Annotated in this window: 73 protein-coding genes (1 of these 73 only partly in view); 38 read left to right on the top strand and 35 right to left on the bottom strand. The window is 49.6% G+C overall.

What is annotated here, in order from left to right:
- Nucleotides 1-355: the 5' end (the start) of a hypothetical protein gene (locus DSZ37_RS07100; RefSeq protein WP_109726219.1), read on the bottom strand. The gene continues 740 nt to the left of window position 1, outside the view; only the first 355 of its 1,095 coding nucleotides appear in the window; the start codon lies at nt 353-355; its stop codon lies beyond the left edge, outside the window.
- A 33-nt stretch (nt 356-388) separates the two neighbouring features.
- Nucleotides 389-2,836 (bottom strand): hypothetical protein, encoded by a 2,448-nt coding sequence (locus tag DSZ37_RS07095; RefSeq protein WP_109726218.1) that lies wholly within the window; start codon nt 2,834-2,836, stop codon nt 389-391.
- Between the two features lie 538 nt (nt 2,837-3,374).
- On the opposite strand from DSZ37_RS07095, the gene DSZ37_RS07090 reads away from it, so the two are divergent.
- The 25 genes from DSZ37_RS07090 (at nt 3,375) to DSZ37_RS06970 (ending at nt 23,175) form a co-directional block, all read left to right on the top strand.
- A complete protein-coding gene (locus tag DSZ37_RS07090) occupies nt 3,375-4,376 on the top strand; it encodes a glycosyltransferase (RefSeq protein WP_109726244.1) in 1,002 nt (333 codons plus the stop codon).
- Nucleotides 4,377-4,395: 19 nt separating this feature from the next.
- On the top strand, nt 4,396-5,481 hold the full coding sequence (locus tag DSZ37_RS07085) for a WG repeat-containing protein (RefSeq protein ID WP_146198166.1): 1,086 nt from the start codon (nt 4,396-4,398) through the stop codon (nt 5,479-5,481).
- Nucleotides 5,482-5,531: 50 nt separating this feature from the next.
- A complete protein-coding gene (purE, locus tag DSZ37_RS07080) occupies nt 5,532-6,032 on the top strand; it encodes a 5-(carboxyamino)imidazole ribonucleotide mutase (RefSeq protein WP_028519326.1) in 501 nt (166 codons plus the stop codon).
- Between the two features lie 21 nt (nt 6,033-6,053).
- Nucleotides 6,054-6,710, top strand: a complete 657-nt coding sequence (locus DSZ37_RS07075; protein ID WP_109726216.1) for a DUF4272 domain-containing protein — start codon at nt 6,054-6,056, stop codon at nt 6,708-6,710.
- Nucleotides 6,710-7,357 (top strand): HAD hydrolase-like protein, encoded by a 648-nt coding sequence (locus DSZ37_RS07070; protein ID WP_109726215.1) that lies wholly within the window; start codon nt 6,710-6,712, stop codon nt 7,355-7,357. Before DSZ37_RS07075 ends, DSZ37_RS07070 begins: the two co-directional genes overlap by 1 nt.
- Before the next feature lie 22 nt (nt 7,358-7,379).
- On the top strand, nt 7,380-7,595 hold the full coding sequence (locus tag DSZ37_RS07065) for a DUF6440 family protein (protein WP_109726214.1): 216 nt from the start codon (nt 7,380-7,382) through the stop codon (nt 7,593-7,595).
- 78 nt (nt 7,596-7,673) lie between these two features.
- Nucleotides 7,674-8,393, top strand: a complete 720-nt coding sequence (gene purC, locus DSZ37_RS07060) for a phosphoribosylaminoimidazolesuccinocarboxamide synthase (RefSeq protein WP_109726213.1) — start codon at nt 7,674-7,676, stop codon at nt 8,391-8,393.
- A 3-nt stretch (nt 8,394-8,396) separates the two neighbouring features.
- Entirely contained in the window at nt 8,397-9,821 is a 1,425-nt protein-coding gene (locus DSZ37_RS07055) for an amidophosphoribosyltransferase (protein WP_109726212.1), read from the top strand.
- Between the two features lie 110 nt (nt 9,822-9,931).
- Entirely contained in the window at nt 9,932-10,969 is a 1,038-nt protein-coding gene (purM, locus tag DSZ37_RS07050) for a phosphoribosylformylglycinamidine cyclo-ligase (protein ID WP_109726211.1), read from the top strand.
- Between the two features lie 28 nt (nt 10,970-10,997).
- The gene (locus tag DSZ37_RS07045; protein ID WP_109726210.1) at nt 10,998-11,468 is read left to right on the top strand and encodes a DUF3592 domain-containing protein; all 471 of its coding nucleotides are present in this window, start codon (nt 10,998-11,000) and stop codon (nt 11,466-11,468) included.
- Between the two features lie 5 nt (nt 11,469-11,473).
- Nucleotides 11,474-12,355 carry an expansin EXLX1 family cellulose-binding protein gene (locus tag DSZ37_RS07040; protein ID WP_242978583.1) on the top strand — a complete coding sequence of 294 codons (882 nt, stop codon included), beginning with the start codon at nt 11,474-11,476 and terminating at the stop codon, nt 12,353-12,355.
- A 2-nt stretch (nt 12,356-12,357) separates the two neighbouring features.
- On the top strand, nt 12,358-12,825 hold the full coding sequence (locus DSZ37_RS07035) for a DUF3592 domain-containing protein (protein ID WP_109726209.1): 468 nt from the start codon (nt 12,358-12,360) through the stop codon (nt 12,823-12,825).
- Nucleotides 12,826-12,840: 15 nt separating this feature from the next.
- The gene (gene purN / locus DSZ37_RS07030; RefSeq protein WP_109726208.1) at nt 12,841-13,464 is read left to right on the top strand and encodes a phosphoribosylglycinamide formyltransferase; all 624 of its coding nucleotides are present in this window, start codon (nt 12,841-12,843) and stop codon (nt 13,462-13,464) included.
- A 4-nt stretch (nt 13,465-13,468) separates the two neighbouring features.
- Entirely contained in the window at nt 13,469-14,056 is a 588-nt protein-coding gene (locus DSZ37_RS07025) for a putative ABC transporter permease (protein ID WP_109726207.1), read from the top strand.
- 32 nt (nt 14,057-14,088) lie between these two features.
- The gene (locus DSZ37_RS07020; RefSeq protein ID WP_109726206.1) at nt 14,089-14,655 is read left to right on the top strand and encodes a putative ABC transporter permease; all 567 of its coding nucleotides are present in this window, start codon (nt 14,089-14,091) and stop codon (nt 14,653-14,655) included.
- A 29-nt stretch (nt 14,656-14,684) separates the two neighbouring features.
- Entirely contained in the window at nt 14,685-15,398 is a 714-nt protein-coding gene (locus tag DSZ37_RS07015) for an IMP cyclohydrolase (RefSeq protein WP_109726205.1), read from the top strand.
- Entirely contained in the window at nt 15,398-16,300 is a 903-nt protein-coding gene (locus tag DSZ37_RS07010; RefSeq protein ID WP_109726204.1) for a hypothetical protein, read from the top strand. Before DSZ37_RS07015 ends, DSZ37_RS07010 begins: the two co-directional genes overlap by 1 nt.
- Before the next feature lie 29 nt (nt 16,301-16,329).
- The gene (locus tag DSZ37_RS07005; protein ID WP_109726203.1) at nt 16,330-17,511 is read left to right on the top strand and encodes a phosphoribosylaminoimidazolecarboxamide formyltransferase; all 1,182 of its coding nucleotides are present in this window, start codon (nt 16,330-16,332) and stop codon (nt 17,509-17,511) included.
- A 57-nt stretch (nt 17,512-17,568) separates the two neighbouring features.
- Entirely contained in the window at nt 17,569-18,129 is a 561-nt protein-coding gene (locus DSZ37_RS07000) for a hypothetical protein (RefSeq protein ID WP_109726202.1), read from the top strand.
- A gap of 98 nt (nt 18,130-18,227) precedes the next feature.
- Nucleotides 18,228-18,746 carry a hypothetical protein gene (locus tag DSZ37_RS06995; RefSeq protein WP_109726201.1) on the top strand — a complete coding sequence of 173 codons (519 nt, stop codon included), beginning with the start codon at nt 18,228-18,230 and terminating at the stop codon, nt 18,744-18,746.
- A 10-nt stretch (nt 18,747-18,756) separates the two neighbouring features.
- Nucleotides 18,757-19,254 (top strand): hypothetical protein, encoded by a 498-nt coding sequence (locus DSZ37_RS06990; protein ID WP_109726200.1) that lies wholly within the window; start codon nt 18,757-18,759, stop codon nt 19,252-19,254.
- A gap of 4 nt (nt 19,255-19,258) precedes the next feature.
- Complete coding sequence (locus tag DSZ37_RS06985) at nt 19,259-20,248, top strand: hypothetical protein (RefSeq protein ID WP_109726199.1); 990 nt, start codon at nt 19,259-19,261, stop codon at nt 20,246-20,248.
- Nucleotides 20,249-20,256: 8 nt separating this feature from the next.
- Entirely contained in the window at nt 20,257-21,216 is a 960-nt protein-coding gene (locus tag DSZ37_RS06980) for a hypothetical protein (RefSeq protein WP_109726198.1), read from the top strand.
- A 41-nt stretch (nt 21,217-21,257) separates the two neighbouring features.
- Nucleotides 21,258-22,544 (top strand): phosphoribosylamine--glycine ligase, encoded by a 1,287-nt coding sequence (gene purD / locus DSZ37_RS06975; protein WP_109726197.1) that lies wholly within the window; start codon nt 21,258-21,260, stop codon nt 22,542-22,544.
- A gap of 10 nt (nt 22,545-22,554) precedes the next feature.
- On the top strand, nt 22,555-23,175 hold the full coding sequence (locus DSZ37_RS06970; protein WP_109726196.1) for a hypothetical protein: 621 nt from the start codon (nt 22,555-22,557) through the stop codon (nt 23,173-23,175).
- A 109-nt stretch (nt 23,176-23,284) separates the two neighbouring features.
- Here DSZ37_RS06970 and DSZ37_RS06965 read toward each other — a convergent pair whose 3' ends face one another.
- Complete coding sequence (locus DSZ37_RS06965; RefSeq protein WP_109726195.1) at nt 23,285-24,487, bottom strand: hypothetical protein; 1,203 nt, start codon at nt 24,485-24,487, stop codon at nt 23,285-23,287.
- A 12-nt stretch (nt 24,488-24,499) separates the two neighbouring features.
- Nucleotides 24,500-25,060, bottom strand: coding sequence for an RNA polymerase sigma factor (locus DSZ37_RS06960; protein ID WP_109726194.1), 561 nt, complete (start codon nt 25,058-25,060; stop codon nt 24,500-24,502).
- Between the two features lie 241 nt (nt 25,061-25,301).
- Between DSZ37_RS06960 and DSZ37_RS06955 the strand changes: the two genes are divergently transcribed.
- The 7 genes from DSZ37_RS06955 to DSZ37_RS17665 all read left to right on the top strand — a co-directional run bounded on the left by DSZ37_RS06955 (nt 25,302) and on the right by DSZ37_RS17665 (nt 30,119).
- Nucleotides 25,302-26,315 (top strand): SDR family oxidoreductase, encoded by a 1,014-nt coding sequence (locus DSZ37_RS06955; protein WP_109726193.1) that lies wholly within the window; start codon nt 25,302-25,304, stop codon nt 26,313-26,315.
- A gap of 23 nt (nt 26,316-26,338) precedes the next feature.
- Nucleotides 26,339-27,520 (top strand): iron-containing alcohol dehydrogenase, encoded by a 1,182-nt coding sequence (locus tag DSZ37_RS06950; RefSeq protein WP_109726192.1) that lies wholly within the window; start codon nt 26,339-26,341, stop codon nt 27,518-27,520.
- Nucleotides 27,517-28,095: a cyclase family protein gene (locus tag DSZ37_RS06945; protein WP_109726191.1), complete on the top strand. Its 579-nt coding sequence runs from the start codon at nt 27,517-27,519 to the stop codon at nt 28,093-28,095. Before DSZ37_RS06950 ends, DSZ37_RS06945 begins: the two co-directional genes overlap by 4 nt.
- 24 nt (nt 28,096-28,119) lie before the next feature.
- Nucleotides 28,120-28,470 (top strand): hypothetical protein, encoded by a 351-nt coding sequence (locus DSZ37_RS06940; protein WP_109726190.1) that lies wholly within the window; start codon nt 28,120-28,122, stop codon nt 28,468-28,470.
- A 309-nt stretch (nt 28,471-28,779) separates the two neighbouring features.
- Nucleotides 28,780-29,049, top strand: coding sequence for a hypothetical protein (locus DSZ37_RS06935; protein ID WP_109726189.1), 270 nt, complete (start codon nt 28,780-28,782; stop codon nt 29,047-29,049).
- A 159-nt stretch (nt 29,050-29,208) separates the two neighbouring features.
- A complete protein-coding gene (locus DSZ37_RS06930; protein ID WP_109726188.1) occupies nt 29,209-29,916 on the top strand; it encodes a PspA/IM30 family protein in 708 nt (235 codons plus the stop codon).
- Between the two features lie 29 nt (nt 29,917-29,945).
- Nucleotides 29,946-30,119, top strand: a complete 174-nt coding sequence (locus DSZ37_RS17665) for a hypothetical protein (protein ID WP_173329298.1) — start codon at nt 29,946-29,948, stop codon at nt 30,117-30,119.
- A 264-nt stretch (nt 30,120-30,383) separates the two neighbouring features.
- On the opposite strand, the gene DSZ37_RS06920 is transcribed toward DSZ37_RS17665, so the two are convergent.
- From DSZ37_RS06920 to DSZ37_RS06910, 3 genes are all read right to left on the bottom strand, one after another.
- A complete protein-coding gene (locus DSZ37_RS06920; protein WP_109726186.1) occupies nt 30,384-30,947 on the bottom strand; it encodes a DUF2812 domain-containing protein in 564 nt (187 codons plus the stop codon).
- A gap of 1 nt (nt 30,948) precedes the next feature.
- Nucleotides 30,949-31,260, bottom strand: a complete 312-nt coding sequence (locus DSZ37_RS06915; RefSeq protein ID WP_109726185.1) for a PadR family transcriptional regulator — start codon at nt 31,258-31,260, stop codon at nt 30,949-30,951.
- Nucleotides 31,261-31,447: 187 nt separating this feature from the next.
- The gene (locus DSZ37_RS06910) at nt 31,448-33,856 is read right to left on the bottom strand and encodes a glycoside hydrolase family 9 protein (RefSeq protein ID WP_109726184.1); all 2,409 of its coding nucleotides are present in this window, start codon (nt 33,854-33,856) and stop codon (nt 31,448-31,450) included.
- Nucleotides 33,857-34,138: 282 nt separating this feature from the next.
- Here DSZ37_RS06910 and DSZ37_RS17660 point away from each other — a divergent pair, with 282 nt between their 5' ends.
- The 6 genes from DSZ37_RS17660 (at nt 34,139) to DSZ37_RS06885 (ending at nt 40,051) form a co-directional block, all read left to right on the top strand.
- Nucleotides 34,139-34,294 carry a hypothetical protein gene (locus DSZ37_RS17660; RefSeq protein ID WP_164169923.1) on the top strand — a complete coding sequence of 52 codons (156 nt, stop codon included), beginning with the start codon at nt 34,139-34,141 and terminating at the stop codon, nt 34,292-34,294.
- 27 nt (nt 34,295-34,321) lie between these two features.
- The gene (locus DSZ37_RS06905; RefSeq protein WP_109726183.1) at nt 34,322-35,242 is read left to right on the top strand and encodes a zinc-ribbon domain-containing transport protein; all 921 of its coding nucleotides are present in this window, start codon (nt 34,322-34,324) and stop codon (nt 35,240-35,242) included.
- A gap of 85 nt (nt 35,243-35,327) precedes the next feature.
- Nucleotides 35,328-36,011, top strand: coding sequence for a sporulation initiation factor Spo0A C-terminal domain-containing protein (locus tag DSZ37_RS06900; RefSeq protein WP_109726182.1), 684 nt, complete (start codon nt 35,328-35,330; stop codon nt 36,009-36,011).
- A 122-nt stretch (nt 36,012-36,133) separates the two neighbouring features.
- A complete protein-coding gene (locus DSZ37_RS06895; protein ID WP_028519354.1) occupies nt 36,134-36,841 on the top strand; it encodes a response regulator transcription factor in 708 nt (235 codons plus the stop codon).
- 66 nt (nt 36,842-36,907) lie between these two features.
- Nucleotides 36,908-38,374, top strand: coding sequence for a sensor histidine kinase (locus DSZ37_RS06890; protein WP_109726181.1), 1,467 nt, complete (start codon nt 36,908-36,910; stop codon nt 38,372-38,374).
- 3 nt (nt 38,375-38,377) lie between these two features.
- A complete protein-coding gene (locus DSZ37_RS06885) occupies nt 38,378-40,051 on the top strand; it encodes a S1C family serine protease (RefSeq protein ID WP_109726180.1) in 1,674 nt (557 codons plus the stop codon).
- Here the strand turns inward: DSZ37_RS06885 and DSZ37_RS06880 are convergent.
- From DSZ37_RS06880 to rplV, 28 genes are all read right to left on the bottom strand, one after another.
- Complete coding sequence (locus DSZ37_RS06880) at nt 40,045-40,446, bottom strand: TIGR04086 family membrane protein (protein ID WP_109726179.1); 402 nt, start codon at nt 40,444-40,446, stop codon at nt 40,045-40,047. The genes DSZ37_RS06885 and DSZ37_RS06880 overlap by 7 nt on opposite strands.
- A gap of 52 nt (nt 40,447-40,498) precedes the next feature.
- Nucleotides 40,499-41,023 (bottom strand): preprotein translocase subunit YajC, encoded by a 525-nt coding sequence (yajC, locus tag DSZ37_RS06875; RefSeq protein WP_109726178.1) that lies wholly within the window; start codon nt 41,021-41,023, stop codon nt 40,499-40,501.
- 166 nt (nt 41,024-41,189) lie between these two features.
- On the bottom strand, nt 41,190-41,531 hold the full coding sequence (gene rplQ, locus DSZ37_RS06870) for a 50S ribosomal protein L17 (RefSeq protein WP_019680124.1): 342 nt from the start codon (nt 41,529-41,531) through the stop codon (nt 41,190-41,192).
- 48 nt (nt 41,532-41,579) lie between these two features.
- Nucleotides 41,580-42,545, bottom strand: coding sequence for a DNA-directed RNA polymerase subunit alpha (locus DSZ37_RS06865; protein WP_019680123.1), 966 nt, complete (start codon nt 42,543-42,545; stop codon nt 41,580-41,582).
- A 66-nt stretch (nt 42,546-42,611) separates the two neighbouring features.
- Nucleotides 42,612-43,211, bottom strand: a complete 600-nt coding sequence (gene rpsD, locus DSZ37_RS06860; protein WP_028519358.1) for a 30S ribosomal protein S4 — start codon at nt 43,209-43,211, stop codon at nt 42,612-42,614.
- A 21-nt stretch (nt 43,212-43,232) separates the two neighbouring features.
- The gene (gene rpsK / locus DSZ37_RS06855; RefSeq protein WP_024860931.1) at nt 43,233-43,637 is read right to left on the bottom strand and encodes a 30S ribosomal protein S11; all 405 of its coding nucleotides are present in this window, start codon (nt 43,635-43,637) and stop codon (nt 43,233-43,235) included.
- 14 nt (nt 43,638-43,651) lie between these two features.
- On the bottom strand, nt 43,652-44,020 hold the full coding sequence (rpsM, locus tag DSZ37_RS06850) for a 30S ribosomal protein S13 (RefSeq protein ID WP_028517939.1): 369 nt from the start codon (nt 44,018-44,020) through the stop codon (nt 43,652-43,654).
- Between the two features lie 34 nt (nt 44,021-44,054).
- Entirely contained in the window at nt 44,055-44,168 is a 114-nt protein-coding gene (gene rpmJ, locus DSZ37_RS06845) for a 50S ribosomal protein L36 (RefSeq protein WP_009984964.1), read from the bottom strand.
- Between the two features lie 48 nt (nt 44,169-44,216).
- Entirely contained in the window at nt 44,217-44,435 is a 219-nt protein-coding gene (gene infA, locus DSZ37_RS06840; RefSeq protein ID WP_009984966.1) for a translation initiation factor IF-1, read from the bottom strand.
- Nucleotides 44,436-44,450: 15 nt separating this feature from the next.
- Complete coding sequence (locus DSZ37_RS06835; protein WP_242978587.1) at nt 44,451-44,684, bottom strand: KOW domain-containing RNA-binding protein; 234 nt, start codon at nt 44,682-44,684, stop codon at nt 44,451-44,453.
- Between the two features lie 23 nt (nt 44,685-44,707).
- Nucleotides 44,708-45,460, bottom strand: coding sequence for a type I methionyl aminopeptidase (map, locus tag DSZ37_RS06830; protein WP_109726176.1), 753 nt, complete (start codon nt 45,458-45,460; stop codon nt 44,708-44,710).
- The gene (locus tag DSZ37_RS06825; protein WP_028519362.1) at nt 45,460-46,098 is read right to left on the bottom strand and encodes an adenylate kinase; all 639 of its coding nucleotides are present in this window, start codon (nt 46,096-46,098) and stop codon (nt 45,460-45,462) included. The genes map and DSZ37_RS06825 overlap by 1 nt, the downstream gene beginning before the upstream one ends.
- Nucleotides 46,099-46,114: 16 nt before the next feature.
- Complete coding sequence (gene secY / locus DSZ37_RS06820; RefSeq protein ID WP_109726175.1) at nt 46,115-47,452, bottom strand: preprotein translocase subunit SecY; 1,338 nt, start codon at nt 47,450-47,452, stop codon at nt 46,115-46,117.
- Between the two features lies 1 nt (nt 47,453).
- A complete protein-coding gene (rplO, locus tag DSZ37_RS06815; protein WP_028519364.1) occupies nt 47,454-47,894 on the bottom strand; it encodes a 50S ribosomal protein L15 in 441 nt (146 codons plus the stop codon).
- Nucleotides 47,895-47,912: 18 nt separating this feature from the next.
- Nucleotides 47,913-48,089: a 50S ribosomal protein L30 gene (gene rpmD, locus DSZ37_RS06810; protein ID WP_019680115.1), complete on the bottom strand. Its 177-nt coding sequence runs from the start codon at nt 48,087-48,089 to the stop codon at nt 47,913-47,915.
- Between the two features lie 14 nt (nt 48,090-48,103).
- Nucleotides 48,104-48,604 (bottom strand): 30S ribosomal protein S5, encoded by a 501-nt coding sequence (gene rpsE, locus DSZ37_RS06805; RefSeq protein WP_109726174.1) that lies wholly within the window; start codon nt 48,602-48,604, stop codon nt 48,104-48,106.
- 15 nt (nt 48,605-48,619) lie between these two features.
- Nucleotides 48,620-48,979, bottom strand: a complete 360-nt coding sequence (gene rplR, locus DSZ37_RS06800) for a 50S ribosomal protein L18 (RefSeq protein ID WP_024860940.1) — start codon at nt 48,977-48,979, stop codon at nt 48,620-48,622.
- Between the two features lie 19 nt (nt 48,980-48,998).
- The gene (gene rplF, locus DSZ37_RS06795; RefSeq protein WP_109726173.1) at nt 48,999-49,544 is read right to left on the bottom strand and encodes a 50S ribosomal protein L6; all 546 of its coding nucleotides are present in this window, start codon (nt 49,542-49,544) and stop codon (nt 48,999-49,001) included.
- A gap of 14 nt (nt 49,545-49,558) precedes the next feature.
- Entirely contained in the window at nt 49,559-49,957 is a 399-nt protein-coding gene (gene rpsH, locus DSZ37_RS06790) for a 30S ribosomal protein S8 (RefSeq protein WP_019680111.1), read from the bottom strand.
- Nucleotides 49,958-49,981: 24 nt separating this feature from the next.
- Complete coding sequence (locus DSZ37_RS06785; protein ID WP_009984979.1) at nt 49,982-50,167, bottom strand: type Z 30S ribosomal protein S14; 186 nt, start codon at nt 50,165-50,167, stop codon at nt 49,982-49,984.
- 16 nt (nt 50,168-50,183) lie between these two features.
- Nucleotides 50,184-50,723 (bottom strand): 50S ribosomal protein L5, encoded by a 540-nt coding sequence (rplE, locus tag DSZ37_RS06780; RefSeq protein ID WP_028519367.1) that lies wholly within the window; start codon nt 50,721-50,723, stop codon nt 50,184-50,186.
- Between the two features lie 18 nt (nt 50,724-50,741).
- On the bottom strand, nt 50,742-51,083 hold the full coding sequence (gene rplX, locus DSZ37_RS06775; protein ID WP_109726172.1) for a 50S ribosomal protein L24: 342 nt from the start codon (nt 51,081-51,083) through the stop codon (nt 50,742-50,744).
- Nucleotides 51,084-51,101: 18 nt separating this feature from the next.
- On the bottom strand, nt 51,102-51,470 hold the full coding sequence (rplN, locus tag DSZ37_RS06770) for a 50S ribosomal protein L14 (RefSeq protein ID WP_028519369.1): 369 nt from the start codon (nt 51,468-51,470) through the stop codon (nt 51,102-51,104).
- Between the two features lie 39 nt (nt 51,471-51,509).
- The gene (gene rpsQ, locus DSZ37_RS06765) at nt 51,510-51,770 is read right to left on the bottom strand and encodes a 30S ribosomal protein S17 (RefSeq protein WP_019680108.1); all 261 of its coding nucleotides are present in this window, start codon (nt 51,768-51,770) and stop codon (nt 51,510-51,512) included.
- Nucleotides 51,771-51,789: 19 nt separating this feature from the next.
- Nucleotides 51,790-51,990, bottom strand: coding sequence for a 50S ribosomal protein L29 (gene rpmC, locus DSZ37_RS06760; RefSeq protein ID WP_109726171.1), 201 nt, complete (start codon nt 51,988-51,990; stop codon nt 51,790-51,792).
- A complete protein-coding gene (rplP, locus tag DSZ37_RS06755; RefSeq protein WP_019680106.1) occupies nt 51,990-52,415 on the bottom strand; it encodes a 50S ribosomal protein L16 in 426 nt (141 codons plus the stop codon). Before rplP ends, rpmC begins: the two co-directional genes overlap by 1 nt.
- Nucleotides 52,415-53,203: a 30S ribosomal protein S3 gene (rpsC, locus tag DSZ37_RS06750; RefSeq protein WP_028519370.1), complete on the bottom strand. Its 789-nt coding sequence runs from the start codon at nt 53,201-53,203 to the stop codon at nt 52,415-52,417. The genes rplP and rpsC overlap by 1 nt, the downstream gene beginning before the upstream one ends.
- 19 nt (nt 53,204-53,222) lie before the next feature.
- Nucleotides 53,223-53,558 (bottom strand): 50S ribosomal protein L22, encoded by a 336-nt coding sequence (gene rplV, locus DSZ37_RS06745; protein ID WP_109726170.1) that lies wholly within the window; start codon nt 53,556-53,558, stop codon nt 53,223-53,225.
- Between the last annotated feature and the right edge of the window lie 16 nt (nt 53,559-53,574).

Raw genomic sequence — 53,574 nt, 5'->3', positions numbered from 1 at the left:
GATTTCTCAGGGAGACGAACTTTGCTGTCTCGCCCTCCTTGTAGTCGAGCATTATCTTCTTGTAAAGACGCTCTGCAAGGTTCTTTGCCTCATTGAGGTCCTTTTCGCCTACGAGCTTTACTATCTTTGCCTGTACCTGATCAAGGCGCTCGCCGTCGAGATGTGTCAGTCTTTCGACCTCTTCCTTCTGGGACTGAGGCATGATCTCTATGATCAGCTTTGTAACTGCTTCAACGCCCTCGACGTTGCCCTCCTTTGCAAATCGCTCTCCTTCCTTGCGAAGGAACTCGTTGTTATCATCGGGTGAGTCGGTGAGCTTTGCTCTCAGCTCCTCAAGGATATTGTTTTCTGCCATTATTTCTCCTCATTTCATCTGTGCTGTTTTTGATCAGAAGCCTCTCTTGGACATTTCCTTCTTGAACTTGGCATCGATCTTGTCCTGCTTCTTCTTAGCCTTCAGCTCGGACTTCGTCATGTAGCGTGCGTCCTTCTCAAGGGGCTGGTGCATTTTCGGTGAAGAACCGCCGCCTCTGTAAGTATTTCTTGCAGGCGACTTGTACTCCTCGAATACGGGAACTGCCTGCTGAGCCTGAACTGCCTTCTGTCTCTTTGCGGAATCGTCGCCCATTGTTGAGAGAACGTCCTCTACGGAAGTAAGTACGGGGCTGTTAGCCTTGAGTCCCTGTGTATCGATAAGGTTCTTGTCAGCATACTCCTTGGAGCTTGCGATAGCGTTGATAAATGCCTGTGAAGTCTGCTTGCTGTGAGGATTTACAGCGATCTGAGAGATATTTGCCTTGGGAACGCCGCTCTGCTGAACAGGCTTTTTCGGAACAGGCGAATGTACAGGTGCAGGCTGAACGGGTGCTGTCTGCTGAGGCTGAACTGCAGGCTGAACAGGAGCTGCTGCGGCTCTCTGTGCCTGAGCAGCTGTCTGCTGTGCGGGTGCTGCTGCCTGCTGAGGCTTAGCCTGCGGTCTGGGAGCAGCTGCCTGCTGTGCGGGTGCTGCTGCCTGCTGAGGTCTTGCTGCCTGAAGCGGAACATACACGGGCTGACCCTTCTGGTCATAGCCTGCAAGCTTCATCTGAATGTACTTGTAAACAGGCTGGTTATTTGAATCGTAGCCTGCAAGCTGGGGCACCTTTATGATCTGGGGCTGCTGAGGTGCTGCCTGTCTGGGCTGTTCTGTATTCTCTGTATTAGCTTCTGCGCCTCTGCCGGGTGCAACATAATTATAATCGCTCATATTTGAATCAAACTCCTCTTCCGCCATGAAAGGCTCATTATATATGGGTTGTGCAATCTCATCCGACAAAGGTGCCGCGATGTCTTCAAATGCAGGCATCTCGTCAAGTACGGGAGCTGCAACGTCCTCAACTGAGGGAATCTCATCGAGTACGGGAGCTGCTATGTCCTCGACTGAGGGTATCTCGTCGAGTACGGGTGCTGCGATGTCCTCAACTGAGGGTATCTCGTCAAGAACGGGTGCTGCTATGTCCTCAACTGAGGGAATCTCATCGAGTACGGGTGCTGCAATGTCCTCAACTGAGGGTATCTCGTCAAGAACGGGTGCTGCAATGTCCTCGACCGAGGGTATCTCGTCAAGTACGGGAGCTGCTATGTCCTCAACTGAGGGTATCTCGTCGAGTACGGGAGCTGCGATGTCCTCGACCGAGGGTATCTCGTCGAGTACGGGTGCTGCGATGTCCTCGACCGAGGGTATCTCGTCGAGTACGGGGGCTGCGATATCCTGTATCGCAGGTATGTCAAGTTCATCCATTTCCTTGGGAAGATTTTCGTCATACTGGGGATATACGGGAGCAGGCTCAGCTTCCATAACGGGCTCGGGTACCGGCTGAACTGTTCCGTCTGCTCCGAAGAGCTGATTTGCAACGAAGTCCCATTCGCTTCCCTGTATGATCTCCTGACCGTCATCCACTGTCGGCACGCCGCCGTCATAAACAGGAGCAACAGGCGAAAGCTCTGTGCCGTCAACGTCTATGATCTGCTGGTCGTTATAAATAGGCGGCTGACTGTACAGCGGCTCTCCGTAGGGCTGACCGTAAGGCTGTTCCTGTGCGGGAGCATTGTTGATGGAGAACATCTGCATTATGTCCTCCTCTGTCTGAGGCTGTACCGCAGGCTCGGGAGCTGTCTCTGCCGACTGCGGAGCAGGAATAGCGAACTGTGCGAGGAAATCGTCCTCGGGTCTTGCAGCAGCAGGTGCAGCTGCTTCCTCATCAACTGGCTTGTTTATTGCAAACTGTGCAAGGAAATCATCCTGCGGTGCCGGTGCAGGAGCAGGTGCCGGAGCGGGCTCGGGCTGCTCGTTCTGAGGAGCGTTTATAGCAAACTGTGCCAGACCTGCGTCCATGGGAACTCCTGTTCCGGGGATGGTACTTACAGGGGGCTCGGGAGCCTGAGAGGCTTCCTGTGCTCTTCTTGCTTCCTCGGCAGCTCTTGCAGCTCTTGCCTCTTCAGCTGCTTTTCTTCTTGCCTCTTCTTCTTTCCTCTGTGCGTCGGGATCTCTTGTGATCCTTGCAGTGGTATTTCCGAGGGGAACTATTCCCTCATCGCCAATGCCCATCTTTTCGCGCTTTTTCTCTTCCTTCAGAAGCAGAGCCATTTCCTTTTTATCGGCCTTGATCATCTTTTTTGCAAGACTTGCCTTACACTTCTCACAGGTGATCTCCTTCAGGTCTCGCATTTTCGAGGTCCTGTGAAAACGTGTTACATTTTCGGGCCTGAGAAGGTTTATTCCGCAGCCTGTCTTTTTGTCATTCTCGGTGCCGTGAACCACCTTATCATACGAAGACGTTACCAATGTTATATCCATAGTCCTCTCCCCACCGCGGCTCAAAAGCCGCAGCCTCCGCTTTACGGCAGCGGAACGCCGATTTCCCAGCTCGCAAGGATCAGCTCTGCATCGTAGATCGGCACAGTAAAGAGGGTCTGTGCCGCAAAGCTCCTGATGCGAATAACTATACAAGTATATTATACATGATACTTCAAAAAAAATCAACACTTTCTTAAAAAATGAACGCAAAAATTATACCCATTTTAAAATTTTCGGTGAAAATAACAAATCGTTATTGATTTTTTTGTCAAATTCTACTTACATTGTTTAAGTTAAATTAGGTAAATGCGAGTATTTCGTTACTTTGCCGTGATGCTGCGCCGATACGCTTCCTATCAGATAGAACAAAATCGTGCCCCTTTACTGCTATTATTTTACATAGACGTAAAAAATTCTGAAATCATGCATTTTGCTCTTGCATTATCGCCGATTTTGTTGTATTATTAATAGTGTATTGGCAGACTCAGGAATGCTATTGGCAGGAGCCTGCATCAGCTTCTTTGAAGGAGGAAAAAAAGTGAAACTCGTTTCAGTAGTAGTTCCGTGCTATAATGAGCAGGAAGTGCTCCCCATGTTCTATGAGGAGATAACCAAGGTGACAGGGCAGATGTCCAAGGACTTCCCCGAGCTTACCTTTGAATATCTGTTCATCAACGACGGTTCAAAGGATACTACCCTTGATATACTGCGCTCTCTCGCCGACAGGGATCAGCGCGTGAGATATATTTCATTCTCAAGAAATTTCGGTAAGGAGTCGGGTATGTACGCAGGTCTGAAAAACGCCAAGGGCGACTATGTTGTCGTTATGGACGCAGACCTCCAGCATCCCCCGTCATTCCTGCCCCGGATGTACAGCTATGTCCGCAACGGTGAATACGACTGTGCCACGACCCGCCGCGTAAGCCGCAAGGGCGAGTCAAAGGTGCGCTCATGGTTCGCAAGGCTGTTCTACAAGATCATGAACAGGATCTCCCAGACCGAGATCGTTGACGGCGCTCAGGACTTCCGCTTCATGAGCCGCCAGATGGTGGACGCCATCCTCGATATGACCGAGTACAACAGGTTCTCAAAGGGCATATTCAGCTGGGTGGGCTTCAACACCAGATACATAGAATACGAAAACGTCGAGCGTCCCGCAGGCACCTCATCATGGTCCTTCTGGGGACTGTTCAAATACTCCCTTGAGGGCATCATGGCTTTCTCAACAGCTCCTCTGGCTATCGCCTCGCTGCTGGGAATAATCACCTGCTTCATCGCCTTCGTGCTCATAGTGATAACCATTATCCGTTCTATCTTCGGCTGGCTCGACGCCCCCGACGGATATCCCACCATGCTGTGTCTCATATTCCTGTTCAGCGGACTCCAGCTGTTCAGCGTGGGAATACTGGGTCAGTATCTCTCAAAGACTTACCTTGAGGCGAAAAACCGTCCCATCTATATAACCAAGGAGACCGAGGACATCTACCGCAAGCGCAAGGCTGAAGCTCAGCAGTCCTCATCCGACAGCGAGAACAAGTGATCGGGGAGGTGCGGAGACATTGAATAAGCACATGAGACTTGTGGTCTCCGTACTTTTCATAGTCATCATTATCCTTGCGGTGGCAATAACGAGATTTTACTCGGGCACCGAAAAAGGCGGCAGCGGCGGCGGAAATGCCGCGGCTATCGAGAAAAAGCTGGATACCGACAGCTCCGGCAACAGGATATTCCTTGACACCTCGGGGCTTTACGGCATTATCGACAGCAGTGAGAGAGTCATAGTTCCTCCGGAATGGCAGGAGCTGAAGTTCACAGAAACGGAAATGTGCATAGCTTCCAAGCAGATACGGGGCAGAGAACTGTTCGGCTGCATAGACTACGACGGGAATATTTCCATCCCCATGGTCTATTCTTCCATCGATCGCATAAGATCGGCAGGTCAGACACTGTATTTGGCCCGTACCTCCGACAAGAACCTGACCGTTGTCTACAACGGCAGATTCATCCCCTGCTTCTCAACGGCGTGGGACAGCTGTACAGCCAGCGACGGCGACCTGATACTTACGTCGGGTCCCGGCACATATACCTACTCGGTGACGGACAGAGGCATGGTGTTCAAGCACGCTTCTGTGGAGGGAAGCACTCTCAACAGCACATACAAGCTCGATGTCAGCAGCAGGATACTTCTGTCAGAGCTCTCCCCTTCAATGCTGGAGCAGATGACACAGGCTGCAGGACAGTACCTCGAATACGCCTATACAGGCAACAGTGACGTGCGCTCGGCTATCAAAGCCGACCCGTCGGCAGTGATCCTCACTCTTTTCCCCGAGGAGCACTCCATCACCACAAAAAAACTCACAGGGGTATCCGATATATTCGTATATTCCGTCCGCTCAGAGGACAAGGAGCCCCATTACGCAGTATCGGTAACTGCCGACACCGCCCTCACATACAGGAACGAAGCCAACAAGACCAAGCGCCTCCGCGGACGCTATAAGGCTGTTGTGGAGTTCGTGGGCGGCTCCGCAGGGGAACTGAGAGTCATTTCGGGAAAATTCATTTCCGACAAGCCCGACTATCCCGTGCCCGTGCCCGATACAAAGCCCGACGATCAGCAGCCCTCCACTGAAAGCAAAAGCGGCTGACCGCGGATATATAAGTCAATCTATCAGCATTCATATAAAGGAGATTTGATATGTCTAAGAAAGTTGCAGTTATCATGGGAAGCGACAGCGACTTCCCCGTTGTAAAGTCTGCTCTCACAGAGCTGAAAAAGTACGGCGTCGAGTTCGAGTGCCGCGTTATGAGCGCACACAGAACTCCCGCAGAGGCTTGCGAATTTGCTTCAAATGCAAGAGCAAACGGCTTCGGCGCTATCATCTGTGCCGCAGGCATGGCTGCTCACCTTGCAGGTGTTGTGGCAGGCCACACAACTCTGCCCGTTATCGGCATTCCTATGAAATCCAAGGCTCTTGAGGGCGTTGACGCTCTCCTCGCCACAGTTATGATGCCTCCCGGAGTACCCGTGGCTACAGTGGGCATAGACGGCGCAAAGAACGCTGCTGTACTGGCTGTACAGATGCTCGCCATCGCCGATGAGGAGCTGGCTGAGAAGCTGGCTGCCGAGAAGAAGGCAATGGCTGACGGCGTTATCGCAAAGGACAAGGCTCTGCAGGAGCAGATAGCCGCTCTCTGATACAAATTAGGAGGTATCGCCATGACTCCGCAGGAAAGAAAAGCTCATTCGGAAAAGCTCATAGCCGAAAAAGGCATAAGCATACTCCCCTCCCTCCCCATGACTGAGGACGCCTCCGAGGTAAAGCTCAGGAGCCTTGACGAGGTCTGTAAAAGGGCTGTGGCAGCTCTGCTCTCAACACAGATAGCCATAGAGCTCAATGACGACCACACAGAGGACGCAGGCAGATTTGTCAACCTGATGAAGTATTTCGGCGTTGATGATGTTCTTAACGCCAAGGAAAGCCGCCTGCTCAACGGCACTGCATCAAAGCAGGACGTTCTGGACGTTGTCTGGGAGTATGAGTGCTGCTGGGCTCTGTTCTGGGCTCTGGGACTGGTGGAGGACATCTCCGACGCAAGCGGGATATGCGACTGTATACAGTCCATCCGCTTCGTTTCTCAGGTGGAAAGCTATGAGGACTTCAAGAGCAGATGCACTCTCCGCAGCACGGACGAGATACTGGATATGCTGGACCTCTACTACCGCTATCACTGGGCAGTGGTCCAGCACGAGCATATCGACCCGAAATGCTCCGTGGGAGACCTTAACGGAGAGGTGGTCTTCGAACGCAGACGCGGTCTTGAATGGCTCATCTGCGATACTGCCGACTGGCACGATATCTCACTTGATACATAATGAAAAAATTTGATACTCTTTTATTCGACCTTGACGGTACTCTTACTGACTCCACCGAGGGCATACTGAACTGCCTTATCTATGCCATAGAGCGCATGGGCTTTGAGGTGCCCGAGGACACCAACATCTTTCTCGGTCCGCCCATAAGGCAGTCCTTTGCCGAGTTTCTCGGCATGAACGGAGAACAGGTGGATGAGGCGGTAAGGATATTCCGCGAGAGGTACTCGGACACGGGGCTCTTTGAGAACCGCGTTTACGACGGCATCCCCGGGATGCTGGAAAGGCTTAAAAGCGGCGGCAAAAGACTTATGGTCGCCACCAGCAAGCCGCAGGTCTATGCGGTCCGCATATTTGAAAGGTTCGGTCTGGCTCAGTATTTTGAGATAGTGGGCGGTGCGGAGCTTGACGGCTCCCGCGACTACAAGGACGAGGTCATCGAATATGTTCTCGCAAAGGCAGGCATCACCGACAGGAGCACTGTGCTCATGATCGGCGACCGCAGACAGGACGTTCTCGGCGCCCACAAGACTGATATAGAATGTATGGGCATACTCTGGGGCTACGGCTCCGTGGAGGAGCTCACGCAGGCAGGCGCGGACTACATCGCCCGCACACCGCAGGAGGCAGCGGATATGCTGCTCTCATAACATGATACAAGGGGAAAATGAAATGTTCGGCAATCCAAACAAACCTCAGCTTCCGCAGCGTTTTGAAATGCTGTCGGAACAGCGCATAAGCAATTCCACATATGTGACTCTTGTGGACACAGTCACAGGCGTTACCTATGTGAGCGTAACACATTACGGGGAATCACCCACTATCATGCAGCCTCTCCTCGACAGGGACGGAAAACCCTATATCGATCCGAGATACGGCGGCAGATAATTTTCAAAGCCTACAATTTCCGCAATGCTGCGGGATTGCATATATAATCATTTATATATCTCAAGGAGGAATTTTAAAATGTCAAACATCGAAAAGAAGGAACAGCTCTATGAAGGCAAGGCCAAGAAGGTCTATGCTACAAATGATCCCGACCTCGTGATCGTAGATTACAAGGACGACGCAACTGCGTTCAACGGTGAAAAGAAGGGCACTATCGCAGGCAAGGGCGTCATCAACAACAAGATGACAAACTTCATGTTCAAGATGCTCGAAAAGGAAGGCGTTCCCACACATCTGGTCGAGGAGATCAGCGACCGCGAGACTATCGTAAAGAAGGTCTCCATCGTTCCCCTTGAGGTCATCATCAGAAATGTCGCAGCAGGCAGCTTCTCAAAGAGAATGGGCGTTGAGGAAGGCAAGCAGCTCCTCTGTCCTATCCTTGAATACAGCTACAAGAACGACGATCTGGGCGATCCCTTCATCAATGACTACTATGCACTTGCTCTCGGCATTGCTACAAAGGAAGAGCTTGAGACTATCGCCAAGTATGCTTTCAAGGTAAATGAGTTCATGGTAAAGTTCTTCAAGGGTCTGAATATCGACCTCATCGACTTCAAGATCGAGTTCGGTAAGACTTCCGACGGAACTATCATCCTCGCTGACGAGATCTCTCCCGACACCTGCCGCTTCTGGGATTCCACAACTCACGAGAAGCTGGACAAGGACCGCTTCCGCAGAGATATGGGCGGCGTTGAAGAAGCTTATCAGGAAATCATGAAGAGACTTATGGGAGAATAATATATGGGCGGTTTTTTTGGTGCAGCCTCCAAGAATGACTGCGTGACCGACGTATTTTTCGGAACAGACTACCATTCACATCTCGGTACAAGGAGAGGCGGTATGACCTCTTACTCCGAAGAAAACGGTTTCCAGAGAAATATCCACAGCATCGAGAACTCTCCTTTCCGTACAAAGTTCGAGAACGATGTTGTGAATATGAGAGGAAAGCTCTGTATCGGCTGTATCAGCGATACAGACCCCCAGCCTATCCTCGTTCGCTCAAAGCTGGGTCTCTATGCGGTATGTTCAGTGGGCATAATCCGCAATGCGGACGCTCTCGTTAATGAGCTCCTCGAAAAGGGATGCGCCAACTTTGAAGCAATGAGCAGCGGAAGCATCAACTCCGGCGACCTCATCGGCGCTCTTATCGCCCAGAAGGACAGCTTCGTGGACGGTATCCGCTATGCACAGGAAAAGATTGAGGGCACTATGTCCCTTATCATACTCACAAAGAACAGCATCATCGCCGCAAGGGATCAGTTCGGAAGACTTCCCATCATCATCGGAAAGAGAAGCGACGGCTTCTGCCTTTCAACAGAGTCATTCGCTTTCCAGAAGCTGGGCTATACAACTTATAAGGAGCTTCAGGCAGGCGAGATCGTCGAGCTCACAGCCGACGACTGTCAGACCATTGCCGAGGGCGACCCTTCAAAGATGAAGATATGTACCTTCCTCTGGACCTACTACGGCTATCCCAATGCCGTATATGAGGGCGTAAACGTTGAGGTAATGCGTACACGCAACGGCGAGATAATGGCTGAGAACGACATCAAGAACGGCAGGCTCCCCGATGTTGACTACATCTGCGGCGTCCCCGATTCGGGTACTCCCCACGCTATCGGCTATGCCAACAGGAGCGGTATCCCCTTTGCAAGACCCTTCATCAAGTATACTCCCACATGGCCCAGAAGCTTCATGCCCACTAACCAGAGCATGAGAAATCAGGTGGCAAAGATGAAGCTCATACCCGTTCATGACCTTATCAACGGCAAGAAGCTCCTCTTTGTCGATGACAGCATCGTAAGAGGCACACAGATGAGAGAGACAGTAGAGTTTCTCTATGAGCACGGCGCCAAGGAAGTGCATATGCGCTCTGCCTGTCCGCCTATCATGTACGGCTGCAAGTTTCTCAACTTCTCACGCAGCACCTCCGAGATGGAGCTCATCGCCCGCCAGATAATCGACGAATTTGAAGGTCCCGTAGGCGTGAGACACATCGAGGAATACAGCAACTCCGCAACAGAGAGAGGCCGCAGACTCAGAGATGAGATCTGCAAGAGGCTCCGCCTTACCTCCCTTGAGTTCCAGACCCTTGAGGGAACCGAAAAGGCTGTGGGACTCGACTCCTGCGGACTCTGCACCTACTGCTGGAACGGCAAAGAATAATCAATGTAACCGACTGTAGGGGCTGGCGTCCTCGACAGCCCGTAGAATATATACGCTTTGCGGGACGTCGAGGACGCCGTCCCCTACATTTATGTCATGGAGGTAGATCAATGAACAACAGTTTTTCCGAAAGCTATAAAAAGGCAGGCGTTGACGTTACCGCAGGCTATAAGTCTGTGGAGCTCATGAAGCAGCACATCGCCCGCACCATGATCCCCGGCGCTCTTTCGGGCATCGGCGGCTTCGGCGGCCTTTTCGAGCTTGACCTTACAGGTATAAACAAGCCCGTTCTCGTTTCGGGTACAGACGGCGTCGGCACTAAGATAAAGCTCGCCTTCATCATGGACAAGCACGACACTGTCGGTATCGACTGTGTTGCTATGTGCGTAAACGATATCATCTGCTGCGGCGCAAAGCCCCAGTTTTTCCTTGACTATATCGCCTGCGGCAAGAACTTCCCCGAGAAGATCGCCACAATAGTTTCAGGCGTTGCAGAGGGCTGCGTTCAGGCTGAGTGCGCTCTCATCGGCGGCGAGACCGCAGAACACCCCGGTCTCATGCCAGAGGACGAGTATGACCTTGCAGGCTTCTCGGTTGGCGTTGTGGATAAGGACAAGATCCTTCAGCCCGATACCCAGAAGGCAGGCGACGTTCTCATCGCTATCAAGTCAAGCGGCGTACACTCAAACGGCTTCTCACTGGTAAGAAGAGTGTTCGACGTAAACGAGCAGAACCTCTCCATGCACTTCGACGATCTGGGAACTACCCTCGGCGAATGCCTGCTGACTCCTACACGCATCTATGTAAAGGCTATAATGAGCCTTATAGACAGCGTTAAGGTAAAGTCCATCTCACACATCACAGGCGGCGGCTTCTATGAGAACATTCCCCGTTCTCTCCCCAAGAACCTCGCTGCAAAGATCGAGAGGAACGCTGTTCAGGTGCTCCCCATCTTCGATCTCATCCAGAGAACAGGCGATATCCCCGAGAGAGATATGTTCAACACATTCAACATGGGCGTCGGCATGATCGTCTCTGTTGACAAGAATGATGCAGACAAGGCTGTTGCCGCTATCAAGGCAGCAGGCGAGGACGCTTATGTGCTCGGCGAACTGGTCGAGTCTGAGGAAGGCGTTATAATCTGCTGATAAATACGGCATTAAGGATGTGACAGAGTTGGATATCATGATCGCAGCTGCTGTCATTATCATCGCATTCGGCGCGGCTCTTATAATTGCGGGCATCGTCCGCAGCCGCCGCTGCATAGATAACGACGGCAGCTTTATTTCTGCTGTGGGACAGATAACAGGCTTCAGAAAACGCCTCGATATCAGTCTTATTCATTTTATCCCTATTATAACCATTAAATACTCACCTGTATTAAGATATATCACCGCCGACGGGAGGGAGATGATAAGCTCAAGCCTTCCCTTCGTGCCCAAGTTCTCAAAGATATTCAAGGAATACTATCATCTGTACGAAACAAATACTCCTATGGAAATAAAGTATTCGCCCGAAGCTCCCCGCCTCCACTACTATAAGTCCAGAAAGGGCTTCTTTGTCCGTGAGGCTGTGTACAAGGCTGTGGCAGGAGCTGTCATTATCGCTATGGGAGCCTTTATGATATGGCTCGATATCGGAGCGTGATATTAATGAGAAAAGCATTTCTTTCCGCACTGGCGGCACTGCTGGTGCTTTCGGGCACATCTGCCGTAAGGGCAGAGACTGCCGCTGATATCCCTATGGACTATAATTCCGACGGCGTCGTGGATTCACTGGATATGATAGCCGCAAGGAAGAATACCGAGATATCAAGGGCTGAGCTGAACGCTCTCCAGAAGTTCATTCTGGGCGTAAACGGCAAGGTCCCTACAGAGTTTGAGATACCCGACTATCCCATCGATGAGAGCTGTATCCTCGAGCCCAAGGGCACTGTACATACAGGCGAGGGTACCTTCTACGGCGGCGGATATACGGGCGGTCACGCTATGCTTGACCCCGTTTCCCGCGATTACTGGATAGTCGCCATGAATCACTATGACTACAATGAGGCTCAGCTTGCAGGTGCCTATATCGAGGTAACAGGTGAGCTGGGAACCATAAAGATGCTGGTGACAGACGAGCTCCCCGAGGGCAAAAAGGGTGACCTTGACCTCTATACGGACGCTTTCCCCCTCATCGCACCCGTTGAGAAGGGCAGAGTACCCGTGAGCTGGAAGATAATCCCTCTGGATTCCGCGGAGAATGCTCCCATTTCATTCAAATACAAAGAGGGCAGTACGGAGTTCTGGTGCGGAGTTCAGGTCCGCAACCACCGCTACCCCATCACAAAGCTGGAATACCTTGACGAAAACGGCGAATTTGTGGAGATACCGCGCCGTCCGTATAACTACTTTGAGTCACGCGATATGGGCAAGGGGCCTTTTACCTTCCGTATCACGGATATCTACGGACAGGTGGTAGTGGACGAGGATATCCCTCTCTCCTACGATGATACCGTTATCATTCAGGGTCATGTACAGTTCCCCGAATAATTATGAACGTAAAGAAAATAGACCTGATATGGGCAGCCGTTTCCATGTTCATAGTGGGATATTCCTACTATAACGGCAGACTGCTGTTCGGCATAGTGGTCATTTACCTGCTGATGGCGGCGGTCTTTGTCTCGCACATCATCAGGATAAGACGGAGCCTCAGAAACAACGTGACCGTTTACGGCACTGTCTCCGACTACTTCATCGATAAAAAAGGCAGTCATTTCTACCCCATACTGAAATACACCACCGAGGAGGGCAGAGAGGTGACCTCTGCCTATACGGTAAGTGATAAGAAAAAGCGCTATGAGATCGGCAGCGAGGAGGTCATATGCTATGACCCTCAGGACCCCATGTTCTTCTGCTTTGCAGGCCGTGAGGACGAGCTCACAAGGGACTATGTCCGCTTCCTATTCATAGGCGGCGTCATTGCTGCAATAGTGCTTATCCTCGCTTTTGCGACAAAGTAACAGGAGGGATACACCATGAAGAATATAGTCGTGCTCGTTTCGGGCGGCGGCACCAATTTACAGGCGCTCATCGACGCCGAAAAGTCGGGCATCATAAAGAACGGCAGGATAACCTGTGTCATTGCCTCAAAGGAAGGCGTTTACGCCCTCGAAAGAGCCAAGAACAACGATATTCCTACAAGAGTCATCCCCCGCAAGGACTACGCGGACAGCGTCAGCTACAGCAAGGCTATCCTTGAAGCTCTCAATGAGGAAAAGGCAGACCTTGTAGTGCTGGCAGGCTTTATGACAATTCTCGACAAGTGCGTTACCTCGGCTTATGCCTATAAGATAATAAACGTACACCCTGCACTTATCCCCTCATTCTGCGGCGAGGGCTTCTACGGGCTCAAGGTCCACGAAGCGGCTCTTGCCTACGGTGTAAAGGTCAGCGGCGCTACCATACACTTTGTAAACGAGGAGGCAGATGCAGGCGCCATCATTCTTCAGGGTACGGTAAATGTGGAAAGGGACGATACTCCCGAGATACTCCAGCGCCGTATCATGGAAAACGTAGAGTGGAAGCTTCTTCCTCAGGCTGTATCCCTGTTCTGTCAGGACAGGATAGAGATAGTCGACGGAAAGGCTTATGTAAAATAAAGCTATGAAAAAAATAAGGGAATTATGGGAAAAACAGACCGTTCAGAAGCTGTTCCTCTGCTTCTGGATGTATGCGGTGCTGGGCTGGTGCTACGAGGTCTTCCTCGAGGTAGTGGTCTACCGCTGGGGCTTCACCAACAGGGGCGAGATGTTCGGGCCTTACTGTCCGATATACGGTGTGGGAGCTCTGCTGTTTCTGCTCTGCTTCGGCCGGCTTATGAAGAAAAAGGACGTGAAATGGCTGAATATAGTCAAACCGCTCCTCATCTTCCTCGGCTGTATGGCAGTCGCCACAGCTGTTGAGCTTGCCGCAAGCTATATACTTGAATACACCAAGGGTTCGTGGCCGTGGCAGACCTATGCACGGTACAAGTACAACTTTCAGGCGCGTATCGCCCTGAGCACCTCCGTCCGCTTCGGACTGGGCGGACTGCTGTTTCTCTATGCGGTACAGCCCTTCTTCGACCGGCTTCTCGCAAAGCCTAAGCCAAAGGTGCTGAATATCATCGCACTGACCGTACTTGTCATTGTGGCTGCGGACTTCATACTCACCAAAGCAACAGGCTATACTCCCGTACTGGCAGGCACATAAAGACTGCCGCAGGGAGCAGACATACAACTATCATGATAAAATTAAGGGAATTATTGGAAAAACAGACCGTTCAGAAGCTTTTTCTTTGCTTCTGGATGTATGCGATACTGGGCTGGTGCTACGAGGTGTTCCTCGAGGTAGTGGTCTATAAATGGGGTTTTACCAATCTTGGTATAATGTACGGACCATATTGCCCGATATATGCCGTGGGAGCACTTCTGTTCCTGCTTATCTTCGGGCGGTTCATGAAAAAAGAAGGGGGCTTAGCCCTTCAGATATCCCGTCCCTTCATAGTGTTCTTCGGAAGCATGGCTGTGGCTACAGCAGTTGAGCTGACAGGCACATATATACTGGAGTTCTTCACGGGCTCATGGCCGTGGAACACCTATGCGGACTATGATATAAACTTTCAGGCAAGGATAGCACTTTCACCCTCGCTGAGATTCGGCATGGGCGGTCTGCTGTTTTTGTATTTCGTGCAGTCCCTCTACGACAGGCTGCTTTCAAAGCCAAAGCCGAAAACGCTGAATATCATCACCATCGCGGTGCTGGTAACAGTCGTAACGGACTTCGCACTTACACTCATATTCAGATACTGATAAACAATTATCCGAAAGGAGTTATTATTATGAAAAAACTTGATCTTGCACAGGAGCTCAGCTCAAACGCTTACCCCGGAAGAGGTATCGTTATCGGTAAGTCAGACTGCGGAAAATACGCTGTCACAGCTTACTTCATCATGGGCAGAAGCGAGAACAGCCGCAACCGCGTATTCATCGAGGACGGCAAGGGTATCCGCACAGAGGCTTTCGATCCCTCAAAGCTCACTGATCCCCACCTCATCATCTATGCTCCCGTAAGAGTTCTGGGCAACAAGCTCATCGTTACCAACGGCGACCAGACCGATACTATCTATGAGCTCATGGACAAGCAGTACACCTTCGAGCAGGCTCTCCGCACAAGAGAGTTCGAGGACGATGCTCCCAACTTCACACCCCGTATCTCGGGTATACTCCGCTTCGGTGAGGAGGGCTTCAACTACGCAATGTCCATCCTCAAGAGCGCTAACGGCAATCCCGACTCATGTCAGAGATATACTTTCAGCTACACAAATCCCATCGCAGGCGAGGGACACTTCATCCACACCTATATGGGCGACGGTTCTCCCCTTCCCAGCTTTGAGGGCGAGCCCAAGCTTGTAGGCATCAGCGGAAATATCGATGAGTTCACAGATATGCTCTGGAAAAACCTCAACGCTGACAACAAGGTATCTCTCTTTGTCCGCTATGTGAAACTTGAGGACAACTCCGAGGAGACTCGCATCGTAAACAAGAATAAGTAATGCAGGGCATAAAAAACCGTTTCGCAGCAATACTCGCAGCGGCGCTGGTGGTGCTGACAGGGTGCAGCTCCCGAAAAGCAGCTTCTTCTTCGCGTACCGAAGACCTGCCCGATACCCTTTCGGCTGAGGAAGTTGAGCTGCCTGATAATAAAGCTGCATACCGCTGTACTTCATATCAGTATGAAGACGATGAACTGGTCTGCAAATACTTTCAGGACTATGACGACCATGATAACATCATCAGGTCGGAGACCGCCGGTGATCCCGAAAATATGGAGCTGACAAAGCTTTACAGCTATACCTATGACAAAAACGGCAATGTCACTGCAAAGACCCAGAGCTATGCAGCTCCGCCGTCCACGGACAGGGACATTTACTTCCATGACAGGTTCTGTTACTATGACGACGGAACGCTGAAATACCATGTCAATTACACCAAGGACAGTGATTCGGGACTGTGGAAAAAGAATTACCGCAAGGAATATGACAGCCACGGCAGCGAGGTGCTGTATATTTCCTATAACTCCGACGGAAGCACCGGCTATCGCAGCGAAACGCAATGTGAGTATGACAGCAGCGGTAATCTCGCAAAGGAAACATGGCACAGCGACGGCTCATCAATGGTGAGCGAATATACCTATGATGATTCAGGGAATATCCTCACCGCTGTAAGAACGGAATCCTCGGAGGATTCGGACGAAAGCTTCGTATATAAGACCGAGTATGCTTACGACAGCAGGGGCAATCTCATAAAAGAAACAAAAACGGATCCGTATGATGTAACGGTCTCAACAGAGTATGAGTACGACGAAACGAACAGACTTATATATAAGGACATCATCGGTACCGGATCAGATGTGCATACAACGTACAGATACGAGTACGAAAAAATATCCGGTTAATAATGAATTGATATAAGGAGGACATTATCATGTCAAATGAAATGCAGTTAAAGTACGGCTGTAACCCCAATCAGAAGCCTTCAAGAGTCTATATGGCTGACGGCAGCGAGCTCCCTATCGAGGTGCTCTGCGGAAAGCCCGGCTATATCAACCTGCTTGACGCCTTCAACGGCTGGCAGCTGGTAAAGGAGCTGAAGGCTGCTACGGGTATGTGTGCAGCTACTTCATTCAAGCACGTTTCACCTGCGGGCGCTGCTATCGGCAGACCTCTCAGCGATGATCTCAAGAAGATCTACTGGGTAGACGATCTGGGCGAGCTCACTCCCCTTGCAAGCGCTTACGCAAGAGCAAGAGGCGCTGACAGAATGTCCTCTTACGGCGATTTCATTGCTCTTTCCGACAAGGTGGACGTCTGCACCGCAAAGATGATCCAGCGTGAGGTTTCCGACGGCGTTATCGCTCCCGACTATGACCCCGAGGCTCTTGAGATACTCAAGTCCAAGAGAAAGGGCACATACTGCATACTCAAAATGGACGAGAACTACAAGCCTGCTCCCATTGAGACAAAGCAGGTATACGGCGTTTCCTTCGAGCAGGGACGCAATGAGCTCGATATCAACCGCGAGCTCCTCTCCAACATCGTTACAGAGAACAAGGATATCCCCGACGACAAGAAGGACGACCTCCTTATCTCTCTCATCACTCTCAAATACACACAGTCCAACTCCGTTTGCTACGTCAAGGACGGACAGGCTATCGGTATCGGTGCAGGACAGCAGTCCCGTATCCACTGCACAAGACTTGCAGGTCAGAAGGCTGACAACTGGTGGCTGAGACAGTCTCCTCAGGTAATGGGACTCCAGTTCGTTGACGACATCCGCCGTGCAGACCGCGACAACGCTATCGACGTTTACATCGGCGACGAGTACGAGGACGTCCTCCGCGAGGGCGAGTGGCAGCGTATCTTCAAGGTAAAGCCTGCTGTATTCACCCGCGAGGAAAAGAAGGCTTGGCTGGCTAAGAACACAGGCGTTTGCCTCGGTTCCGATGCATTCTTCCCCTTCGGCGACAACATCGAGAGAGCAAAGAAGTCAGGCGTTGAGTACATCGCAGAGCCCGGCGGTTCTATCCGTGATGACAATGTTATCGAGACCTGCAACAAGTACAACATCGCTATGGCATTCACAGGTATCCGCCTGTTCCACCACTAATAAAACCATCGGCTGCGGTCATATCCTGACCGCAGCCTTGTACTATGGAGATAAAATATGAAAAAGCACAGACTTACGGCTGTCTTAGCTGCCTGCGTGATAACTGCTGTACTCTGCGGCTGTGCTGAGAGCAAAGGCTCGGTGTCGGAAACTGCCCCTGTCTCTCAGGAGATAGTGACTGCCCCTCAGGGCAGCGCCGAATACAGCGACGGCACATACAGCGGAGAGGGCTTCTCGCTCTATGCAGACCCGTCCATATGGAAATACAGCGGCGGTGAAGGCACCTGCGACCTTCTGCTGAACACAAACAATGATATCAACTCCTTAGGTATAAGCATCTATGTATCCGATGATGACCACGGCGGAAAAAGTGCTCAGGAAATAGTCATGGGTGCCGAAGACGACTCCATAATCTTCACAGGCGCACTTGCCACCGCCTCCTGCACCTTCTACTTTTACGAGTGGAAAAAGGATGAGGAGCTCCACAGCAGGACCTACTTTGCCGACTACGGTGACAAGTACCTCTGCGTATATGCGGAGAGCACCAATTTCGGCTACGTTGAAAACAAGATAGCCGACCTCCTCGGAAGCCTTGAACTCTCAGAAAACAGCAAATAAATGTCTTGAAATATTCTCCTCTATGTGGTATACTATACTTGTATAGTTATTTCGACACAAATTTTACCATGAGTATTATTTCAGACAGGGGGAACACCATGAGCAGCTATCACTCCATATCGCTGAGAAAGCTATATATCACCGCCGCTGTTTTCTGCGGTCTGTACATTTTTGCCTCAATTCTCGCCTACATCCTTTCGGGTACTATTTTCGGAGCCCTTGCAAGCAGCAGCTTCGCCGCTTCTCATCCCGAGATGATAATATCGGGCAAGTGCAAGGCTCTGCTTTGTCTTACACTGATAGTATGGCTGCCATTTGTGATATACATTTGCAGCTGCACGGGCTGGGCATTCTCGGCAAAGCGATGCAGACGCACACTGAAGGCTGCTCCTGCGCTGTGGGTGTTCGGATTTATAGCCGAACACGTTTCAGCGCTCCTTATATCGCACTCCTCAATGGCGGAGGCTCATATCTCCGAAAGCTGGCTCATACAGCGCACGGAGTATATCACGTTCTTTTTCGCTGTTATCCTTGTGGGAGCACTGGTGCTGGTATGCACCGCTGCCGCACTGGGTATAGACGAAGACCGCCATGTAAAACATCTGAAGTATAAATAAGGAGAAGGAAATGCAGAAAACCAACTCACTAAGAAACACACTACTTGTTGCCGCACTATGCTGCATAACAAAGCTCGCACTGGATATATTCTTCATTACAGACACACACCTTTCCTATACCGCAGCAGCTCTCAGCAGCAGCGGAGAGGCTTCCATGCCGACGAACATAAAGGTTTTTCTCATAACACTTTCCGTATTGGCAGCAGCACCTATCGGCATTATTGCCGCAGTCAACTATGTAAAGACCGACCTTATACACAAGCGAGGCATCAGGACCACTGTGACTACAAGCATATTCTATATGCTGTTCATGCTGGGCTCTGTACTGACAGCAAGGATACTCAAATACGTCATAGGCAATCTTTACGGCAGCAGCGAACTCGCTCTCGCCGAAAAGATATGCGTAAGGCTCTGTACGACAAATTTTCTCGTCCATGCAGCCGCGGTAATGGTACTCTGCTGTGCCGCCGTGGAAATATTCGGAGGCAAACGCCAGTCAAAGGAGTAAAGCTATGAAAAAAGTCATCATCATCCTCGCGCTGCTGATCGTTCTTATCGGAGGTATCTGTTTCGGCGGATACTTCGTTTTCACACACCCGTCCCACGAATATAAGGCTAAGGATTTCAGCTTCAGGGTGCCAAGCGGATTCAACTATGAAAGCTCGGAAGATGACGAAAAATACACATTCAGATGTCTCGGAGAAAAGGTGACCATAGAGGATAAGACCCTCAACTGTACTCCCGAGGCGGCAAAGGGCTTCCTTGTCTATTATGAGGACGAGGAGAACGTAAAGACCGAGCCCTTTGAGGCAGCAGGTCTGCAAGGACACTTCCGTACATCGGATCTGACCATCAGGGGCAGAAAGCTCACCTGCCTTTCATATATCTTCGGAACAGAAACAAAGTTTTTCAGCATGGACTGCTCATGCAGCCCTGCGAAGGCGTTACTGATAAAAAAGGCAATGGACAATTTAGCCGAGTCTGTGGTCTTTACATCCGATTTCAGACTGGCAGACAAGCCCGATACCTACGATTTTGACCTGCTCAGCTTCAACGCAGGCAGCAAATTCACCTTAAAGGACGAAACTGCCGAATACAGCAAGGAGCACACCCTGACAGACCTCAGGGCGACCATAGTTCAGGCTCTGGCTGACACCGATGTGGGAACATACTCCCCCTCTGTCAATGTAACCGTCAAGGAGCTGGATAACTCTCCTGCCGAATTTGCAGATGCCATTTACAATGATGTTCAGACAGAGCAGGATAAGTACGAATCTATCGTCCGCGATCAGGTCAAGCTGTCAGGCTGCGACTGCGAGCATATCAAGTACGTCAAAAAGAACGATACCGATGACAGGACAGCTCTCGTATGCCACGACCAGTACTTCCTGAAAAGCGGAAACTATGTGTACAGCTTCAATGCGGTATACATAAACTCTGCCGATGAAGCTCTCGTAAAAGAAATACTTGATAACATTACAATTAAAGAAGCAGAGGAATAAGATAACAAATGAATAAAGCTATAATCATCTCAGGTGCTGCCGTTGCAGTCATTGCTGCGAGTGCAGTAGGATACACATACTATATGACCCATCCCTCGGTGGAATGTACCACTGACAGCTTCAGCTTTAAGGTCCCAAGGGGCTTTAAGCTCGATGATAACGAATCCATTCATGATATCAATGGACAGATGTACAAATATGGCTTCGGCGGAGATATTGCTATCTGCGAACTCAATTCAAATCAGACACCGAGAGCCTACGCGGAAAGCTTCGGCGAAGATGATGCCGAAAGGGAAAAAATTGACGGTACTCCTCTTGAATGCTATAACATAGAGCATAATACAAAGCATGAAAAGGAGAATGTTTATCTCACGGGCACAGATACCTACTTTCTTGTAATGGAGACTGACAACTCTTTCATTAACGGCTTTCTTGGCGATATGGCAATGAAAAACATAGTGAAGACCGTTAAGTATACCTCGGATTACAGATTAGCAGACCTGCCCGATGAGTATGATAATGAATATTTCCATATCAGCACCGGCGGCAAATACTCCTTCAGTGATTTTGAGTACAAAGATGAGGGGCTTCTGGCGGGTCAGACCATTCGGTACAGAGAATCCGATGACAAGGACAAAGGCATTTATCCTGTTCTCTCTATCGGCGTAAATGGTTCTGGAAATGCCGAAAATAACGCTGAAAAATATGACGAGAGATATGAGTCCAAAATAAATGATCCCGAACATTTTCACAACGTGGTCAGAGATAAACAGGAATTATTCGGCTATGAGGCTGAACACGTTCATTTTGAGCACTATGATGACTATAAAGGCACTCCTTTTACCCAAGTATATGACACGAAGAGCTTCATAAAGGACGGTCACACATATTACGTCAATATGAACTATATCAAAGACAGGGACGAGGCTGACGTACAGGAAATGCTTGACTGCATTTCCATAAAATAAAAGGATAAATAACCAATTTACATACAGGAGGAATTTTCTCAATGAAGAATGTTTTAGTAGTAGGCGGAGGCGGCCGTGAACACGCCATCATCATGAAGCTGGCAGAGAGCCCCAAGGTAGGCAAGCTCTACTGCACTCCCGGAAACGGCGGTATCTCAAAGTATGCCGAGTGCTTCAATGTGAGCGCGACCGATGTTGACGGCGTTGTGGCTCTGGCTAAGGAGCTCAGACCCGATATGGTTGTGGTAGCTCCCGACGATCCGCTGGTGCTGGGCATGGTGGACGCACTTCAGGCTGAGGGCTTCATGACCTTCGGTCCCAAGGCAAACGCCGCTATAATCGAAGGCTCAAAGGTATTCTCAAAGGAGCTCATGAAGAAGTACAACATTCCTACTGCCTTCTATGAGGTATTCACCGAGTCTGACAAGGCTATCGCTTACCTCAAAGAACAGAACAGCTATCCCGCAGTCATCAAGGCTGACGGTCTCGCTCTCGGAAAGGGTGTTATCATCGCTCAGAACGAGGAGGAAGCTGTTGCCGCAGTACACGAGATGATAGATGAGCTGAAGTTCGGCAAGAGCTCGGCAAGAATAGTTATCGAGGAGTTCCTCACAGGTCCCGAGGTATCTGTGCTCAGCTTCACAGACGGCAAGACTCTGGTGCCCATGATCTCCTCAATGGACCACAAGCGCGCTCTTGACGGCGACAAGGGTCTCAACACAGGCGGTATGGGAACTGTTTCCCCCAATCCCTGCTACACAGAGGAGCTCGCAAAGGAGTGCATGGAGAAAATATTCATTCCCACTATGAACGCCATGAACGCTGAGGGACGCACCTTCGAGGGCTGTCTCTACTTCGGACTCATGATGACCCCCAAGGGTCCCAAGGTCATAGAGTACAACTGCCGCTTCGGCGATCCCGAGACACAGGTTGTTCTCCCCATGCTGGACGCTGACCTCTATGACATCTTCGAGGCTATCTACAACCACGAGCTTGACAAGGTGGACATAAAGTGGCATAAGGGCAGCTGCGCCTGCGTAGTCATGGCAAGCGGCGGCTATCCCGAAAGCTATCCCAAGGGCATAAAGATGAACGGCTTTGACGAAAAGGGTCAGGTAGAGGGCTGCTTCGTTTATCACGCAGGCACAAAGCTCAGCGATAACGGCGACTTCCTTACCAACGGCGGCAGAGTCATCGGTGTTACCGCAAAGGGCGATGACCTTCAGGCTGCACTTGACAAGGCTTATGAGGGCGTTTCAAAGATAAGCTTCGAGGGCGCTCACTACAGAAAAGACATAGGACAGAGAGCTCTGAAGGCTCTCGGTTAAGGAGCTAATTATGCATGAAAGGCTGAATAAAGGGCTGAAAAGCTGCATGATAGGAAACCTTATGTTTCTTGCGTTCAGCATAGTCTGCCTTATATATTACATTGTTTTCTCCCCCGATTCGGTATTGTCAAAAATACTGGAAATAACTGCCTACACCTGCGAGATCGGCGGCTTTGCCCTGCTGATATGGGGTGACTGGCTCATATCCTCGTCGGTGAGGTTCAGAACAATAATGAAGCTGATGTTCACGCTGTATATCATCGTCGAATCCGTAATGATGATACTGGAGCTGAACTCATTCAAGTATTCATTCTACAAGCCTTATTCATTGTTACTTGCAATAATACACGCAGCATTTTCAGGATTTGTCTGCCTCGCATTCATCCAGCTTGACCCAGATAACAAAAAGCTGGAGCTCTCCGTAATAATCTGTGTCGCAGTCATTTTCGCAGGTATGCTCGGAAATATCATGGGACTCCGTATCTACTTCAGTATCATGGTAAACGGCATCGCCTATGCGCTGTTGTTCTTCTTTATTCTCAGACTCATCAAGCGCGAGGATATAGAAATAGACTGCCACGGCGACCGAGCGCGAGTCGCGGAATATAAAACTACATTCTTCGATGAATGATAAAAGCTCCCTTTACGGGAGCTTTTTTCGTACATAAATATAGCAAGTGGGCGGCGTTCCGCCGCCCACTACATTAACTAACGTCTTATGGCTAACGGCTTAAAACCTGTCAGTCTAAAGCTGTGAACCGGAAATCCACGATATTATAGCTGTCAATTATCTTGTTTGCTTCATCATTGGATATCCTTGCCTCATCGCTAGTATCGTATTCCTTCGTGGCAGAATAGTATGTGATAGGTTCATTGTTATCGTCGATACCGTCTGTTACCACGCCCTCAACATATCTGAGCTTGTCATATGCTAACCTGTAGAAATAGTTTACGCTGTTGGAAGCTCCGCCCGAGCCTGCATTCATGATAAATGAGCCGTGCTGCATACCACCGTTCATGGGTCTGTCCGCAGTGGGATTTGTGCAGATATAGTATCTGTCCCTGAGAGCGCCGTTAACAACGCATTTTACCTCACCATTGCTGTCTGCTCCAAAGATATTGTAGATAACACTGTCAAAATATCTGCTCTCTTCACCATAGTTGTAATTCACTCCGAGGAGGAGCTCCTTAACGCCGTCCTCGTCGATATCATAGAATGCGTATCCGATATGGGCAGGATCTTCATGTGAAGCTGAAATGAACTCTCTTGACAGGTCAGGATCGTACTTGGCACCTGTCATATCTCCGCCCTTTATCATGGTGCTGCACTCGTCGATTATCCTTGCATACTCCTTGTATATCTTCTCTGTCTCCTCGCCGAACTGCGAATACTCTCTCAGCTCAGCAAGTACCTTTTCCTCAGTATTTGTACTTGAGCTCTGAGGAGCTGTGGTAACGGCAGGCTTTTCCGCTGCTTTCTTAGTGACTGCTGCGGTAGTGGCAGTTGTCGCAGAGACTTCGGCTGCTGTCGTTGCCGAACCGTTTGCAGCTGTCACAGTGACAGTGCTGATGTTCTTTCCTGTTGTCACGTTTGCGGGAATTGTTGTTACAGCCGCAGTCGCTGAAACTGCTGTTGTAGTCGGAGCTGTCAATACATCTTCGGGAGTTTTGGGTCCCTTGTTTCTTCTCAGGTATGCTCCGCCGCCTATAGCACCGAGCACTACCACCATAGCCGCAGCCGCACTGATTATTCTCGTCATATTGATCTTCCTTTCATACTTTTCAACGCCCTCTGCAACGTCAGTATACTCGTTATGGTCAGCAGCTTTTCTCTGCACCCTTGCGAAAACTGCCTCCTTTCTTGTCTGCTCCTCCATGAGCCTTTCAACGGAAGCCTTGTCCGCTTTTTTCAGGGTCTCTATTATCTTCTTTTTGCTGTTCATACCTATCCTCCTTTACAGAGTTATATCGTTTTCGTCAAGGAGCTTTCTCAGCCTTTTCATGGCACGTCCGCAGCGCACTCTCACAGCTGCCGCGTTCATTCCCACCATTTCGGCTATCTCCTTGGAGCTTTTATCATAGTAATACTTCTGTATAAGTATTACGGAATCGGGCGTCCCCAGTTCTCCTATCATACGGAGGAGAAGCTCCGACCGCTCTGATTTTTCCGCATTTTCGGCAATATCCTCGGAGTCTGCCAGTGCTGACAGCTCCTCATCGCCCTCGCGGCAGTCCAGTCCTGTTTTTGAAGCCAGTCTCCTGCGCGTACTTATAGCAGCATTTCTCGCAGCCGTACCGATAAATGACTTCAGCGCCGTATCCTCACGGGGCTCAAGCTTCATCATAGCAGCAGCAAAGACGTCCGCAGTACATTCCTCCATGTCGCTGCTGCTGCCAAAACCGCTGATGAGCCTGCTGACAATAGCATAGACATAGTTATAGTATTTGTCAAACAGCGCCCTCTGTCCCCGCGGGGGATCGTCATGCATCAGGCGCAGAATTTCATTATCGGTCATAGGTTACCTCCGTATTATTTTTATGGATCAGATCTGTCCTCACTCATAATAACGCATGGTTCATATAATGTGTAACACTATTCTATCACTTTTTATTTTTAAGTGCAAGAATTTGAATGATAAACAATATTTTTGATATAATTTCAAATTATAATGGTTGCATTTTTAATATTATTATGGTATAATTTACACAACAGTTATGCGTATTCGACAAAAAATAATAAGCGAGGTGAAGAAAAACATGAAGATACTATTTATCGGCGGCACAGGCACTATCAGTATGGCGATAACAAAGCTCCTTGCCAAGCAGGGGCATGAGGTCATACTGCTCAACCGCGGCGGCAGGAGCAATGAGCTCCCCGACGGCGTCAGGGTCATAAAGTGCGATATCTCAGATGAGGCTGATGCTGCCGAGAAACTGAAGGGAATGAGCTTTGACTGCGTGGGCGAGTTCATCGGCTTTGTACCCGAACAGGTGGAGCGCGATTTCCGTCTGTTCAGCGGCAGGACAAAGCAGTACATATACATAAGCTCCGCATCTGCCTATCAGAAGCCTCTTTCCGATTGCGTCATCACCGAGAGCACTCCCCTTTCCAATCCACACTGGCAGTACTCCCGTGACAAGATAGCCTGTGAGGAGTACCTGATGAAGCAGTACCGCGAGAACGGCTTCCCCGTGACCATAGTCCGTCCCAGCCATACCTACGACGAGAGATCGGTGCCTCTGGGAGTCCACGGCGATAAGGGCAGCTGGCAGGTAGTGAAGCGCATCATGGAGGGCAAGCCCGTTATCATCCACGGCGACGGCACCACCCTCTGGACAATCACCCATAACAGCGACTTCGCAGTGGCTTATGCAGGACTTATCGGCAATATCCACGCCATCGGACAGGCTTTCCACATAACCTCCGACGAGAGCGTTACATGGAACCAGATATACTCTATCATAGCCGATGAGCTGGGAGTGGAGCTTAAAGTCTGCCATGTGTCCTCGGAATGGCTCAATGCAGTTGGTCCATACGACTTTGAAGGCACACTCATCGGCGACAAGTCCAGCACGGTCATATTCGACAACTCAAAGATAAAACGCGCTGTACCGTGGTTCACCGCAAAGGTGAGAGCGGATCAGGGCATAAGGGACACCGTCCGCTACATACTTGCCCATAAGGAGTGCCGGACTGACGACGAGGAATTCGACCGCTGGTGCGACAAGGTGGTATCCGCAATGGAACAGGCAAAAAAGACAATGCAGTAAAATATAAACGGAGGAATATAATTATGGATAATTTTCAGTTTTACAGCCCTACCGAGTTCATCTTCGGCAGGGATACAGAGACAAAAGCAGGCGAAATGGTAAAGAAGTACGGCGGCACCAAGGTGCTGATACACTACGGCTCCGGCTCGGCAGTAAAGTCGGGACTCCTTGACCGCGTAAAGGCTTCTCTTGACGAGAGCGGCATTGCCTACACTGAGCTGGGCGGCGTTCAGCCCAATCCCCGTGATACCCTCATCTACAAGGGCATAGAGCTCTGCCGCAGCGAGGGCGTTGACTTCATTCTCTCGGTGGGCGGCGGTTCATTTATCGACTCCTCAAAGGCTATCGCTCTGGGAGTTCCCTATAACGGCGATTTCTGGGACTTCTACGGCACAGGCAAGGTAGTTGAGAAGGCTCTCCCCATCGGAACCGTACTCACTATCGCAGCCGCAGGTAGCGAGGGCTCGGGAGCTTCCGTAGTCACCAAGGAGGAGGGCAGCCTCAAGCGCGATGTGGGCTCAGACCTGCTCCGTCCCCGCTTCTCCATCCTCAACCCCGAGCTTACCTGCTCACTGCCTGCATACCAGACAGCCTGCGGAGCCACGGACATCATGGCTCACGTTTTTGAGAGATACTTCACAAATACACGCGATGTAGAGATAACAGACCGTCTCTGTGAGGCAGTCCTCCTCACCATGATAAAGGAAACTCCCCGTGTTATCGCACAGCCCGACAACTACGAGGCAAGAGCCAACATCATGTGGGCAGGAACCGTTGCTCATAACGATATCGTAGGCGTCGGCAGAAGTCAGGACTGGAACAGCCACGGCATCGAGCATGAGCTCTCCGCCCTTTACGACTGCGCTCACGGTGCAGGACTGGCAGTTATCATGCCTGCATGGATGGAATTCGTATACAAGCACGACGTTATGCGCTTTGCACAGATGGCTGTCCGCATCTGGGGCTGTCAGATGAACTTCGAGTTCCCCGACGAGACGGCACTTGAGGGAATAGCCTGCTTCCGCAGCTTCCTCCACAGCATAGGAATGCCCATAAACTTCGAGCAGCTCGGCGCCAAGGAGGAGGATATCCCCCTGCTTGTTGAGAAATTCGGCATAGGCGACGGAAAGACAGGCGGCTTCGTACACCTGACCGCTCAGGATGTAGCAACTATCTACCGCATTGCTGCCAACGCAGGCTTATGATATACGATATATCCCGTGAGATGTTCTCCACCCCCACCTTCCCCGGTGACCCCGTCCCCGAAACATTGCCCCACACGAGCTTTGATAAGCCCGAGCCCGATATCTATCAGGTAACGGTCATAAAGATAACGGGACATACGGGCACCCACGCAGACGCTCCCCGACACTTTCTACCCGAGGGAAAGGACGCAGCCCATATTGACCTCTCCCACTGTATCGGCAGATGCAGGGTATGCGAGCACAGCGGCGAGCTCACCGCCGAGGACGTCCGCAGAATGACTGAGGGCGGCACAGAGCGGCTGCTCATAAAGGGCGATATCACCGTAACTCCCGAAAGTGCAGAGGAAATGGTGAGCAGAGGGCTCCTTGCTCTGGGAGTAGAGGGCATGACGGTAGGTGCAGAGGGCACCATCGCACAGGTACACCGCACACTTCTGGGCGCAGAGGTGTACATCATAGAAAATCTCGACCTTTCGGAAGCAGCGGCAGGAGAATACTTCCTGTCGGCGCTGCCGCTGAAAATGGCGGAGCTGGACGGCTCACCCGTCCGCGCAGTGCTGACGGACCTGCCGTGACTCCACACCAAAGGAGTGACTATCATGTTTGAATACGATGAGAGCACAGAGCTTTACACAGAGGACCTTGGCAACGTCATCGTCACCTGCGATGAGATAATGGACGGCTTTGAGGAGCTTGCCGAGCGCATGGCTGACATATATGCTGCCCGTCTGGACGATATCGCGGACTTCCTTATAAAAGAGGGCATAAGTGATATTTACGGAGAGCTTACAGCCGACGAGATAAAGGACGCTCTGGGAGTTCCCACCATCGACATCGGCAACCAGACCGTGACCTATTTTGACCACACTCTTGACGAGGAGCACATTATCAGCTTCGAGTACGACGACAAGGAGCTGAAAGGCTTCATGTACCTGAGTATAGACGGCTGACAAGGCGGATTACACATATAAAAGTTTTGCCCCTGAGCATTGTAAAGCACTCGGGGGCAATTATTTCAGTAAGTTAAATCCCGAAGCCCTTAGCCTTTAACTTTTAGCCATCAGGAAGCGGCTTCGCCGCTTTATTATAGGGCGGATATTATCCGCCCCTACATCAGGCTAATGGCTAATGGCTAAAGCTAAGCACTGACAACCAACCACTAATTACTGTATCTTTCACAAAAATCATTGACAAGCCGCTCATTTTAAGGTAAAATAGTTATAAGGGGATCATTTTTGTATCGGAAGGAGATTTTTCCCATGATTTCTATCAAGAACGATGACTTTTCCAATAACTATGAGCTATTCGTAAAGCTCTGCGCTATGACTTCAGAACCGCTGAAGCTGGTAAACGAGAACTGTCAGGATATGATAGTAATGACCGCAGAAGCCTTCGACCGACGCAGGAAAATGCTTGATCTCCGCGAGAAACTCCTCGGTTCAGAGGTTGACGATATGCTGAACGCTAAGTCTGAGGACTTTTCAAGACTTGGCAATATCATTAACGAACTGGAAAAAAATGAGGAATAATTTTGTAATAATGCGTTCACATTGCCGCTTCATAAATGAAAATCAGATGAAATCAGCGGCAAATTTCTTGACATGAGCCCTGCTATGCCATATAATATAGTCGTGGCACAAGGGGTGTGCCCGTGAAGCATTCTTACATGAAACAGGAGGATTATAACAATGGGTGTATTTCAGAGATTAAGCGACCTTCTCAAGTCAAATGTCAACGACCTTATCGACAGAGCTGAGGATCCCGAGAAGATGGTCAAGCAGATCATCATCGATATGCAGACCGAGCTCACTAAGGCTACTCAGAATTACGGCAAGGCAAAGGCAAGCGAGCGTCTGGCTGAGAAGAAGTACCTCGAGGCTCAGAAGATCTCCTCAGACTGGGAGGCTAAGGCTAAGATGGCTCTGTCAAAGGGCGATCAGGAGCTGGCTAAGCAGGCTCTGGCAAGAAAGGTCAAGGCTGACGAGGATCTCAATAATTATAAGGAAATGTACGAGTCTATCTCTGCCCAGACCGATGCTATCGGTGATCAGGTAGAGGTCCTCAGAGCTAAGCTGGAGGAGGCTAAGAGCCGTCAGGCTATGCTCATCGCTCGTTCTCAGATGGCTGAAACAAAGAAGAATCTGGCTAAGGCTGCAGGCGGCTTCGATGGCAATTCCTCTCTGGAGAAGTTCCAGAAGATGGAGGAGAAGATCGAGCGCAAGGAAGCTGAGGCTGACGCTTTTACCGAGATCGCAGGCAATAACCTTGCTGGCGGCAGCGGTGACGATCTGAGAGATTCATTCGAGAAGCTTGAGTCCGACGCTAAGGTGGACGCCGAGCTTCAGAGACTTATGGCTGAAATGAACGGAGGCGCTTCTGCACAGAACGCTGAGTGATCAGCCGATTCAAAGCAAAGGAAGTTTATATGGACCGCAAGAATAACAATACCTATCCCGCAAAAAAAATGTTCAGAGATTCGCTGCCCGTACTGTGCGCGATATTTCTGGCTATCGTTTCCGTAGCATATATCCTCTTCCGCAGCTGGAGCAACAAGCTTTACTACGAAAGATGGAAGGAATATGAGGATTGCGGTATCTGAATAAACATAAAAGATCCGAGGTATCGGGAAGATACCAATATAGAAGTTTAGCCCCTGAACGTTACAAAAAACGCTCAGGGGCATTTTTGATTTGAGTTTAGAGTTTAGAGTTGAAAGTTTTGGAGTCGCCTGCGGCGACAATATTTAAATATTGTGAGCGAAGCGAACACATTAACTCTCAACTCTCAACTTTCAACTATCAACTTAGCGCATACGCGCTAAATTATGATTTACCTCATTAACTTGCGCTTCTGAGATTTTTAATTATTCCGTGTATTTCTTTTTCAGCTTCCTGAACCCTCTGATGCAGTATATGAATATGGAAACATACAATGCAAACACTCCCAGATATAAAACCGCCAGAAAAAGAAGTGTTGAGCGGTCCCAATTCAAGGAATTAACGACGATCATATACATATTGGGCAGTATCCCCATGAAGAATATGATGAGCAGGGGCGTCATTCTGGTGAGTATCACCCTTTTCATCATGTCCAGCTTTGACTGGGGATCGCTGAATATCTCCATTTCTTCTTCGGAGAGCCCGTCAGCGTTCCTGCGGAAGTAATCAAAGCCCATTACCCTGCCGCAGTGCTCCCAGCCGTAGTCCGCGAACATCTTTATGTACTCGGGATAGTTTGTGTTATTGGCGGCATAGTCCAGCTTATATACCACGTTTTCGGGCTCGCACTTTACAAAATGCTGAGAAAATCCCGATACTCTCTCAAGCTTCCAGCCAACGCTGTGCATTTTTGTGAGGTACTCCCCTTCCTTTTCGTAATCGGGGAGCAGAAATAACTTATGTGTAGTCATCCTTGCCTTTTCACTCATCTCATTTTCCTCCTATATTGCGGTACAAACGCTTGATACGGGCTATCTCTGTATCCAGTATCTCGTTTCCGAGTTCGGTTATCTTATAGAGCTTTCGCTTATCCTCCTCGCGGATAAACCTTATGAGCCCGTCCTTTTCCATTTTTGACAGGCTTCCGTACATGGTTCCCGCGGTTATGACCACTTCCCCGTCGGTCATTTCCTTTACCCTCTGGGTTATACTGTAGCCGTGCATCTCATCACGGAGACAGAACAGTATATAAAAGGCAGTTTCCGACATGGGAATGTAGACTCGTTTCAATCTGTCTGTCATATTTACCTCCCCTATATATTCCGCCGCGATGTATCGAACCTCGATATATCTGACTGCGATATAAGTATATCACACTGCGATATACTTGTCAATACCTCCCGACGGATTTGTCACAATGCACAAAAACTTCATGCCGTTATTGTCCGGATAACAAAAAAGCTCCCCTTTCGGGGAGCTTTCGGTTTATTTATGCCTTGTTAGGATCAAGATTAGAGATCTTGTGGAGCAGGAACTCCTGTATGCGGAGAGCATCGTTAGATGTAAGACCTACTGTTGAGGTATCAACGTCGGCGTTGGTCTTGCCCTGCTCGGTAATGGTGTACTTGTTGGGATTTGCAAGGGTCTGCATGATAAGGATTGCGTCAGCCAGCTCAACTGTTCCGTCGCAGTTAGCATCGCCGTAAACTACGTCCTTATTAGGTGCTGTAACAGTTGTTGATGTAGTTGTAGGCTCAACAACGGGAGCTGTTGAGGTAGTAGTTGTTGTTGTGGGTGCGGGAGCTGTGGTCGTTGTTGTAGTTGTTACAACAGGCTTTGTGGTAGTTGTGGTCTTGGGAGTATCGCCGCCCGAGTTGCCCATACCGTCAGCCTTTGTGCCGTCAGGCTCCTCACCGTAGTAGAGCTTGCCGTTGATGTATACGGGAACATAGGGTGACATAACGCCCTTGGAAGAACCGTCTGCGCCTGTTGTGGTCTTGCCCAGTGCCTTTGCGGAGAAGTCATTTGATGAATCCCAGCCGCTGCCATAATCGGGCATTACGAATGCGATGAGCTCCTCACACTGCTGCTGTCCCTCCGAGATAGGAAGAACTACACGGCCGTCGGGGAATTTGACCTCGATGTAGTAGATATTGCCGCTGTACTGGATGGGCTTGGATATCTCAGCAGGCTTATAGCCCTTGCCTGAGTACATACCTGCCTGGTCGCGGTCGCAGCGGATGACCAGATCCTCGGGCTTCTTGCCTGCTGCGATGACCTCGCTGAGGTCCATGTAGTATCTGAATGAAAGATTGTCCTGAACTCTTGCAGGCCAAGCGGAGTGGTTAGTCATCTTGAAGCTGACTGTCTGACCGCTGGCGTCGCTGCCCTTTGAGAGCACCTCAACGTAGAACTCGGGACCGTCGTGCTTTTCGGGCTGAGGGAATGAAGGATCCTTTGTGCCGCCGTACTTGTCGATCATCTTGCAGAGCATAGCTGTAAAGCCTGCGTTATAGTCTGTAGCGACCTCGTTGTTGATGAAGTCCTGACGGTTATCGGTATATGATCCGTCCTCATTAGGACCGCCTACGAGAGCTCCGTAGAGGATATGACGGGCATATCCGGGAACAGCAAGATCATTCTTCCACGAGCCGTGAGATGTACGGTGGTGGGGATTCTGAGGATATTTATCACCGAAGCCTATGAGATAGCTCTGCTTGTTCGGGTTGTCGCCCAGAGCATAGTTCAGCTGTGTCTCTGCAAAATCAGTGTAAGTCGAAGCCTCTGACTTGAGAACTGTATCAGCTGCAACGGTAGCGATGAAAGCTGCTGTGTTTGCATATCTGAGGCAGCCCCAGTTGCTCAGCCAGCGGAGTCCGCCGGGGATCTTCTTTGCTTCATCACCGTTTACCCAGCGGTCACAGTGCTTCTTGACGTGCTTGATAGCGTCAGCGTCATTTGTATTTATAGCGTAGAGCAGCATAGCGCCCTGAAGGTTATCGTCCCAGCAGTGGCTCCAGCCGTAGGCGATAACGTCGCCCTCGCCGCGCATTCTGTCCAGATTGGGGAAGAAGCTCTTTGCATCTGCAAGGTACTTATCATCGCCTGTTGCGATATACAGCCAGTTTGCAGCGTAGAAGAGCTGATCGTAGCAGTGGCTCGATCTGTAGAAGCCCGATGCGTCGCTGTCATTATATACCGAATCGTTGGGTGATGACTTAGCCAGCTCATACATACTGTCTGCGTGCTTGAGGTAATCAGCCTTCTTTGAAGCTGAGATAGTGCCATCAAGTGCAGCTGCACCCGATGCCAGAGCCGCAGCCATTTCACCGATAACTGCACAGCAGCCCTTTGAACCCTTCAGAGCCGCACGAGCCTCTGCGATAGAATGGGAATTGTCCTCCATACCGTATTCAAGCAGCTCAACTGGGCCCCACCATGTGTGGTCGTGCTTACCGATACCTACCTGATAAACTACCTCTGTGCCCTTGTCGCAGTCAACAAAATAGTCAAGAACGAATTCCAGATTGTTCTCATATGTTGTTTTCAGTCCTGCCTTTTCAACGCCGTCAGGATACTGATAAAGTCCCCATGCCAGCATAGAAGCTGAATAAGCCATAGGAAGATTGAACTTTACATGGTCACCTGCATCGTACCAGCCGCCGAGAACGGGGTCCTGCATAGTGGAATCTGTTCTCCACTCAACGCGGTTCCAGTCGGGCAGAGGTCCTGCCTGCTGCACCTCATAGAAATACAGCGACTTGTCCAGTGCGTCTGCATAATTGAACTTGCTGTCGGCAGCCGTTGCAGTGCTCATATCTTTTGCGGGCATTGCGGTCACTGAGCTGGAAGCAAGCAGGACAGCAGCTAAAATGCCGCCTGTCAGTTTTTTCAGCATAGTAAAACTCTCCTCTCATTTTTTTAATTGCTCCGTAAAAAGCGGAGCTTCCTCACGAGTATACCATAGCTATACATAATAAATTATGCCATAGAACTTGTGAATTGTCAAGTGTAAAAGGAGCCGTAAAAGGCTGTATTCCGTAGGAAAGACGGTGATTTTATAGCAATAGCCAAAACGCCGCCGCGTTTTTTGTACAAAGTGACGGCGTTATCATAAATGACAAAATATGAAAATTGTGCTATAATGTAATCAATGTATGATATAGGGAGTTATATCTATATGAAGAAAATACTGAAACTTATTCCCTTGCTTGCGGTCATGTTGGTATCTCTTGCTGTTCCCATGCGCGGACACGCTCTTGATTTCGTCGGCTTCGCAGGCGACTCCGACTGGGCTGTAAGGAATATCAAGGGAATATCACAGAAAACTCTGTAAACAAGATACGGATAGGGGGATAACACCATGAAAAAAATACTGAGAATAATACCTGTCATCATTCTCATTCTGGGACTGATGATAGTACCAATGAAGAGCCGCGCTCTTGACTTCGGCGACTTCTCGGGCGACTCCGATTTCGGAGGCGGCTGGGACAGCGGCGGAGACTGGGACAGCGGCGGAGACTGGGACAGCGGAGGTTGGGACGACGACTATTCATACAGCGGAGGAAGCTCCTCGGGTTCTTTAGATATAGGCAGCCTTGGCTTTATCATCATTATCGTGATAGTGGTGATAATAATAGGCTCTTCAAGGTCTTCGGGCAGCTCATCACGCGGCTCTCAGACCCCCTATCGGGCTCCGCAGCAGACCAATCTGCGGAATATCAACGATTATCAGCAGATCGACCCGTCATTTGCACCGTCTGAATTTAAGGAGAAGCTGTCCAATCTCTATGTCCGCTTCCAGAATCAGTGGCAGGCTAAGGACCTCTCGCCTCTGCGCCCCTACCTTACCGACGCATATTTCTCGCAGATGGACAGGCAGCTCAATAACTACCGCCTGAACCGTCAGACCAACTATATCGAGCGTATAGCAGTGCTCAGCGTCGAGCTCCTCGGCTGGAAGCAGGAAAGCGGTATGGACGTTATGGTCGCCCGTATCAACACAAGGATAGTGGACTATGTCAAGGACGACCGCACAGGCAATATCATCCGCGGAAGCAATACCAGAGAGAAGTTCATGACCTATGAATGGTCACTGGTAAGGTCAACAGGTGTCCAGACCAGCCGCTCAACAGGCACAACATCACAGACCTGTCCGTACTGCGGCGCAAATGTGGACATAAATCAGTCTGCGGTATGTGAATACTGCGGCTCTGTGCTCCACACAGATACCTTCGACTGGGCTGTAAGCAATATCAGAGCTATATCCCAGAGAACAGTCTGATCACAGCATATAAACACAGCGGCGGCAGCAATGCCGCTGCTTTCGCAAAAAGGGCTGTCTGTGCCCCTTGAAACAGGAGGACTATATGCGGAAAAACCTGCTCATCTTCGACAGCTCTGCCGCTATCGGCAGGATAATCGCTCAGCGCTGCATGAACGCGGGACTGACCGCCGAGTGCTGCCGCCCTGCGATAAATGAGATGCTCCGCAGAGCGCCTTTCGGTGAATATGACGGTATACTGCTGTTCACCTACCGCGCCGATGAAAGGCTGCTGAAGCTTGTCCGCAATGCAGCCGAAAATGGCAGGTCGGTATTCATAGGGCTGTACACTCCCTCGGCGGCAGTCCGCAGGCACTTCCGACAGGCAGGCGCCGAGGAAATATTCATCATGCCCTGCTCGGTCCCCGATATATGCAGCAGCATTCTCCTGCACCTGAGCTGCGGCAGCTCCGCCATTGAACGGATAGAGCTGTTTCTCGAGGAAACAGGCTTTCCCAGAAGGCTCAGCGGCTTTCACTACCTCGCAAAGGCGGCGGAGCTGTGCATAAATGCTCCTCACCGTCTATGGGGCGGCATGGGCAGCATATATGAGGAGACCGCCGAGAGCTTTTCCACATCTCCAAAGCTTGTGGAAAGAGCGATGCGGAACCTTAGCTCACACATTCTCGAAAACGGCGCCCTCACAAGACTCACGGAGGGCAGACTTGCCGAAAAGCCCACAAATACCGAGCTTATCTGCGCTGTCTGTGATATGTTTTCGAGATTGTAAAAAATGTATATATGAAAGTACACTGAGTTTAAAAAAATAACGGAATTTGATTGACATTTTCTGCTCTTTGCGGTATAATTATCTTAATATAATGTTTGATACGGAAGGAAGGTATTAAAACAATGGCCAATGAAAAAAATCCAAAAGTCCTTATAGTTGACGACGATAAAAACATATGCGATCTTCTCAGACTATACCTCGAAAAGGACGGATACAGCGTTCTTTTATGCCATGACGGCGACGACGCTGTCGTTAAATTCAAAGCTCTGAGCCCCGATATGGTGCTTCTTGATATAATGCTCCCCGGAAAGGACGGCTGGCAGGTCTGCCGCGAGATCAGAAAGATCTCGAATGTCCCGATAATCATGATAACTGCCAAGGGAGAGACCATCGACAAGGTCATCGGTCTTGAACTGGGTGCTGACGACTATATAGTAAAGCCCTTCGACGCAAAGGAGGTCATTGCCCGTATCAACGCTGTTACACGCCGCGTTGGCACAGGTATGGCTGAGCCCGAGTCAAAGGAAGTCCACTACGACAAGCTCTCTGTCAATATGGACAGCTATGAGCTGAAGGTCAACGGCAAGAATATCGATACCCCCCCTAAGGAGCTGGAGCTTCTTTATTACCTTGCTTCCAATCCCAACAGAGTTTATACCCGTGACCAGCTTCTTGATGAGGTCTGGGGCTTCGAGTACTACGGCGACTCCAGAACTATCGACGTCCACATCAAGCGTCTCCGCGAAAAGCTGGAGGGCGTTTCCGACAAGTGGACCCTCAAGACAGTATGGGGCGTAGGCTACAAGTTTGAAGCAGAAGAAGAGGAATAAGCTCTCATTAACTTCAAAGCATAAAGGGGACGCTCAGTCCCCTTATTTTGTATTGAGGTGATACCCTTGAAAAACAAAAAAAGCTCTTATGACAAGCTTTTCATATTCATTGCTGTTATACTGCTGTCGCTGAATATAGTCATAGGCGTTATACTTATAACCGTCAGCTCTGCGGTATACAAGTCCACCAAGCTTGACGAGCTCCAGTCCATAGGCGACCTTTTCATAAGCTGTATGCAGGACAACTACCTTGTGACAAGGGACACTCGTTCCGAGACCACCAAGAACCTGCATAAGAAATTCTCGTCAAAATATCACCTGATGATATATATTTACGACGAGAACGGCAACTGCGTCCTCTCTGACGCGGATTACAGGGAAGACCCAAAAAAGGTGATAAAGAACAGCTCTAAAATGACCGTGGCAGAGGTGGAAAAGCTGAGCAAAAAGGACTTCCTTGATATCGAAAGCAGCAATATCTCCGCAAGCGAGCCCTATATGCTCTACGGTACCTGCTTCTTCCTCAGCGGTGAGAATGACCTCGTCCCCTCAAGGATGTTCGCGAAGATATACGCAAAATCAAACGATATCAATTCCTTCTCGGTCAAGATAGCCGTGTTCTATACCCTGTTCTGTGCGCTGAGCCTTGCTGTTCAGCTTTTACTTATAAAGCGCAGGTTCAACAGGCTGTCCGCATATGAGAACGAATTCAGACGAATAAGCGAGATGTACGCAAAGCGCGACTTCTCGGAGCAGATACCCACAGACGTTCCCTATACCTCCCCCGAGATAGCCGACTACGTCAACGCAGTCGCTGCGGACGTCGCAAAGAGCGAGGAGACCAGCAAGACCTTCATCGCCAACGTATCTCACGAGCTGAGAACTCCTATCACTACCATCGGCGGTTTTGTTGACGGTATCCTCGACGGAACTATCCCCAAGACCAGACAGAACGAATACCTTGTGCTGGTGTCAAAGGAGATAAAGCGCCTTCGCATCCTCATCTCCTCCATGCTCAATATGTCACGCTTCGAGACAGGTACCCTCAGACCCAATTTCCGCGACGTAAACCTGACAGAAATAGTCATTCAGACCGTTCTCATGTTCGAGAAGAAGATAGAGGACAAAAACTTAGAGGTAGAGGGTCTCGGCAGCGAGCGTATGTCCGCTGAGGTGGACCCCGACCTTATCCAGCAGGTAGTGTATAACCTTGTGGAAAACGCTGTAAAGTTCATCAATACGGGAGGTACCCTCTCCTTCAGGTTTGAGCGTTCCATAAACGGTATCTGCACCATAGGCATAAAGAATACAGGCGAGGGTCTCAAGAACGACGAGATATCGCAGGTATTCGACCGCTTCTACAAGACTGACTCCTCCCGCGGCAAGGATACAACGGGTCTGGGTCTCGGTCTTGCCATCTCACGAAAGATAGTTCATCTCCACCACGGTCACATAGTAGTCAAGAGCGTGTACGGAGAATATACGGAGTTTCTCATACAGATACCCGAGAAACAGCCTAAAAAGAAAGGATAATCAATGGACGAAAGAGATTATTTTTACGGCAGCGGCTCTCAGCAGCCCTATGTCCCCAAGCATGAAAAGCCCGCTTCGGATAATTCCTACGGCAGCAGTGATATGCAGGAGCTCAGGCAGCAGCAGCCAAACGGCTACGGCAGTCAGCCCTCTCCTCCCCCATATGAGCAGCAGGGCAGCAGTTACGGTCAGGGTGCCGCTCCCTACGGAAGACCTCAGCAGAACTACGGTCAGCCCATCCGGAACAACGGCTATCCCCAGCAGGGCGGCTACAGTCAGCCGAACAGCGGTTTCGGTCAGCAGAATAACAGCTACGGTCAGCAGCCCTCGGGCTTCGGTCAGAGCGGCTACAATCAGCCCAACAGCGGTTACAGACAGCCCGATTATAATCAGCCCCGCCGCCCCGTGTACGATAAGTTCATGTATGAACCCATAGGCTTTGAGGAGCTGGAAAAAGGCTCTCCTGCCATGAATTATCCCAGCGATGAGCAGCTGAAAGGCAGGAACAATACCGCCATCAAGCGTCTTTTCGCTGTACTTGTGGCAATTTCAGCAGGACTCTCCATATTCGGCATTGTCCACGACATCGTGAAAAGCGACTCCATCGTGGATAAGATAGGCTCTCCGCAGGCAGTAGTGCTCTATAAGGAGCACAAACCCGACGGTGCCACCGATGACAGTAACTACAAGGACGCAAACGGCAGGTACACTCCCGAGGGCGCAGCTGCTCTCGTAAGACCCTCCATCGTCAAGATATACACCTATGCGGACTACGCAGGCTATACCGCAAAGCGTCCGCTGGGAACAGGCTCGGGCATTGTCCTCAACGAGGACGGCTACATCGTCACAAATGCCCATGTTCTTGAAGCAGAGGGCTACCACAGGATAGAGACAATGGACGGCGACTTCTACGATGCCAAGATTATCGGCAGGGACGCAAAGACCGATATCGCTGTGATAAAGGTCAATGCCGAGGGTCTGGTTCCCGCTACTTTAGGCGACTCCGATGAGGCAGTTGTGGGCGAGACCGTTATCGCCATAGGAAACCCTGCAAACCTCGCCAGCACCGTTACCGACGGTATCGTATCCGCCGTTAACCGCAAGATAAGAAGCGATTCTACAGGCTTTGAGATGGACTGCATTCAGACCAATGCGGAGATAAGCCCCGGTAACTCGGGCGGCGCTCTGGTCAATATGTACGGTCAGGTCATCGGTATCACCTCCTCAAAGTACGTCAGCAACGACCTTGAGGGTCTGGGCTTTGCAATAACCATAAACGAGGCTTATCCCGTTATCGAGGAGCTTGCCAAGAACGGCTTCGTGGCAGGACGCTTCAGGATAGGCATTCAGCTCATAGACATGGCTTCCGAATCGAAGCTTGCAACTATTGAGGAAAAGCTGGGCTATGAGCTCCCCGACGACTTCAAGGGAGTCTATATCGAGAAGATAGACAAGGAATGCGATATCGCCAATACCGAGCTGAGGGAGGGCGACTTCATCGTGGAGATAAACGGCAAGACCATTACCACCTACGATGAGCTCTACGACACCATCAGCAGCCAGTATGAAGCCGGGGACAAGGTGCCTGCGACCTGTGCTCACGTCGGTAAGGACGGCACTGTGAGATACTACAATATCGAGTTCAAGCTCATGGAGGATACCTCAGGCAATTACTGATCCATAAGACCTTTCGGGCGTTTAGAGTTAACGCCTGCAACTCCTCCTGCTGCACCGCAGATGGTCAGCAGGAGGAGCTTTTTTATGCCTGCGGGCTCACCGAGCAGGATAACCCCTGCTGCAGCTATGACTGCATACATAAGGGCTCCGCAAAGAGAGCCGCCAAAGAGTCCCCACCTGCGTCTGTACTTACCGTATACATAGGCGCCGATACAAGCACCTGCCCCGAGGGAAAAGCCTGCAAACGCCTTGGAAAGTCCCATTTCCCCCATTACATAGTATATGAGCGCCGCAGACAGTACCGCTGCTGCCGCCGTAAAGACAAGTCCGCAGCACACTGCCGCTGTCATACTCAGTATACCGCTTGCCCACAGGCTTTTTCTGTGTCTGCGCATAAAAAACCTCCGTCATAGAATACTGTGTAATTCTATGCGGAGGTGTTTATTTTTATTCTTCTTCGTCGTCCTTCTTCTTGTTTTTCTTCTTGGACTTCTTGTCTGCGTCGTCATCATCGTCAACTACTGCTGCTGCGGCAACTGCTGATGACTTCTTGCCTGATGCCTTTGCTTCCTTGATACGCTCTGCTGCGGTAACGTTCTCGGTGATAGCCCAGTTCTTTATTCTGAGCTTGTGCTTAGCGCCGCCTGTCTCGATAACGACTGTATCCTCGCCCACGCTTACAACGATACCGACGATACCGCCGCCAGTGACGATCTCATCGCCGATCTGGAGGCTCTCCTGCATCTCCTTGAGCTCTCTGTCGCGCTTCTTCTGGGGTCTGATAGCCATGAAGTAGAGCAGCACGAACATGATGATGAGCATAAGGGGCATTGAAAGCAAGCTCATGCCGCCGGGCTGCTGACCGTTTGCTGCGGATGACTCTCCCTCTGCAAATGCGTTGAGAGCTGTTGAACCTGCCATAGCCATTGTACAAACAGCTGCGGCAAGAGAGGTTATTATCTTCTTATTCATATTATTTCTCCTATCGTTCGGGATTGTATTTCATACAATGGATATTATAACACATATCGGTGAGTTTTGCAAGTCCTTTTTCACCGATTTTCCGCATTTTTTATAGGCATATCGCAAAAAAGAGCCGCTCCCTTTACGGGAACGGCTCCTGTCGTTATATCTCTGATCAAACGAGCTTGATGATAGCCATTTCAGCGGCGTCACCGCGGCGGGGACCGATCTTAACGATCTGTGTGTAACCACCGTTTCTCTCTGCATACTTGGGAGCGATCTCGTCGATAAGCTTCTTAGCAACGGACTCCTTTGTGATGTAAGAGAACACCTGACGCTTGGAGTGCAGATCATCATTTTTACCGATAGTGATCATTTTTTCTGCAACTGCACGAACTTCCTTAGCTCTTGTAACGGTAGTTTCGATCTGACCGTTCTCAAGCAGGAAAGTAACCATGCCTCTGAGCATAGCCTTTCTATGATCAGATGTTCTGCCCAGTTTTCTTGTACCCGGCATTGTATTCACTCCTTTTTATAGTGGTGCGCTAAACGCACGATTTATGGTTTATTCCTCTTCGGAGGAGAGGTCAAAGCCCAGTGACTGGAGCTTTTCCTTGACCTCGTCGAAGGACTTCTTTCCAAGGTTTCTAACCTTCATCATTTCTTCCTCAGACTTATTGATCAAGTCATCTACGGTATTGATACCTGCACGCTTCAGACAATTGAATGAACGTACAGATAAGTCAAGATCCTCAATGGTCATCTCAAGGATTTTTTCCTTCCCCTTCTCATCCTTTTCAACAAGGACCTCAGCCAGTCCTGCCTCTTCTGAGAGGTCGATGAACAGCTTCAGATGCTCGTTGAGGAGATTGGCTGCCTGTGATAATGCTTCCTTAGCGGAGATTGTACCGTCTGTCCATACCTCCATGGTAAGCTTATCATAGTCGGTGACCTGACCGAGTCGTGTATCCTCTACGGTGTAATTCACCTTAAGAACAGGAGTATAGATGCTGTCTACGGCGATAACGTCAACGGGGAGGTTGATCTGCTTCTTGTTTCTTTCTGCGGAAACATAGCCTCTTCCTCTGTCGATGGTGATCTCCATATAGAGCTTTGCGTCCTTACCCAGTGTAGCGATGTGCATACCGGGATCGAGGATATTCACCTCAGAGTCGGTTTTTATATCGCCGGCAGTAATTTCACATTCGCCCTCTGCCTCTATATATACTGTCTTAGGGCCTTCGCCGTAAAGCTTAGCCGTCAGTCCTTTAATACTGAGGATTATTTCGGTAACGTCTTCTTTTACGCCCGGAATAGTTGACAACTCATGGTGTACTGTACCATCCTTGCCCGAAAGCTTTACAGATGTTACAGCCACACCCGGAAGTGAGGAGAGCAGCACACGTCTGAGGCTGTTTCCAAGTGTAATACCGTATCCACGCTCCAGCGGTGCTAAAACGAATTTGCCGTATTTGCCGTCACTTTTAAGCTCGACGATCTCAATATCAGGCTTATTAATTTTTTCCAGCATAAAAACCCTCCTATTTCGCAATTAATGTTGATTTCGAATACTGACGCTTCAAGTATATCCCTTTGATTACTTGGAGTACAGCTCGACGATGAGGTGAGTAGCTACCTCGTAGTCAATATCCTCAGCTGAGGGAAGACGATTTACTGTAGCGGAGAAGTCATCCTTGTTAGCTGTGAGCCATACAGGAACGAGTCTGTCCTTAGTCTCTTCTACTGTAGCCTTGAACTTCTCGGAAGTTCTGTCCTTTTCTCTGAGGGCGATAACGTCGCCAACCTTAACTCTATAGGAAGGAATGTTTACCTTCTTGCCGTTTACTGTGTAGTGGCTGTGTACAACGAGCTGTCTTGCTTCTCTTCTTGTGAGAGCCAGGCCCATTCTGTATACAACACTGTCAAGTCTGGATTCGAGACAAGTGATAAGGTTATCACCGGCCTTACCCTCCATCTTCTCAGCGATCGCAAAGTAGTGTCTGAACTGCTTTTCGAGTACGCCGTAGATGAACTTCAGCTTCTGCTTTTCCTTCAGCTGAAGACCGTATTCAGAGATCTTCTTTCTGTTGTTTGCGTTCTTGAAACGGATGGACTCCTTCTTGGAAACGCCCATAACAGCAGGGCTGATGCCCAGATATCTGCACTTTTTAAGAATTGGTTCCTTCTGTACTGCCATTTTAATACACCTCCAATTTGATCAGACACGACGTCTCTTAGGCGGACGGCAGCCATTGTGCGGGATAGGTGTTACGTCCTTGATCATTCTTACCTCAAGGCCTACTGTCTGAAGTGCTCTGATTGCAGCTTCACGACCTGCACCGGGTCCCTTTACATATACTTCAACGTTCTTGAGGCCGTGCTCCATAGCAGCCTTTGCAGCTGTCTCAGCAGCAGTCTGTGCTGCGAAAGGAGTTGACTTCTTTGAGCCTCTGAAGCCGAGTTCGCCTGCGCTTGCCCAAGAGATAGCGTTTCCGGCTGTATCTGTGATCGTAACGATCGTGTTATTGAAAGTGGACTGGATATGAACAGCGCCGCTTTCGATATTCTTACGTTCTCTACGTCTTCTGACAGTAGTAACTTTTTTACCCTTCTGCTGTGCCAAAGCTCATGACCTCCTTACTTCTTCTTGTTAGCGATAGTCTTTACAGGGCCCTTGCGGGTTCTTGCGTTTGTCTTTGTTCTCTGTCCTCTTACGGGGAGACCCTTACGGTGACGAACGCCTCTGTAGCAGCCTATTTCAACAAGTCTCTTGATGTTAAGAGCAACTTCACGGCGGAGGTCACCCTCAACTGTGTAATGCTCATCGATATAATCACGAAGCTTAGCTACATCCTCCTCAGCGAGATCCTTTACTCTTACGTCAGGATCAACGCCTGTTGCTGCGAGGATATTTGTTGCAGTCTGACGACCGATTCCGTAGATATAAGTGAGACCGATTTCGATTCTCTTATTCTTGGGAAGGTCAACACCGGCTATTCTTGCCATATTATAATTGCACCTCCATTAATGCGCTCGGGGATCAGCCCTGACGCTGCTTATGCTTTGGGTTTTCGCAGATCACCATGATTCTGCCTTTACGTTTAATAACCTTGCACTTTTCGCAAATAGGTTTTACTGAAGGTCTGACTTTCATTGAAAATACCTCCTTTAGCGGATAGCGGATAATGAATATCCTGTATTATTACTTAACGCGCCATGTTATACGGCCCTTTGACAGGTCGTATGGTGACATTTCAAGCTTTACCTTGTCACCGGGTACGATTCTGATATAATTCATTCTGAGCTTGCCCGAAACGTGGGATAATACCTCGTGTCCGTTCTCAAGCTGAACCTTAAACATTGCATTTGGCAGAGCGTCGGTTACAACGCCCTCAACCTCGATTACATCTTCTTTTGACACTTTGAATAACCTCCTTTACTCAGCGCTTCCGAACTGCTTCAGAGCGTTCCTGAGTTTTTTATCAGTTATATCGTTTAGATCGATCATACTGTCTGTAACGCGGATATGCTTTATATTCTTGCGCTTGGGTTTATCGAGCTTTCTGCTCCTGCCGTCTGCTATAAAGCAATATTTTTCGTCGGTACCGACTACTGCGAAGAAGCCTCCGCCGTCTCGTCCCGCCTCCGCTCTTACAACAGAGCCTTTCATCAGCTTCACAATGTTGTCCTCCGTCAGGGCTGTGTCAATATAACGGGACCGTCAGGAGTTATTGCGATCATATGCTCAAAGTGAGCTGAAAGTGAACCACTTTTTGTAACGACTGTCCAGTTGTCTTTCATGACCTTGACGTCGTCTCCCTTGATATTTATCATGGGCTCGATGCAGATTGTCATACCCGCAACCAGTCTGGGTCCGTGACCTGCCTTACCCCAGTTCGGTACTTCGGGTGATTCATGAACTTCTCTGCCGATTCCGTGGCCGCAGTAATTTCTTACGATTCCGTAGCCTCGTGAAGCACAATACTCTTCAACAGCATGAGAAATATCTCCGACTCTTGCGCCAACCTGAGCCTGAGCTATGCCCTCGAAAAGGCTTTGCTCTGTAACCTCAAGCAATGCTTTAGCTTCATCAGAAATTTTGCCAACAGGGAAGGTCCAGCAGCTGTCTCCGTTGAAGCCCTTGTACGCAGCTCCCGTGTCGATGCTTACTATATCGCCTTCTTTAAGTCTGTGGCTTGCCTTGGGGATACCGTGGATTATCTCCTCGTTTACCGAGATACAAGCGTTCCCGGGAAATCCGTAAAGGCCTTTGAAGCAGGACTTCACGCCGTGGCGGGCATAATACTCGCCGACCAGCTTATCAACGTCAAGTGTTGACATTCCTGCTCTTAATCTTTCGCCCGCATACCATATTGCGCCGCAGGTAATCCTACCTGCTTCACGCATTATGGCTAATTCGGACTTTGATTTGATAGTTATGCTCATTACTTCTCTACTCCTACTGCCTGCAGAGTGAGCTTAGAAGTATCAGCGACCTCTTCCTGACCGATAACAGTGACAAGCTTGCCCTGCTTCTCGTAATAGTCCTTGAGAGGAGCTGTCTTTTCGTGATAAGTTGCAAGTCTGTCGAGAACGACTTCGGGCTGATCGTCCTTACGAACGATAGTCTTGTCGCCGCACTTATCGCAAACACCCTCGACCTTTGTAGGCTTGTATTCGATATGGTAGGAAGCTCCGCATCCCTGGCAGACTCTTCTGCCCGAGACTCTCTGTTTGATAGTCTCATCGGGAACGCTGATCTCGATAACCTTATCGATCTGGATGTTCATTTTGTCAAGAGCCTCTGCCTGAGGGACCGTTCTCGGGAAACCGTCGAGGATGAAACCGTTTTTGCAGTCGTCCTCAGCGATCCTCTCCTTCAGGATACCGATAACGATATCGTCTGATACGAGAGCACCCGCGTCCATAGCAGCCTTAGCCTTAAGGCCGTACTCTGTGCCGTTCTTGGCGGCTTCGCGGAGGATATTGCCTGTTGATATCTGAGGAATATTCAGAGCGTCGGAAACAACCTCTGCCTGAGTACCCTTGCCTGCGCCGGGGGCGCCTAAAAAGATAAGGTTCATATGTGTCGGTCCTCCTTTACTGTAAGAAGCCCTTATGATGACGCATCATAAGATGTGATTCAAGTGTTCTTGTAGTTTCAAGCGCAACGCTTACTGCGATAAGGATCGTAGTACCGCCCATTGAAAGTGATCTGAGCTGATCGTCTGCCATCGAGATGAAGATCGGGATAACAGCGATGATGCCGAGGAAGATCGCACCCACGAGAGAGATCTTGTTGAGGACTCTCTGGATATAATCGGAAGTGGGCTTACCGGGTCTGATACCGGGGATACCGCCGTTTGACTGACGGAGATTGTTTGCGATCTCAACAGGGTTGTACTGGATCGAAACGTAGAAGTAGTTGAACGCAATGATGAGCAGGAAGTAGATAGCTGCATAGGTCCAGTTTCTTGTGCTGAAGAACTTCATGAAGTGGTAATAGAAACCGCTTGTCTTTGTAGGAGCTCCTGCAAACAGCTCAATGGTCTGGGGAAGAGACATAAACGACATAGCGAAGATGATAGGCATAACGCCGCTCATGATGACCTTTATCGGGATATGTGTCTTCTGTCCGCCGTACTGCTTTCTGCCGACTACGCGCTTTGCGTACTGTATCGGGATACGTCTTTCTGCCTCGTTCATGAAGACGATGAAAGCGATCTCCGCAACTATGAATAAGAGATAGCCCAGTGATACGAAGAGGTACTTGCTGGGGTTATCCTTAGTGAGCTTTACGAGAAGGGCTGCGTCGGTGGGGAATCTTGCTGCGATACCTGCAAAGAGGAGCACAGAGATACCGTTTCCGATACCCTTGTCGCTGATCCTGTTACCCATCCAGACAACGATGAGAGCACCTGCTACGAAGCAAGCGATGATAACGAAGGCTGCGAAAGCGCCCTCTCCGCCGCTGCTGTACTTGAGTGCGTGGAGCACTCCGCCGTCCTCAGCATCAACGTTCATACGCTTGAGTATGAGGTAATATCCGTAGGACATTACTACTGCGAGGATCATAGCAACGAATGCCGTGATCTTGTCGATCTTTTTTCTTCCCTCTTCTCCCTCATCGCGCATACGCTCGAGAGGAGGCAGTGCATAAGTAAGCAGCTGCATGATGATGGAAGCGTTGATGAATGGTGTGATCGAAAGTGAAAACATTGTAGCCTGTGACATTGCACCACCGGTGATGGTGTTCATATAGTCCAGGAAGCCTCCGTCGGAAGCCTTTGTATCCATCCATGTCCTTACGACATCGGAATTCAGATAAGGAACTGCTACTGCACAGCCGAATCTGAACAGGATGATCATGAATAATGTGTATAAGATCTTTTTTCTGATCTCGGGGACGCCCCATGCCTTTCTCAAGGTCTGAAACACATTACATCACCTCTGCTTTCCCGCCAGCCTTTTCTATTTTTTCGATAGCGCTCTGTGAGAATTTAGCAGCCTTTACAGTTAACTTAGCGGAAAGCTCTCCGTTACCGAGGATCTTTACTCCGTCATAAACCTTCTTAACGAGACCCGAAGCCACGAGAAGCTCTGTGTCTACTACTGTGCCGTCCTTGAACTTGTTAAGATCGGAAACGTTAACGATAGCATACTTTGTTGCAAAGATGTTATTGAAGCCTCTCTTAGGGATTCTTCTTGCGAGGGGCATCTGACCGCCTTCAAAGCCGATCCTTACGCCGCCGCCGCTGCGGGCATTCTGACCCTTATGGCCCTTGCCTGCTGTCTTGCCGTTGCCCGAACCGTGGCCTCTGCCTATACGCTTTACAGCCTTGTTTGAATCGAGCGCAGGTGTTAATTCATGTATCTTCATACCGTTGCACCTCCTTGTTTACGCTTCTGTAACCTCAACGAGGTGTGAGATCTTCTTGATTTTTCCGTTTGTCTGCTCATTGTCGGGCTGTGTTGTAACATCTCCGACCTTCTTGAGGCCAAGTGACTGAGCAGTAGCGATCTGGTCCTGCTTTCTACCAATGAGACTCTTTACGAGCTTGATATTCTTTGCCATTTCTTACTGCCTCCTTAACCTAATATTTCCTTAACGGTCTTTCCTCTCTTAGCAGCAACATCCTTTGCGGAAGTGCAGTTTACGAGGCCGTTGATAGTAGCTCTTACTACATTGCAGGGGTTATTTGAACGCAGTGACTTTGTTCTGATGTCCTTGATGCCTGCTACTTCGATCACGGCACGAACAGGACCGCCTGCGATAACGCCGGTACCGGGTGCAGCGGGCTTCATGAGAACTCTGCCTGCGCCGAATGCGCCAACGATTTCGTGAGGGATAGTAGTTCCCTTGAGAGAAACCTTTACAAGGTTCTTCTTTGCGTCCTCGATGCCCTTACGGATAGCATCGGGAACTTCTCCTGACTTTCCAAGACCGAAGCCTACTGTACCGTTACCGTCACCGACAACAACCAGTGCGGAGAACTTCATGATACGTCCGCCCTTAACTGTCTTTGATACACGGTTGATAGCAACAACCTTCTCAGCGAACTCAGGAGCCTGTGTTTCAATATTAGCCATTGTTTTACCTCCCTCTTAGAACTTTAATCCGTTTTCACGGGCGCCCTCTGCGAGTTCCTTGACTCTGCCGTGGTAGAGGTAGCCGCCTCTGTCGAAAACAACTTCGCTGATTCCCTTATCAGCTGCGTTCTTTGCGATCATCTCGCCGACCTTGCGAGCACCCTCAACGTTGCCGCCGTTGCCCTCAAAGCCCTTATCCATACTTGATGCAGAAGCAAGAGTAACACCGTTTACATCATCGATGAGCTGAGCATAGATGTGCTTTGTTGAACGGAACACATTGAGACGGGGACGCTCGGGAGTTCCTGAGATCTTTGCACGAACTCTGCGGTGTCTCTTTAATCTTGCCTTATTGCTGTCAAATTTCTTAATCATAGCAATTTGCTCCTTTTAATTACTTCTTGCCCTTACCGGCCTTACCTTCCTTGCGGATGATATGCTCGCCTTCGTATCTGATGCCCTTGCCCTTGTAAGGCTCAGGGGGACGCTTTTCGCGAATCTCAGCTGCAAACTGACCTACAGCCTGCTTGTCGATACCGCTTACGACGATCTTGTTGGGCTGGGGAACTTCGAGCTTGATAGCGTCTGTTTCCTCAAGTACAACAGGATGTGAGAAGCCAAGGTTAAGATTTACCTTGTTGCCGCTCTTTGCAGCACGGTAGCCGACACCCTCGATCTCGAGAGTCTTGGAATATCCGTTTGTTACACCCTCAACCATGTTGTTGATGAGTGTTCTTGTAAGACCGTGAAGTGAGCGATGACGCTTGTCGTCGCTGGGTCTTGTAACTGTTATAGTGCCGTTCTCGACCTCTATGCCGAGCTCAGGGCTGAACTGTCTTGTAAGCTCACCCTTAGGTCCCTTTACAGTGAGAAGATTGTTCTCATTCTTTACTTCTACACCTGCAGGAACGCTTATAGGCATTTTACCGATTCTTGACATGATCGATATCCTCCTTACCAGATGTATGCGAGGACCTCGCCGCCGACGTTGAGCTCTCTTGCCTTCTTGTCGGTTACGATTCCCTTTGAAGTTGAAACGATTGCAATACCAAGGCCTTTTCTTACCTTAGGCATATCTGCGCAGCTTGAGTAGATACGCAGACCGGGCTTTGAAACTCTTCTGAGTCCGGTTATAACGGGAGACTTGTTGTCGCCGTATTTAAGCGTGATCCTGATAACACCCTGCTTTCCGTCTTCGATGAGCTGGAAGCCCTTTACATAGCCCTCGTCTACGAGGATCTGTGTGATGTCCTTCTTTACTCTTGAAGCGGGAACGTCAACAGTGGCGTGCTTAGCAGTATTCGCATTGCGAATTCTTGTTAAAAGATCAGCGATTGTATCAGTTATCTGCATGCCGAATGACCTCCTTCTTGTATTTTACCAGCTTGCCTTTTTAACACCAGGAATCTGACCGTCGTGTGCAAGCTCTCTGAAACAGATACGGCAGATGCCGAACTTTCTGAGATATGCGTGCGGTCTGCCACAGATCTTACATCTGTTGTAAGCTCTTGTGGAATACTTGGGAGTTCTCTGCTGCTTATTGATCATTGCCTTCTTAGCCATTTCTTTTCCTCCCTGATTACTTGATGAATGGAGCACCCAGAAGTGAAAGGAGCTCACGAGCTTCTTCATCAGTCTGTGCTGTTGTGATGAAGTTGATATCCATACCTCTTACCTTGTCGATCTTGTCGTACTCGATCTCAGGGAAGATGAGCTGTTCCTTGATACCTGTTGAATAGTTGCCCTTGCCATCGAATGAATTTGCGCTTATACCTCTGAAGTCACGAACGCGGGGGAACGCAACGTTAAAGAGCTTATTTACGAATTCATACATTCTTTCGCCTCTGAGAGTAACTTTAACGCCGATAGGCATACCCTCACGGAGCTTGAAGTTTGCAACTGACTTCTTAGCTCTGCACACTACAGGCTTCTGACCTGTGATAGCTGCGAGATCGGTCATGATGGCGTCGATGACCTTTGCGTTGTCCTTTGCTTCACCTGCGCCGACATTGATAACAACCTTGTCGAGCTTGGGGATCTGCATTACGCTCTTATAGCCGAACTTCTTCATAAGTGCAGGAGCAACGTCGCTAACATAAAAATCCTTTAAACTTGCCATGTCGTTTCTCCTTTACTATTATTCAAAAGACTTTCCGCACTTCTTGCAAACGCGGAGCTTCTTGCCGTCCTCTACAACGTGGCCGATTCTTGTTGCCTTGCCGCACTTGGGGCAAACCAGCTGAACCTTGCTTGCGTAAACGGGAGCCTCAGTCTTGATGATGCCGCCCTTTTCGCCCATTCTTGTAGGCTTAACGTGCTTTGTGATCATGTTGATGCCCTCAACGATGACCTTATCTTCCTTGGGGCTGACCTCTACGACCTTACCGGTCTTTCTGTCGCCCTTGCTGTCGAATTTATCCTCGTACTTGCCGGTGAGAAGGATTACAGTGTCACCGGTTTTAACGTGTACTTTACTCATAATCGAATGACACCTCCATTAAAGAACTTCAGGAGCGAGGCTGAGGATCTTTGTATACTCCTTTTCACGGAGCTCCTTAGCAACGGGCCCGAAGATACGGGTTCCCCTGGGGTTCTTGTCTTCCTTAATAATAACAGCAGCGTTCTCATCAAAGCGGATGTAAGTACCGTCCTCTCTTCTGAGACCCTTTGCTGAACGAACGATAACTGCCTTTACAACATCGCCCTTCTTTACAACGCCTCCGGGTGTTGCTTTCTTAACTGAAGCAACTACAACATCGCCGATATTTGCATATCTTCTGCGTGTACCTCCCAGAACTCTGATACACATAAGCTCCTTAGCGCCAGTGTTATCAGCGACTTTAAGATAAGTCTGCATCTGTATCACAGCGAGTTCCTCCTTTCAAGCTTTAAGCTTCTATCAAAATTACTTAGCCTTTTCAATGATATTTGTCACACGCCATCTCTTATCCTTGGAAAGCGGACGTGTTTCCATAACCTCAACGCGGTCACCGATCCTGCACTCATTGTTTTCATCGTGAGCCTTAAGCTTAACGGTACGCTTGATGATCTTCTTATAAAGCGGGTGTTTAACGTTATCAACGATAGCAACTACGACGGTTTTATCCATCTTATCGCTTACAACCTTACCTACTCTTGTTTTTCTAAGGTTTCTCTCAGTAGACATTAGCTAAATCCTCCCTTTCTTACTGCTCTGCAGCAAGCTCTGCCTCACGCAGAGATGTCTTTATGCGTGCAATATCCTTCTTTACAGCCTTGAGACGAGCTGTATTATCAAGCTGATTTATAGCCAGCTGGAAACGAAGAGCGAAGAGCTCCTCCTTGAGGCTGGCGAGCTTCTCGTTGAGCTCATCAACTGACATTTCTCTGATTTCCGATGCCTTCATTACTGCTCAACCTCCTGCTCTGCCTTTGTTACGAACTTACACTTGATAGGAAGCTTGTGCATAGCGAGACGCATAGCTTCTCTTGCAGTTTCCTCAGCTACGCCCTTGATCTCAAAGAGAACTCTGCCGGGCTTAACTACTGCTACCCAGTACTCGGGTGAACCCTTACCTGAACCCATTCGTGTTTCAGCGGGCTTCTCTGTGATAGGCTTGTCGGGGAAGATCTTGATCCAAACCTGACCGCCTCTCTTGATGTAACGGGTCATTGCGATACGGGCAGACTCGATCTGGTTGGATGTGATCCAAGCAGGCTCGAGTGCCTGAAGACCGTAATCACCGTAAGTTACCTTATTTCCTCTGTATGCCTTACCCTTCAGACGTCCTCTGTGGACTCTGCGGTACTTAACTCTCTTCGGAAGCAGCATTACTGATTACCTCCTTCTCTTTTAGCGTCACGATTGAAATTTCTGTTTCCGCCTCTTCTGTTACCGTCACGTCTGTCGTCACGGCGGCGTCTGTCATTATTTCTTGTATCGTTCTTGCGCTCGATCTTTTCTCTCTGAGCAGCTGCCTTTGCAGCGTCGCCCTTGAGAACTTCGCCCTTGTAGATCCAAACCTTTACGCCAAGCTTGCCGTATGTTGTATCAGCCTCAGCGAAACCGTAGTCGATGTCAGCACGGATAGTCTGGAGCGGGATAGTACCCTCGTGGTAGCTCTCGCTTCTTGCGATCTCGGCACCGGCAAGTCTGCCTGAAACCTTGACCTTGATACCCTTTGCGCCAAGACGCATTGTTCTGCCGATAGACTGCTTCATAGCTCTTCTGAAAGATACTCTGTTCTCGAGGTCGAGAGCGATCTTCTCTGCTACGAGCTGGCTGTCCATATCGGGCTGCTTTACTTCAATTATGTTGACGAGAACCTGCTTGTTCATCATCTTCTCGAGCTGTGCTCTGAGCTTCTCGATCTCTGCGCCGCCTCTGCCGATAACGATACCGGGCTTAGCGCAGTGGATGTGGATTCTAACCTTATCAGCAAAACGCTCGATCTCGATTCTCGGAACGCCTGCAGCATACAGGCTCTTCTTGATGAAGTTACGAACGTTGTAATCCTCTACGAGAGTGTTGCCGAAATCGGACTTATTTGCATACCAGCGAGAATCCCAATCCTTTATAACGCCGACACGAAGACCGTGCGGATTAACTTTCTGGCCCATTCTTCAAACCTCCTTGGGATTATTCTTTTTCTTTAAGAACAACTGTGATGTGTGATGTTCTCTTTAAAATTCTATATGCTCTGCCATGTGCTCTCGGCATGATTCTCTTCATGATAGGACCGGGTGTTACGAAGCACTCGGAAACTACGAGATTATCCTTATCCATGCTGAAGTTGTTTTCAGCGTTTGCCTGAGCGGACTTAACAAGCTTTGCAACGATAGGGCTTGCAGCCTTAGGAGTAAGATCTAAAGTAGCTAAAGCGAGATCAACAGGCTTGTTTCTGATAAGATCCAGAACAATCTGCACCTTTCTGGGTGATATACGAGCATTTCTTAAATAAGCTCTTGCTTCCATCTCTGAACTCCTCCTT

The organism is Ruminococcus flavefaciens (assembly GCF_900116855.1).
Classification (GTDB): domain Bacteria; phylum Bacillota; class Clostridia; order Oscillospirales; family Ruminococcaceae; genus Ruminococcus; species Ruminococcus flavefaciens_R.
The sequence above is the reverse complement of the archived record's forward strand: the minus strand, read 5'-3'. Positions and strand labels throughout refer to the sequence as shown.

Excerpts from the sequence above, each read along its gene's own strand:
- DSZ37_RS07095 (WP_109726218.1), bottom strand. The coding sequence starts at position 2,836 with ATGGATATAACATTGGTAACGTCTTCGTATGATAAGGTGGTTCACGGC.
- purE (WP_028519326.1), top strand. The coding sequence starts at position 5,532 with ATGTCTAAGAAAGTTGCAGTTATCATGGGAAGCGACAGCGACTTCCCC.
- DSZ37_RS07075 (WP_109726216.1), top strand. The coding sequence starts at position 6,054 with ATGACTCCGCAGGAAAGAAAAGCTCATTCGGAAAAGCTCATAGCCGAA.
- DSZ37_RS07070 (WP_109726215.1), top strand. The coding sequence starts at position 6,710 with ATGAAAAAATTTGATACTCTTTTATTCGACCTTGACGGTACTCTTACT.
- DSZ37_RS07065 (WP_109726214.1), top strand. The coding sequence starts at position 7,380 with ATGTTCGGCAATCCAAACAAACCTCAGCTTCCGCAGCGTTTTGAAATG.
- purC (WP_109726213.1), top strand. The coding sequence starts at position 7,674 with ATGTCAAACATCGAAAAGAAGGAACAGCTCTATGAAGGCAAGGCCAAG.
- DSZ37_RS07055 (WP_109726212.1), top strand. The coding sequence starts at position 8,397 with ATGGGCGGTTTTTTTGGTGCAGCCTCCAAGAATGACTGCGTGACCGAC.
- purM (WP_109726211.1), top strand. The coding sequence starts at position 9,932 with ATGAACAACAGTTTTTCCGAAAGCTATAAAAAGGCAGGCGTTGACGTT.
- DSZ37_RS07040 (WP_242978583.1), top strand. The coding sequence starts at position 11,474 with ATGAGAAAAGCATTTCTTTCCGCACTGGCGGCACTGCTGGTGCTTTCG.
- DSZ37_RS07035 (WP_109726209.1), top strand. The coding sequence starts at position 12,358 with ATGAACGTAAAGAAAATAGACCTGATATGGGCAGCCGTTTCCATGTTC.
- purN (WP_109726208.1), top strand. The coding sequence starts at position 12,841 with ATGAAGAATATAGTCGTGCTCGTTTCGGGCGGCGGCACCAATTTACAG.
- DSZ37_RS07025 (WP_109726207.1), top strand. The coding sequence starts at position 13,469 with ATGAAAAAAATAAGGGAATTATGGGAAAAACAGACCGTTCAGAAGCTG.
- DSZ37_RS07020 (WP_109726206.1), top strand. The coding sequence starts at position 14,089 with ATGATAAAATTAAGGGAATTATTGGAAAAACAGACCGTTCAGAAGCTT.
- DSZ37_RS07015 (WP_109726205.1), top strand. The coding sequence starts at position 14,685 with ATGAAAAAACTTGATCTTGCACAGGAGCTCAGCTCAAACGCTTACCCC.
- DSZ37_RS07010 (WP_109726204.1), top strand. The coding sequence starts at position 15,398 with ATGCAGGGCATAAAAAACCGTTTCGCAGCAATACTCGCAGCGGCGCTG.
- DSZ37_RS07005 (WP_109726203.1), top strand. The coding sequence starts at position 16,330 with ATGTCAAATGAAATGCAGTTAAAGTACGGCTGTAACCCCAATCAGAAG.
- DSZ37_RS07000 (WP_109726202.1), top strand. The coding sequence starts at position 17,569 with ATGAAAAAGCACAGACTTACGGCTGTCTTAGCTGCCTGCGTGATAACT.
- DSZ37_RS06995 (WP_109726201.1), top strand. The coding sequence starts at position 18,228 with ATGAGCAGCTATCACTCCATATCGCTGAGAAAGCTATATATCACCGCC.
- DSZ37_RS06990 (WP_109726200.1), top strand. The coding sequence starts at position 18,757 with ATGCAGAAAACCAACTCACTAAGAAACACACTACTTGTTGCCGCACTA.
- DSZ37_RS06985 (WP_109726199.1), top strand. The coding sequence starts at position 19,259 with ATGAAAAAAGTCATCATCATCCTCGCGCTGCTGATCGTTCTTATCGGA.
- DSZ37_RS06980 (WP_109726198.1), top strand. The coding sequence starts at position 20,257 with ATGAATAAAGCTATAATCATCTCAGGTGCTGCCGTTGCAGTCATTGCT.
- purD (WP_109726197.1), top strand. The coding sequence starts at position 21,258 with ATGAAGAATGTTTTAGTAGTAGGCGGAGGCGGCCGTGAACACGCCATC.
- DSZ37_RS06970 (WP_109726196.1), top strand. The coding sequence starts at position 22,555 with ATGCATGAAAGGCTGAATAAAGGGCTGAAAAGCTGCATGATAGGAAAC.
- DSZ37_RS06965 (WP_109726195.1), bottom strand. The coding sequence starts at position 24,487 with ATGAACAGCAAAAAGAAGATAATAGAGACCCTGAAAAAAGCGGACAAG.
- DSZ37_RS06960 (WP_109726194.1), bottom strand. The coding sequence starts at position 25,060 with ATGACCGATAATGAAATTCTGCGCCTGATGCATGACGATCCCCCGCGG.
- DSZ37_RS06955 (WP_109726193.1), top strand. The coding sequence starts at position 25,302 with ATGAAGATACTATTTATCGGCGGCACAGGCACTATCAGTATGGCGATA.
- DSZ37_RS06950 (WP_109726192.1), top strand. The coding sequence starts at position 26,339 with ATGGATAATTTTCAGTTTTACAGCCCTACCGAGTTCATCTTCGGCAGG.
- DSZ37_RS06945 (WP_109726191.1), top strand. The coding sequence starts at position 27,517 with ATGATATACGATATATCCCGTGAGATGTTCTCCACCCCCACCTTCCCC.
- DSZ37_RS06940 (WP_109726190.1), top strand. The coding sequence starts at position 28,120 with ATGTTTGAATACGATGAGAGCACAGAGCTTTACACAGAGGACCTTGGC.
- DSZ37_RS06935 (WP_109726189.1), top strand. The coding sequence starts at position 28,780 with ATGATTTCTATCAAGAACGATGACTTTTCCAATAACTATGAGCTATTC.
- DSZ37_RS06930 (WP_109726188.1), top strand. The coding sequence starts at position 29,209 with ATGGGTGTATTTCAGAGATTAAGCGACCTTCTCAAGTCAAATGTCAAC.
- DSZ37_RS17665 (WP_173329298.1), top strand. The coding sequence starts at position 29,946 with ATGGACCGCAAGAATAACAATACCTATCCCGCAAAAAAAATGTTCAGA.
- DSZ37_RS06920 (WP_109726186.1), bottom strand. The coding sequence starts at position 30,947 with ATGAGTGAAAAGGCAAGGATGACTACACATAAGTTATTTCTGCTCCCC.
- DSZ37_RS06915 (WP_109726185.1), bottom strand. The coding sequence starts at position 31,260 with ATGACAGACAGATTGAAACGAGTCTACATTCCCATGTCGGAAACTGCC.
- DSZ37_RS06910 (WP_109726184.1), bottom strand. The coding sequence starts at position 33,856 with ATGCTGAAAAAACTGACAGGCGGCATTTTAGCTGCTGTCCTGCTTGCT.
- DSZ37_RS17660 (WP_164169923.1), top strand. The coding sequence starts at position 34,139 with ATGAAGAAAATACTGAAACTTATTCCCTTGCTTGCGGTCATGTTGGTA.
- DSZ37_RS06905 (WP_109726183.1), top strand. The coding sequence starts at position 34,322 with ATGAAAAAAATACTGAGAATAATACCTGTCATCATTCTCATTCTGGGA.
- DSZ37_RS06900 (WP_109726182.1), top strand. The coding sequence starts at position 35,328 with ATGCGGAAAAACCTGCTCATCTTCGACAGCTCTGCCGCTATCGGCAGG.
- DSZ37_RS06895 (WP_028519354.1), top strand. The coding sequence starts at position 36,134 with ATGGCCAATGAAAAAAATCCAAAAGTCCTTATAGTTGACGACGATAAA.
- DSZ37_RS06885 (WP_109726180.1), top strand. The coding sequence starts at position 38,378 with ATGGACGAAAGAGATTATTTTTACGGCAGCGGCTCTCAGCAGCCCTAT.
- DSZ37_RS06880 (WP_109726179.1), bottom strand. The coding sequence starts at position 40,446 with ATGCGCAGACACAGAAAAAGCCTGTGGGCAAGCGGTATACTGAGTATG.
- yajC (WP_109726178.1), bottom strand. The coding sequence starts at position 41,023 with ATGAATAAGAAGATAATAACCTCTCTTGCCGCAGCTGTTTGTACAATG.
- rplQ (WP_019680124.1), bottom strand. The coding sequence starts at position 41,531 with ATGCCGGGTACAAGAAAACTGGGCAGAACATCTGATCATAGAAAGGCT.
- DSZ37_RS06865 (WP_019680123.1), bottom strand. The coding sequence starts at position 42,545 with ATGCTGGAAAAAATTAATAAGCCTGATATTGAGATCGTCGAGCTTAAA.
- rpsD (WP_028519358.1), bottom strand. The coding sequence starts at position 43,211 with ATGGCAGTACAGAAGGAACCAATTCTTAAAAAGTGCAGATATCTGGGC.
- rpsM (WP_028517939.1), bottom strand. The coding sequence starts at position 44,020 with ATGGCAAGAATAGCCGGTGTTGACCTTCCCAAGAATAAGAGAATCGAA.
- rpmJ (WP_009984964.1), bottom strand. The coding sequence starts at position 44,168 with ATGAAAGTCAGACCTTCAGTAAAACCTATTTGCGAAAAGTGCAAGGTT.
- DSZ37_RS06835 (WP_242978587.1), bottom strand. The coding sequence starts at position 44,684 with ATGAAAGGCTCTGTTGTAAGAGCGGAGGCGGGACGAGACGGCGGAGGC.
- map (WP_109726176.1), bottom strand. The coding sequence starts at position 45,460 with ATGAGCATAACTATCAAATCAAAGTCCGAATTAGCCATAATGCGTGAA.
- DSZ37_RS06825 (WP_028519362.1), bottom strand. The coding sequence starts at position 46,098 with ATGAACCTTATCTTTTTAGGCGCCCCCGGCGCAGGCAAGGGTACTCAG.
- rplO (WP_028519364.1), bottom strand. The coding sequence starts at position 47,894 with ATGAAGATACATGAATTAACACCTGCGCTCGATTCAAACAAGGCTGTA.
- rpmD (WP_019680115.1), bottom strand. The coding sequence starts at position 48,089 with ATGGCAAAGAATATCAAGCTCGTAAAGAGTCTCATTGGTAGAAAGCAG.
- rpsE (WP_109726174.1), bottom strand. The coding sequence starts at position 48,604 with ATGGCTAATATTGAAACACAGGCTCCTGAGTTCGCTGAGAAGGTTGTT.
- rplR (WP_024860940.1), bottom strand. The coding sequence starts at position 48,979 with ATGATTAAGAAATTTGACAGCAATAAGGCAAGATTAAAGAGACACCGC.
- rplF (WP_109726173.1), bottom strand. The coding sequence starts at position 49,544 with ATGTCAAGAATCGGTAAAATGCCTATAAGCGTTCCTGCAGGTGTAGAA.
- rpsH (WP_019680111.1), bottom strand. The coding sequence starts at position 49,957 with ATGCAGATAACTGATACAATCGCTGATCTTTTAACAAGAATTCGCAAT.
- DSZ37_RS06785 (WP_009984979.1), bottom strand. The coding sequence starts at position 50,167 with ATGGCTAAGAAGGCAATGATCAATAAGCAGCAGAGAACTCCCAAGTAT.
- rplE (WP_028519367.1), bottom strand. The coding sequence starts at position 50,723 with ATGGCAAGTTTAAAGGATTTTTATGTTAGCGACGTTGCTCCTGCACTT.
- rplX (WP_109726172.1), bottom strand. The coding sequence starts at position 51,083 with ATGAGTAAAGTACACGTTAAAACCGGTGACACTGTAATCCTTCTCACC.
- rpsQ (WP_019680108.1), bottom strand. The coding sequence starts at position 51,770 with ATGTCTACTGAGAGAAACCTTAGAAAAACAAGAGTAGGTAAGGTTGTA.
- rpmC (WP_109726171.1), bottom strand. The coding sequence starts at position 51,990 with ATGAAGGCATCGGAAATCAGAGAAATGTCAGTTGATGAGCTCAACGAG.
- rplP (WP_019680106.1), bottom strand. The coding sequence starts at position 52,415 with ATGCTGCTTCCGAAGAGAGTTAAGTACCGCAGAGTCCACAGAGGACGT.
- rpsC (WP_028519370.1), bottom strand. The coding sequence starts at position 53,203 with ATGGGCCAGAAAGTTAATCCGCACGGTCTTCGTGTCGGCGTTATAAAG.
- rplV (WP_109726170.1), bottom strand. The coding sequence starts at position 53,558 with ATGGAAGCAAGAGCTTATTTAAGAAATGCTCGTATATCACCCAGAAAG.